The 57,671-nt window shown below is 28.5% G+C and carries 47 protein-coding genes, 1 pseudogene and 2 other annotated features (1 of these 50 running past the window's edge); of the genes and pseudogenes, 43 read left to right on the top strand and 5 right to left on the bottom strand.

Features of this window, described 5'->3' with window-relative positions:
• Window positions 1-1,304, top strand: partial view of a DUF3298 and DUF4163 domain-containing protein gene (locus ACRDDE_RS12430; RefSeq protein WP_438627736.1) — the 3' portion only. Its footprint begins 52 nt before the window's first position; 1,304 of the gene's 1,356 nt are visible here — the last part of the coding sequence; its start codon lies off the left edge, out of view; it ends in the stop codon at window positions 1,302-1,304.
• A gap of 35 nt (window positions 1,305-1,339) precedes the next feature.
• Here the strand turns inward: ACRDDE_RS12430 and sleC are convergent, their stop codons facing one another.
• The gene (gene sleC / locus ACRDDE_RS12425; protein ID WP_438627734.1) at window positions 1,340-2,611 is read right to left on the bottom strand and encodes a spore cortex-lytic germination protein SleC; all 1,272 of its coding nucleotides are present in this window, start codon (window positions 2,609-2,611) and stop codon (window positions 1,340-1,342) included.
• A 123-nt stretch (window positions 2,612-2,734) separates the two neighbouring features.
• Here sleC and ACRDDE_RS12420 point away from each other — a divergent pair, with 123 nt between their 5' ends.
• From ACRDDE_RS12420 to ACRDDE_RS12380, 9 genes are all read left to right on the top strand, one after another.
• Window positions 2,735-3,454: a PrsW family intramembrane metalloprotease gene (locus ACRDDE_RS12420; RefSeq protein ID WP_438627732.1), complete on the top strand. Its 720-nt coding sequence runs from the start codon at window positions 2,735-2,737 to the stop codon at window positions 3,452-3,454.
• Window positions 3,455-3,468: 14 nt separating this feature from the next.
• Window positions 3,469-4,299, top strand: coding sequence for a hypothetical protein (locus ACRDDE_RS12415; RefSeq protein ID WP_438627730.1), 831 nt, complete (start codon window positions 3,469-3,471; stop codon window positions 4,297-4,299).
• Window positions 4,274-4,816, top strand: coding sequence for a signal peptidase I (gene lepB, locus ACRDDE_RS12410; protein WP_438627728.1), 543 nt, complete (start codon window positions 4,274-4,276; stop codon window positions 4,814-4,816). Before ACRDDE_RS12415 ends, lepB begins: the two co-directional genes overlap by 26 nt.
• A 9-nt stretch (window positions 4,817-4,825) precedes the next feature.
• A complete protein-coding gene (locus ACRDDE_RS12405; protein WP_438627726.1) occupies window positions 4,826-5,569 on the top strand; it encodes a TIM barrel protein in 744 nt (247 codons plus the stop codon).
• A gap of 54 nt (window positions 5,570-5,623) precedes the next feature.
• On the top strand, window positions 5,624-7,279 hold the full coding sequence (locus tag ACRDDE_RS12400) for a nucleoside kinase (RefSeq protein ID WP_438627724.1): 1,656 nt from the start codon (window positions 5,624-5,626) through the stop codon (window positions 7,277-7,279).
• 95 nt (window positions 7,280-7,374) lie between these two features.
• On the top strand, window positions 7,375-8,292 hold the full coding sequence (gene glsA, locus ACRDDE_RS12395; RefSeq protein ID WP_438627722.1) for a glutaminase A: 918 nt from the start codon (window positions 7,375-7,377) through the stop codon (window positions 8,290-8,292).
• A gap of 80 nt (window positions 8,293-8,372) precedes the next feature.
• A complete protein-coding gene (locus ACRDDE_RS12390) occupies window positions 8,373-8,936 on the top strand; it encodes a winged helix-turn-helix domain-containing protein (RefSeq protein WP_024619966.1) in 564 nt (187 codons plus the stop codon).
• Window positions 8,937-9,011: 75 nt separating this feature from the next.
• Window positions 9,012-9,851 carry a deoxyribonuclease IV gene (locus ACRDDE_RS12385; RefSeq protein ID WP_438627719.1) on the top strand — a complete coding sequence of 280 codons (840 nt, stop codon included), beginning with the start codon at window positions 9,012-9,014 and terminating at the stop codon, window positions 9,849-9,851.
• Window positions 9,852-9,971: 120 nt separating this feature from the next.
• Complete coding sequence (locus ACRDDE_RS12380; RefSeq protein ID WP_438627717.1) at window positions 9,972-10,967, top strand: aldo/keto reductase; 996 nt, start codon at window positions 9,972-9,974, stop codon at window positions 10,965-10,967.
• Window positions 10,968-10,994: 27 nt separating this feature from the next.
• On the opposite strand, the gene ACRDDE_RS12375 is transcribed toward ACRDDE_RS12380, so the two are convergent.
• Entirely contained in the window at window positions 10,995-11,399 is a 405-nt protein-coding gene (locus tag ACRDDE_RS12375; protein ID WP_021431699.1) for a RusA family crossover junction endodeoxyribonuclease, read from the bottom strand.
• Window positions 11,400-11,464: 65 nt separating this feature from the next.
• On the opposite strand from ACRDDE_RS12375, the gene queG reads away from it, so the two are divergent.
• From queG to thrS, 13 genes and pseudogenes are all read left to right on the top strand, one after another.
• A complete protein-coding gene (queG, locus tag ACRDDE_RS12370) occupies window positions 11,465-12,358 on the top strand; it encodes a tRNA epoxyqueuosine(34) reductase QueG (RefSeq protein WP_438627715.1) in 894 nt (297 codons plus the stop codon).
• Window positions 12,359-12,457: 99 nt separating this feature from the next.
• On the top strand, window positions 12,458-14,671 hold the full coding sequence (locus tag ACRDDE_RS12365; protein ID WP_438627713.1) for a Lon protease family protein: 2,214 nt from the start codon (window positions 12,458-12,460) through the stop codon (window positions 14,669-14,671).
• Window positions 14,672-14,894: 223 nt separating this feature from the next.
• Entirely contained in the window at window positions 14,895-15,548 is a 654-nt protein-coding gene (gene nth / locus ACRDDE_RS12360; RefSeq protein ID WP_438627711.1) for an endonuclease III, read from the top strand.
• Window positions 15,549-15,550: 2 nt separating this feature from the next.
• Complete coding sequence (locus ACRDDE_RS12355; RefSeq protein WP_438627709.1) at window positions 15,551-16,918, top strand: VanW family protein; 1,368 nt, start codon at window positions 15,551-15,553, stop codon at window positions 16,916-16,918.
• A 105-nt stretch (window positions 16,919-17,023) separates the two neighbouring features.
• Window positions 17,024-17,494, top strand: a complete 471-nt coding sequence (trmL, locus tag ACRDDE_RS12350) for a tRNA (uridine(34)/cytosine(34)/5-carboxymethylaminomethyluridine(34)-2'-O)-methyltransferase TrmL (protein ID WP_438627707.1) — start codon at window positions 17,024-17,026, stop codon at window positions 17,492-17,494.
• A 215-nt stretch (window positions 17,495-17,709) separates the two neighbouring features.
• Window positions 17,710-18,738: a BMP family lipoprotein gene (locus ACRDDE_RS12345; protein WP_438627705.1), complete on the top strand. Its 1,029-nt coding sequence runs from the start codon at window positions 17,710-17,712 to the stop codon at window positions 18,736-18,738.
• A gap of 455 nt (window positions 18,739-19,193) precedes the next feature.
• A complete protein-coding gene (locus ACRDDE_RS12340; RefSeq protein WP_438627703.1) occupies window positions 19,194-20,762 on the top strand; it encodes an ABC transporter ATP-binding protein in 1,569 nt (522 codons plus the stop codon).
• A complete protein-coding gene (locus ACRDDE_RS12335; protein ID WP_438627701.1) occupies window positions 20,755-21,849 on the top strand; it encodes an ABC transporter permease in 1,095 nt (364 codons plus the stop codon). Before ACRDDE_RS12340 ends, ACRDDE_RS12335 begins: the two co-directional genes overlap by 8 nt.
• A complete protein-coding gene (locus tag ACRDDE_RS12330) occupies window positions 21,849-22,784 on the top strand; it encodes an ABC transporter permease (protein WP_114542856.1) in 936 nt (311 codons plus the stop codon). The genes ACRDDE_RS12335 and ACRDDE_RS12330 overlap by 1 nt, the downstream gene beginning before the upstream one ends.
• A 172-nt stretch (window positions 22,785-22,956) precedes the next feature.
• A pseudogene (locus ACRDDE_RS12325) lies at window positions 22,957-23,720 on the top strand (DUF6873 family GME fold protein).
• A gap of 5 nt (window positions 23,721-23,725) precedes the next feature.
• Window positions 23,726-24,526: a putative sporulation protein YtxC gene (locus tag ACRDDE_RS12320; RefSeq protein ID WP_438627698.1), complete on the top strand. Its 801-nt coding sequence runs from the start codon at window positions 23,726-23,728 to the stop codon at window positions 24,524-24,526.
• A gap of 81 nt (window positions 24,527-24,607) precedes the next feature.
• Window positions 24,608-25,210, top strand: coding sequence for a DUF445 domain-containing protein (locus ACRDDE_RS12315; protein WP_438627696.1), 603 nt, complete (start codon window positions 24,608-24,610; stop codon window positions 25,208-25,210).
• Window positions 25,211-25,300: 90 nt separating this feature from the next.
• Window positions 25,301-25,531 (top strand) — a binding site (T-box leader).
• Window positions 25,532-25,585: 54 nt separating this feature from the next.
• Window positions 25,586-27,505: a threonine--tRNA ligase gene (gene thrS, locus ACRDDE_RS12310; RefSeq protein WP_438627694.1), complete on the top strand. Its 1,920-nt coding sequence runs from the start codon at window positions 25,586-25,588 to the stop codon at window positions 27,503-27,505.
• Between the two features lie 39 nt (window positions 27,506-27,544).
• On the opposite strand, the gene ACRDDE_RS12305 is transcribed toward thrS, so the two are convergent.
• Entirely contained in the window at window positions 27,545-28,945 is a 1,401-nt protein-coding gene (locus ACRDDE_RS12305; RefSeq protein WP_438627692.1) for an ATP-dependent metallopeptidase FtsH/Yme1/Tma family protein, read from the bottom strand.
• A 358-nt stretch (window positions 28,946-29,303) separates the two neighbouring features.
• Here ACRDDE_RS12305 and infC point away from each other — a divergent pair, with 358 nt between their 5' ends.
• The 11 genes from infC to mprF all read left to right on the top strand — a co-directional run bounded on the left by infC (window position 29,304) and on the right by mprF (window position 43,343).
• Entirely contained in the window at window positions 29,304-29,813 is a 510-nt protein-coding gene (gene infC, locus ACRDDE_RS12300; protein WP_419743308.1) for a translation initiation factor IF-3, read from the top strand.
• Between the two features lie 27 nt (window positions 29,814-29,840).
• The gene (rpmI, locus tag ACRDDE_RS12295) at window positions 29,841-30,038 is read left to right on the top strand and encodes a 50S ribosomal protein L35 (protein WP_250674537.1); all 198 of its coding nucleotides are present in this window, start codon (window positions 29,841-29,843) and stop codon (window positions 30,036-30,038) included.
• A gap of 58 nt (window positions 30,039-30,096) precedes the next feature.
• Window positions 30,097-30,453, top strand: coding sequence for a 50S ribosomal protein L20 (gene rplT, locus ACRDDE_RS12290; RefSeq protein WP_021431715.1), 357 nt, complete (start codon window positions 30,097-30,099; stop codon window positions 30,451-30,453).
• Window positions 30,454-30,765: 312 nt separating this feature from the next.
• The gene (locus ACRDDE_RS12285; RefSeq protein ID WP_438627690.1) at window positions 30,766-32,142 is read left to right on the top strand and encodes a TrkH family potassium uptake protein; all 1,377 of its coding nucleotides are present in this window, start codon (window positions 30,766-30,768) and stop codon (window positions 32,140-32,142) included.
• 20 nt (window positions 32,143-32,162) lie between these two features.
• Window positions 32,163-32,834 carry a potassium channel family protein gene (locus ACRDDE_RS12280; RefSeq protein ID WP_021428431.1) on the top strand — a complete coding sequence of 224 codons (672 nt, stop codon included), beginning with the start codon at window positions 32,163-32,165 and terminating at the stop codon, window positions 32,832-32,834.
• Window positions 32,835-32,837: 3 nt separating this feature from the next.
• The gene (locus tag ACRDDE_RS12275; RefSeq protein WP_438627688.1) at window positions 32,838-33,635 is read left to right on the top strand and encodes a TrmH family RNA methyltransferase; all 798 of its coding nucleotides are present in this window, start codon (window positions 32,838-32,840) and stop codon (window positions 33,633-33,635) included.
• Window positions 33,636-33,695: 60 nt separating this feature from the next.
• Window positions 33,696-33,927 (top strand) — a binding site (T-box leader).
• Window positions 33,928-33,982: 55 nt separating this feature from the next.
• Window positions 33,983-35,002, top strand: a complete 1,020-nt coding sequence (gene pheS, locus ACRDDE_RS12270) for a phenylalanine--tRNA ligase subunit alpha (protein WP_438627686.1) — start codon at window positions 33,983-33,985, stop codon at window positions 35,000-35,002.
• Between the two features lie 15 nt (window positions 35,003-35,017).
• Entirely contained in the window at window positions 35,018-37,408 is a 2,391-nt protein-coding gene (pheT, locus tag ACRDDE_RS12265; protein WP_438627684.1) for a phenylalanine--tRNA ligase subunit beta, read from the top strand.
• 28 nt (window positions 37,409-37,436) lie between these two features.
• Entirely contained in the window at window positions 37,437-38,015 is a 579-nt protein-coding gene (gene zapA, locus ACRDDE_RS12260) for a cell division protein ZapA (protein ID WP_220795991.1), read from the top strand.
• Window positions 38,016-38,088: 73 nt separating this feature from the next.
• Window positions 38,089-40,488, top strand: coding sequence for a DUF3656 domain-containing U32 family peptidase (locus tag ACRDDE_RS12255; RefSeq protein ID WP_438627682.1), 2,400 nt, complete (start codon window positions 38,089-38,091; stop codon window positions 40,486-40,488).
• A 320-nt stretch (window positions 40,489-40,808) separates the two neighbouring features.
• Entirely contained in the window at window positions 40,809-43,343 is a 2,535-nt protein-coding gene (gene mprF, locus ACRDDE_RS12250; protein WP_438627680.1) for a bifunctional lysylphosphatidylglycerol flippase/synthetase MprF, read from the top strand.
• A 37-nt stretch (window positions 43,344-43,380) separates the two neighbouring features.
• Here mprF and ACRDDE_RS12245 read toward each other — a convergent pair whose 3' ends face one another.
• Window positions 43,381-44,829: an aminoacyl-histidine dipeptidase gene (locus tag ACRDDE_RS12245; protein ID WP_438627678.1), complete on the bottom strand. Its 1,449-nt coding sequence runs from the start codon at window positions 44,827-44,829 to the stop codon at window positions 43,381-43,383.
• Window positions 44,830-44,971: 142 nt separating this feature from the next.
• On the opposite strand from ACRDDE_RS12245, the gene ACRDDE_RS12240 reads away from it, so the two are divergent.
• The 4 genes from ACRDDE_RS12240 to ACRDDE_RS12225 all read left to right on the top strand — a co-directional run bounded on the left by ACRDDE_RS12240 (window position 44,972) and on the right by ACRDDE_RS12225 (window position 50,781).
• Window positions 44,972-47,350, top strand: coding sequence for an endonuclease MutS2 (locus ACRDDE_RS12240; protein ID WP_438627676.1), 2,379 nt, complete (start codon window positions 44,972-44,974; stop codon window positions 47,348-47,350).
• A gap of 11 nt (window positions 47,351-47,361) precedes the next feature.
• Complete coding sequence (locus tag ACRDDE_RS12235) at window positions 47,362-47,811, top strand: DUF523 domain-containing protein (protein WP_438627674.1); 450 nt, start codon at window positions 47,362-47,364, stop codon at window positions 47,809-47,811.
• Window positions 47,812-47,881: 70 nt separating this feature from the next.
• On the top strand, window positions 47,882-49,582 hold the full coding sequence (gene argS, locus ACRDDE_RS12230) for an arginine--tRNA ligase (protein WP_438627672.1): 1,701 nt from the start codon (window positions 47,882-47,884) through the stop codon (window positions 49,580-49,582).
• A 275-nt stretch (window positions 49,583-49,857) separates the two neighbouring features.
• Window positions 49,858-50,781 carry a hypothetical protein gene (locus ACRDDE_RS12225; RefSeq protein WP_438627670.1) on the top strand — a complete coding sequence of 308 codons (924 nt, stop codon included), beginning with the start codon at window positions 49,858-49,860 and terminating at the stop codon, window positions 50,779-50,781.
• Here ACRDDE_RS12225 and ACRDDE_RS12220 read toward each other — a convergent pair.
• On the bottom strand, window positions 50,778-50,978 hold the full coding sequence (locus ACRDDE_RS12220) for a hypothetical protein (RefSeq protein ID WP_021428472.1): 201 nt from the start codon (window positions 50,976-50,978) through the stop codon (window positions 50,778-50,780). The genes ACRDDE_RS12225 and ACRDDE_RS12220 overlap by 4 nt on opposite strands.
• Before the next feature lie 177 nt (window positions 50,979-51,155).
• On the opposite strand from ACRDDE_RS12220, the gene ACRDDE_RS12215 reads away from it, so the two are divergent.
• From ACRDDE_RS12215 to ACRDDE_RS12195, 5 genes are all read left to right on the top strand, one after another.
• A complete protein-coding gene (locus ACRDDE_RS12215) occupies window positions 51,156-52,916 on the top strand; it encodes a B12-binding domain-containing radical SAM protein (protein ID WP_438627668.1) in 1,761 nt (586 codons plus the stop codon).
• A gap of 9 nt (window positions 52,917-52,925) precedes the next feature.
• Window positions 52,926-54,071: a tetratricopeptide repeat protein gene (locus tag ACRDDE_RS12210; protein ID WP_438627666.1), complete on the top strand. Its 1,146-nt coding sequence runs from the start codon at window positions 52,926-52,928 to the stop codon at window positions 54,069-54,071.
• A gap of 155 nt (window positions 54,072-54,226) precedes the next feature.
• Complete coding sequence (locus tag ACRDDE_RS12205) at window positions 54,227-55,138, top strand: bifunctional enoyl-CoA hydratase/phosphate acetyltransferase (RefSeq protein WP_438627663.1); 912 nt, start codon at window positions 54,227-54,229, stop codon at window positions 55,136-55,138.
• 160 nt (window positions 55,139-55,298) lie between these two features.
• Complete coding sequence (gene cooS, locus ACRDDE_RS12200; RefSeq protein WP_438627661.1) at window positions 55,299-57,221, top strand: anaerobic carbon-monoxide dehydrogenase catalytic subunit; 1,923 nt, start codon at window positions 55,299-55,301, stop codon at window positions 57,219-57,221.
• A 36-nt stretch (window positions 57,222-57,257) separates the two neighbouring features.
• The coding region (locus ACRDDE_RS12195) for a nucleotide-binding protein (protein WP_438627659.1) at window positions 57,258-57,671 on the top strand (414 nt) is incomplete at its 3' end.

The raw sequence follows: 57,671 nt of genomic DNA, 5'->3' as shown, positions 1-57,671 counted from the left end.
TTTCTGCTATTTTTATAAATTTAAAATTAAATGAAAATATTAGTATCAATGAAATAAAAACATCAATAATACAAGGTTTTAAAACTGTAAAGATAATAGCAGATAAAAGTAGTATTGATTATGATGGACTTAAATTTAATGTAAATATGCCAGTAGTAAGCTATGAGGATAAAGATATAGAAAGATATATAAATACATATATAAGAAAAAACATAAATGAATTTATTAATTTGAAAAAACAAAAAAAAGATGTTTCTAAAAATTATAAAGGCGAGAAAATAGACATAAATTATCATGTGGTATTTGAAGATAAAAATGTCTTAAATATTCTTATATATAAAGATGTATATATAAGAAATAAAAAATACGAAAGAATAAAAGATAGTTATGTATTTGATTTAAAAACAGGGCAAAGAATATATATAGACAATTTTTTAAAAAATAATCAAGATTATAAAGACACAATAGAAAATTATATTATTAATGATATTAATAAAAAAAATATTAAAATAGATAAAAATAAAATAAGAATAGATAAATATACAAATTACTATATAACTAATGAAGGTATATGTGTATATTTTAATCCATACCAAGTTAGTAATAGAAAAAATATTTATGATTTTAAAATTCCAGTTACAGCATTTAATAATAAGATAGAAGATATAAACACAAACCCAATAGTGGCACAAATCGACACACAAACTATAACTAAAAACAATGAGTATATAAATAGTATTATAAATGTACCAATCATAATAACTGAAAATAAAAATATTGAGAAGAATATAAATGAACTTATAAAAAATGACATAATGAATGGATATTTGGAAGTAGAAGAAGAAGCTAAAAACTTTTTGAAAAATACACCTAAAGAATATATAACTCCGTATATATATAATGTAGATTTTGATGTTAAAAAGAATAGTGATTCAATGCTAAGTATTATAATTAAAATTTACCAATATAGTGGAGGGGCTCATGGATACTATGAGAATAGGTCCTATAATATATTTATAGAAAACGGACAAAACTTAAATTTAAAAGATTTATTTAAAGAAAACTCAGATTATAAGAAGGTTATAAATGACTTAATAAGAGATCAGATAAAAGAAAATAAATTAGATTATAGTTTTAAATCAATTTCTGGAAATCAAAAATTTTACATTCAAGATGATAAGTTAGTTATATATTTTGATTTGTATGAAATAGCTCCTTTTGCAGGTGGAATTCCAGAGTTTAGAATAAGTGCAGATAAAATAAATCACATTTTAAATGAAAAATATATAAATATATTTAAATAGTGTAGTAATATTACTACACTATTTAAATTTTTCGATTAAATTGTTGGATTTAAAGAAGCTATCTTTGTAACTGCAACATAAACTCTAGAAAGTTCATACCATGTTTTAAAATCTACAATTCCGCTTTGAGGCAATCCAAATATGCCTTGAAATACTTTAACTGAGTTTGCTGTATCTTGGCCAAACACTCCATCTTCTTTAACTTTAGGAATTGCGGGGTACCCTTTAGAGATAGCATTTAATTGGCTTTGAATTGTCCTAACATCTTTACCTGAAGAGCCTACTTTTAGAGCTTCGCCAGGGAATGATACAGGAACCCCACTTACTATTGGAGCTTTTTCAAGGACTATACTTTCACCATAAAATTTTCTTAGAATTTCTTCATAACTAAGGCCTTGATCTCCCAAATTTTTACTTCCCCATTGAGTCATTTGACCAGGACATTGAGTTTTATTTCCATCACAATATTGTGCTAATAGAGGTTGCCTAGCAGTTGGAGGTCTCTTTATAAAAGTGTTAAAAACTTCATCTACAGCAATACTTATAGTATCAAATACATTTCTCTCGTGAATATATTTATGATCATAAACTGTAGTTGAAGTGATAGTAAACGAGTAACCTTTACTTCTATACCACTCAGTAAAAACTCTATTTAACGTAAATGATACAATTGCGATTACATTAGCTAGTATAGTTTCTGTTGGCCATGTAGAATAAATTTCTGAAGAAGCAACATTTTTTACATAGTCTTTAAAATACACCCAATAGTCAGAGGCATTTTTATTTTCAGGCAAGCCATCATGCACAACCACAAATTCTGGGACTACTGGATTATCTAAAACAACGAATCCTGTTGGAGGTGGGATAGGCTTTAAGTCACTTTCAGGAATCTTAGGAGGATAAGTACCCCATAATGTATGAGGGCCTATATCCACTACTATTTCATTTTGTCTACTATATAAACATTTGCTTCTTTGACGAGGATTCATTTGTATACCTTGTTGAGCTATTACCGTTGCTAAAACTTGTGTACCATTAATTATAATTGTTTCGTATCCATCTTTGATAACCTCTACTATATATTGGCTATAAGGTCTTACATCACTTGGTTGTTGAGAATATATTAAATCTGGAGCAGCTAGATTTAAGCCAACAACCTGACCGGAAATATCGGTTTTTAAATTTTGATAAATTACTGTCGAGGCTTTATTGTCATCTCCAACGGAGTATACATTTACGTTTGCACCTACAACTGGAAAGTTAGTAGTGCTGTCTACCACGCTAACAGTTAAAAAACCATCTTGCATAAAAAAACTCCTTTCTTATATAAAATCAACTTATCTATACATAGTATGAATAAAAGTATTATTTTGTTAAGATATTTGGAAATAATATAATATGAATGATAAAAAAGAAAGGTAATGCAAAAAATGAAATTAGACTTACTAATAATATCTCTAGCGCCTACAATAGCGATTTTAATATGGATATATATAAAAGATAAATACGATAAAGAACCTATAAAGGTACTTATAAGATTATTTTTTATAGGTACATTGATAAGTATACCCGCAATAGCTATTGAAGATATATTACTTAAAGCTAAGATTGATAATTCGCATTTAAACTTAATTTACACTGCGTTTATAGTAGCAGCTGCAACAGAAGAAATTTTAAAAATTATGATTTTAATTCCGTACACTTTAAAAAGTAAGCATTATACAGAAAAATTAGATGGAATAGTTTACAGTATATTTACGACTCTTGGATTTGCTACAATAGAAAATCTTATTTATATTTTTCATGGTAACCAATTAAACTTACTACAAATTGGATTAGCTAGAGCTGTAATATCTATTCCTGCACATGTTTTATTTGCAATAAATATGGGATATTACTTATCTATGTATAAGTTTAACTTAGATAAGCCTGAAGTAAGAAAAGTATTTTTAGCTAAGCTTATTTTAATACCTATAGCTTTACATGGAGTATTTGATGTTTTAGCTATGATAAAAACGACATGGGCTTCTATAGGCTTTGTCATTTACTTGATTTATTTATGGAAAATAAGTTTAGATAAGTTAGATGAATACACAGATTATGCTAGAAGACGTTTTTTAAGATTAAAGAAAAAGAAACATAAAAAATAAATAGGAGTGATTTTATGAGTTATATAAATAAAAGTCAAGAATTAGTAATATCTAAGTTTTTGAAAAGATATGATTATGATGGTGTATTAGATATATTAATTGAATGTGGAATAGAGAGTGGAGATTTATATTATTTATTAAAATCATGTAAATATGCTACTAATTTTGATTTTAAAACAGCACTTAAACTTACCAAAAATTTAAGTGAACAAATGCTAGAAAGAAAAGAAATTAAAAATCTCATAACTAATTTAGAAAATTTAAATAAAGGTGAACCTGAAGATATATTATCAGAGTTAATTGAAAATATAAAAATCCAAATTGTTAATGAAGAATATATAGATTTTTTAGGAAGGCTATATAGATTAAAAGAAGCTTTATTTAAATATATCTTTGTTAATACAAAAGAAGGTAAAAGGTATACCGTATCAATGCATGGCAATATGGTGTCTAAGAAAAATATACTATATACACTTAAAAAGAAGTATAATATATATAATGGTAATCTTATACATGGTGTAACTCAGTATATAAAAAGATATCTAAAACAAACTAAAAGGATGGACAGAGTTCTTGAAATACTAAATAGTGAAAAACTTGAAAATTTAATAAGACTTAGAAATGAAAGCCCTGTAGGACATGGATTTAGAGGTGTAAGTAAGGAAGATATTGAAGAAATTTATGGAAGTCCTATGGAAGTTGTATATGACTTGATAAAGGCGTGTGAACTTTTAGATTTGGGAATAAATACTAAAAAGTATGAACATATAAATGATATAGTTATAGAACTTTTATCTAAGTATGTAGAACATGGAGGAGATGGTGAATTTGAGCGCAAATGTTAAAAAAGAAATAATAGAATGGATAAAAATAATAGTTACCTCACTAGTCATAGCACTTGTAATAACTCACTTTGTTAGGCCTACATTAGTACAAGGCTCATCAATGTACCCAACACTTGAGGAAAAAGACTATTTAATAATAAATCGAGTTGCCTATAATCATAAAGAGCCTCAAAGAGGAGATATTATAGTTTTTAAATCTGATTTAGTGCAAGCTAATGGAAAAGAAAAAGATTTAGTAAAAAGAGTTATAGGTGTTCCTGGTGACCATCTTAAGATTACAAATGGAGAGGTATATATAAATGGAAAGCTTCAAAATGAACCTTATATACATGGTCAAAAAACTGAGGGTGAAATAGATACAACTATTCCAAAAGGATATATATTTGCAATGGGAGACAACAGAGGCAATAGTATGGATAGTAGAGATCCTGAGGTGGGGATAGTAAAAGAAAGTGATATAATGGGTAAAGTTGTGATTAGATTATTACCTTTTAATAAAATTGGTAAGGTCTTATAGGAGTTTAAAATGAAATTAGGAATATCTGCTTTAATTCATGAAATCGATCGTGCTATTTATATATGTAAAACAAATAAAAATATAAATCATATAGAAATAGGGATAGATAACTTAATTGAATGTAAAAAAGTTTTATTATATAAAGATGAGTTCAAAGAAAATAACATAAGTATAGGGATACACTTACCTATGGAATTAAACACTTGCGAAAATGTAGAATATATAAGAAATTCATGGGTAAAGTTTATATATGAAATGAATTCAGAATTAAAAGAACTTGATATAAAATATTTTAATATGCACTTAGGATATGTAATAAAGTCTAGATTTGAAAGAAATAAGCAAAAGTATTTAGATAATTCTATAAAATTTCTTGAGTTAATAAACTTAGAAAATAAGCGTATTTTTATAGAAAATACATATACAAATGGTGGAGATATATGCAATATAGGAACAACGGTAAATGAATTTGAATATATATTAAATAATATAGATAATATTGAATTTTGTTATGATACAGGTCATAACTTAATAAATGAAGACTATTTTGTAGATGCACTAAATTCCAAAGTGAATTTAATACACGTAAGTGATAATGATGGGAAAGAAGATTTACATGTTGGTATTGGAAAAGGAATTTTAAATTTAGAAAGTTTAAAAGATTTGATGTGTATGAAGATTCAATATGCAGTTTTGGAAATTAAATATGAAGATATAGATGAATCTATAAAAGTATTAGAACGGTTTATGTAAAATAAATCGTTCTAACTTTATAAATAGACATATTAAAGGATAGGAGCAAGATTTATGGAAAATATAAATATAAAAATTAATAATAAAAATTATGAATATCCTAAAAATGTAGCTTTAGATATAATAGCGAAAGATTTAAGTAATGGATATACGGGTATAGTAACAATAGGAAAAATAAAAAATAAATTAAAAGATTTAAACAGTACTTTAGATAAAGATTGTGATTTAGAATTAATTGATACAACCCAACCAGATGGAATGAGAGTTTACATGAGAACGTTGTCTTTGATTTTCATAAAAGCATGTGAAGAAATTTTTAATGGGTGTAAGGTTACAATAGAACACTCATTATCGAATGGATTATACTGTGAAATAAAAAATAATAAAAGTGAAGTTACAGAAGAAGATATAGAAAAAATCAAGGCAAAAGTAAAAAGTATAATAGAATCTGATTTAAAAATAGAAAAAATTGTTACAGATAAGGTAGAAGCAATAAAAATACTTAAAAATAATAATAAAAATGCAAAGGCAGAATTATTAAAGTATAAAGAATATGAAGATGTGAAATTATATAAATGCGGTGGATATATAAATCATTTTTATGGTCATATGTTACCGTCTACTAGCCATGTTAAAACTTTCGATATAAAAAAATGGCAATCAGGAGTAGTCATATTAGGACCAAGTAAAGAAAATAAAAATGAACCTCAAAACTTTGTAGCTCAGCCAAAGCTTTCTAATATATATAAAGAGTCAGAAGTTTGGTCTAAACTTATTGGAATAGACAAGGTTGCTAGTTTAAATGAAGCTATAGAAAGTAAAAAATACGGAGAAATAATTAGTATAGTTGAAGCATTGCATGAAAAAAAGATATCTCAAATAGCAGATATAATAAAAGAAAATAATAAAAGAGTTATATTAATAGCTGCACCATCTTCATCTGGAAAAACAAGTTTTGCACACAGATTATCTATACAATTAAAAGTTAATAACTTACATCCGGTGCCTATTTCTTTAGATGACTATTTTGTTGATAGAGAAGATACTCCTTTGGATGAGTTTGGTAATTATGATTTTGAATCTATATGTGCGATAGATTTAGAATTATTTAACAGTGATTTAGAAAAATTATTAAAAGGTGAGGAAATTAAACTTCCAAAATTTAATTTTAAAACAGGAAAAAGAGAATTTAGTGGAAAAACTTTAAAAATTGAAAAAGACCAACCTATTATTCTAGAAGGTATACATGCATTAAATCCAATGCTAACACAGAGTATAGATGATAAGGATAAATTTAAAATATATATAAGTGTTCTTACTCAAATAAATTTAGATAACCATAATAGAATACCAACAACAGACTTGAGACTTATAAGAAGAATAGTGAGAGACTACAATTTTAGAGGATATAGTGCTGAAAAAACTATTTTAAATTGGTGGTCAGTAAGAAGAGGAGAAGATAAAAATATATTCCCTTATCAAGAAGAAGCTGATATAATGTTTAACTCAGCTTGTTTATATGAGTTAGCGGTTTTAAAGAAATATGCAAAGCCACTTTTAGAACAAATTGAAGATGACAACGAAGCATTTATAGAGTCCAATAGAATATTAAAGTTTTTACAATACTTTGTAGAGTTAGACGATGAATTAGATATACCTCCCACATCTATAATTAGAGAATTTATTGGAGGTAGTAGAATTGTTGATTAGACTTGGAATCCTGGGAAGTTGACATAAACCCAGGATTTTTTGTATTATATTATTTATAATCTTGTGACGTTATTAAAAAATAAGGAGGAATGTGTATGGAAAATGTATTAGAACAAATACTTGAAGACAACAGAAAATATACAAATTATGGACATGTAGCAACTTATATACCGGAACTAAAAAATGCAAGACAAGATGATTTAGGTATATGCATGATTGATATGAATAATGAAATTCATACGGCTGGAAATTTTGATAAAAAGTTCACAATTCAGAGCATATCTAAACCTATAATATTAGCTTTAGTACTTAGCGAGAATGATTGGGAGTATGTATTTTCTAAAGTTGGGATGGAACCTAGTGGAGATCCATTTAATTCTATTATGAAATTAGAAACGAAAGAATGTAAGAAGCCTTGTAACCCGATGATAAATGCAGGAGCTATAGTTACAACTTCCATGATAAAGGGGAAAGACCTTAAAGAAAAAGAAGAAAAAATGTTAAACTTTTTTAAAATACTAGCTAAAAATGATAATTTGAAAATAAATCAAGATATATATGAATCGGAGAAATTAACAGGAGATAGAAATAGAGCTATGGCTTATCTTTTAAAAAATGATGGGTTTATAGAGGGCGATGTAGAAGAAGTTTTAGACTTATACTTCAAACAATGCTCTATAGAAATTGATTGTGTAGATTTAGCTAGAATAGGAGTTAACCTAGCATCTTATGGAGTTGATGTTGAAACGGGAGAAAGACTTATAGATGAAAGAATATCGCGTATAGTTAAGACATTTATGGTAACGTGTGGAATGTATGATGCATCTGGAGAATTTGCAATAAAAGTTGGAATTCCTGCAAAATCAGGGGTTGGAGGTGGTATATTAGCTTCAGTTCCTAAAAAGATGGGAATTGGAATATATGGACCTGCCCTTGATAAAAAAGGCAATAGTATTGCGGGTATAAAGATATTAGAATCTTTAAGTGAACAGTATAAAATAAATATATTCTAAAATAGAGAATTTTTTGACAATTACTACTTGATAATATATAATTATTTATATAATTAAATATTTTTATGGGTGGTGGGGGAATGAAAGAAGTTTTAGTACTAAGAGATTTAGAGTGCATAAAAGCAATTGCACATCCAAGAAGAATAGATATTTTAAATGCGTTTAAATCAATTCCGTTGTCAGCAAAACAATTATCTCAATTGCTAGATGAACCGCATGCAAAAATAAATTACCACATAAAGACTTTGTATAAGGTTGGCGTATTAGATTTAGTAGAAGAGAAAGTTAAATCTGGAATTGTTGAAAAGTATTATTATCCTACAGCTAAGCATATTGTTATAGGTAAGAATGCTTTAAATTTTAATAGTAATACAGAAGATAAAGATATAGGGGATATATGCATATCGAAGTTTGAGAATATGAGCAACTTATTTTATAAAGCTATAGAGGAAAATGATATAGATAGTGAGTACATAGCTAATTATAATCAAGTTTGCTTAAGCAAAAGTGAAATAAAAGAGTTATCCAATACAATAGAAGAAAAAATTAATGAAATTGTATTAAATAGAAAACATAATGAAGCTGAGATGAAATACGACTTAGCATTGATAACGATACCATTAGAAGAAAAATGCAAAGCATAAAGTATCAACAAAATTTGTTGATACTTATTTTTTTGGGTATATTATAAACGAATATAAAATTTAGGAGGGAACATAGTGATAGTAATAGGACCACATATTTCGATAGCAAAAGGTTTTGCAAAAGCTGCAGAAACAGCTGTAAGTATAGGCGCAAATACATTCCAATTTTTTAGTAGAAATCCAAGAGGTGGCAATGCTAAATCTTTTGATGAAAAAGATATAATGAAATTTCAACAAATAAGAAAAGACAATAAATTTGGCCCACTATTAGCACATGCTCCATATACAATGAACTTAGCTGGTGCAAAGGAAGAAGTTTATGAATTTGGAAGAATGGTTATAAAAGAAGATATTCAAAGAATGGATTCTTTAGGAATTGAATATATGTGTTTTCATCCAGGTAGCCATGTTGGGTCAGGAGTAGATACAGGTATAGATAAAATAGCTAATGCGCTTAATGAAGCTATAACTGGAAATGAAAACATAGTGGTACTACTTGAAACGATGTCTGGAAAGGGAACTGAAATAGGGTTTAGTTTTGATCAGGTAAAGGCTATAATCGATAAGGTTGATCATAATGAAAGGCTAGGCGTATGTTTAGATACTTGCCATGTATTTTCAGCTGGATATGATATTGTTAATGATTTAGATTCAGTTTTAGACGATTTTGATAATATTATAGGTTTAGACAAATTAAAGGCAGTTCACCTTAATGATAGCATGATGCCTTTTGGAGCGAAAAAAGATAGACATGCTTGTATTGGAGAAGGTGAGATAGGATTAGATGCAATAATAAGATTTATTACTCATCCTAAGTTAAAACATTTACCATTTTTCTTAGAAACTCCATTAGAAGATGAGGGTCATAAAAGAGAAATTGAAATGATAAAAGATATTATAAAACAAATACAATAAAATAATATATAATATAAAAATAAGAGACGATATTTAAAAAGTATCGTCTTAATTTATAAAAATGGAAATTAATTATTTAGGAAAAACAAAAAATAATGAAATAAAATTGGGGGATGATTTATGAGAAAATTAGGAAGCACTAATATTGAATTAAATAGAGTTGGGTTTGGAGGTATTCCAATACAAAGAATAACTCAAGAAGATACAAATTTAGTTATAAATGAGCTTATAAATCAAGGAATAAACTTTATAGATTCAGCTAGAGGATATACTATAAGCGAAGAATACATAGGGAATGCAATTGAAGGTAAAAGGGATAAATTTATATTAGCTACTAAAAGTATGTCTAGAAGCTATGATGATATGATAAGAGATGTAAATATAAGTTTAAGTAATTTTAAAACTGAATATATAGATTTATATCAGCTTCATAATTTAAAGCCAGATGAATATGATGGAATATTTGATGAAGATATGGCTTATGAAGCTCTTTTAAAATGTAAAGAAGAAGGAAAAATAAAGCATATAGGAATAACGAGTCACAGTATAGATACAATAAAAAAAGCAGTAAATAGTGGTAAGTTTGATACAATTCAGTTTCCGTATAATATAGTAGAAGATCAAGCTGATGAAATATTTAAAGAAGCTAATAAAAATGGTATAGGGGTAATAGTAATGAAGCCTCTTGCTGGAGGAGCTATTGACAATGCAAAATTAGCTATAAAATATATATTATCTAAAGATTATATAGATGTAGTTATTCCAGGTATGGATAGTGTAAATCAAGTTATTGAAAATACATCAGTCTTAAATAACCTTAATATAACTGATGAAGAAAATTTAGAGATAAAAGATATTATAGAAAAATTAGGGAGTAGATTTTGTAGAAGATGCGAATACTGTATGCCTTGCCCTGTAGGGATAAATATACCTATGAATTTTTTACTTGAAGGATATTATAGTAGATACAATTTAAAAGAGTGGTCAAAAGATAGATACAAAAGTTTAGATGTAAATGCTTCTAATTGTATAGAATGTGGAAAGTGCGAAAGTAATTGCCCCTATGAATTACCTATTAGAGAAATGCTAAAAGATGTATCAAATATTTTAGGGTAAAAAATCCCCCTATTGAAGGGGGATTTACTATTTCTTAGTAATAGTATAATCAACTTTGTACTCAGACAAAGGATATAACTCTATTTCTACTCTTGGGTTTTCTTTATCTATAAAATCAAACAAAAGAACTGGCTTTAACTGTTTATCATTTTTTATAATACCGCTTTTTTCTATTCCATCACATATACTTTTAGGATAGTTATGTAAATCGCCCATTTTTTTATTTGGAAAATATAGTTTCAACACGGTTATAAGGTCCTCTTCTATACAAGGGCCATCGTATTGTGTATTTATATATCCAGCAATCATATTTTCATATGCTAAGTACTTAGAGTGTTTGCCTTTAGAGGGCATCCAAGATTGACCATGAATATTGTGAAGTTTAAAATTGGATTTACTTATTGGTCTACCTGGAATTGTCAACTTTATCATATATACCACATCCTTTATACCTTAGTTATTATAAATGTAAATAGAAATTAATGAAAGGGAAATTTATGAATAAGAATAAATTAAAAGAATTTTGTAAAAGTATAGGAATTAATTGTGTAGGAATAGCAGGAGTTGGACCTTATTACGACTTAGAAAATATTATAATAGATAGAACAAAAAAAGATTTTATAACAGGAATGGAAGAACCATCTATTGAGAAAAGAATTAATCCGAGGGCTAGCATGGAAAATGCAGAGAGTGTGATAGTATGTGCTTTTCCGTACTTCGTTGAAGATGTATTAGATTCTAATTTATCAAAGTATTGTTATGGAATGGATTATCATATAGTTGTAAAAGAAAAATTACAACAAATTGCAGATTATATAGATAGTGAAACTGAAAGATTTGAATATATGATATTTGCAGATAATGGCCCATTAGTAGATAGATATTTAGCAAGCGTAAGTGGAATAGGGTATTATGGAATAAATAACAATATAATAACTGATGATTATGGATCTTTTGTCTTTATAGGATACATAATAAATAACTATTATTTTGAACCAGATAAAAAAAGCGAAAAATTGTGTGTTAAATGTGGAAAATGTATAACATCTTGTCCTGGAAAAGCTATATTAGGTGATTTTGAAATGAATCCTAAAAAATGCTTATCATATATAACTCAGAAAAAAGAAGATTTAAGTGAAGATGAAAAAATTGCATTGAAAAAAAATCAAAAAATATTTGGATGTGATATATGCCAAGATGTATGTCCACACAACAGAAGTATTTTGAAAACAAATATTAAAGAATTTAAAGAAGGATTGATATACAATTTAAAAGAAGAAGAAATAAATAATATATCAAACAAAGAGTTTAGAAGAAGATATAGAGAAAAAGCTTTTAGTTGGAGAGGTAAAAAGATAATACAAAGAAATATTGAAATACTAGAAAGATAAAACTTTTAACTTGTACAGTTAGAAGTTTTTTATTTTTTTACTTAACATTTAGTAGATAGAAACATATTATATAAAAAGGAATTTTAAAGGGGGATGGATATGGCTAGATATGCTAATACCTCTCAACTAGAGGGCTTAAATGAGATAATAGGGCAAGAAAATGCAACAAAAGCTATGGAGCTTGGACTTAAAATAGATAATCCTGCATATAACATATTTGTAGCTGGGGATAGTGGGACAGGGAAAACTACTTATGTACTTAGTGCTTTAAAAATGCATGCAGAAAATAAAAATGACCATAAAGACTGGTGCTATGTATATAACTTTGAAAACAGCAGAGAGCCTATATCTATTGCGCTAGATAAAGGTATGGGAAAATTATTTAAGAAAGATATGGAAAAGTTAATAGAGAGTTTATTGGATGAACTGAAGGATGCATTCGAAAGTGAAGAATTTGAAATAAGTAAAAATGAGTTATTAGATGATTTTGAAATTGAAAAAGAAAACTTACTTCAAAAAATTAAGAAATATGGAGAAGAAAAAGGTTTTAAATTAAAAAATAGTAAAGTAGGTATGATTTTCACGCCACAAGATGAAGATGTAGATACAACTTCTGAAGAATTTTATAAAGTTAAAAAAGAATTAGAAAATGCAGCTATACAAATTGCATATAAAATTAAAGATATAGAAGAAGATGCAAAAGAAGCTCTTTTAGATTTAGAATATGAAGTAGGAAAATATATAGTAGATCCTCATATAGATAGTTTACTTGAAAGATATGGAGACTTTGAAAAGGTAAGCAAGTATTTAGACGATGCTAAAAACGATATATTGGAATATGTGTACCTATTTTATATGGATGAAGAAGATTTGAAAGAAAAGTATGATAAAGAGCACTTTACAAGATATAAAGTGAACTTATTGGTAGATAATGGATTGGATAGATGTGGTGCACCTGTAGTTGTGGAAATAAATCCGAGTCCAGCAAACTTATTTGGAAAGGCGGAATATGAGTACTATAATGGTACTGTAAAAACAGACTTCACTAAATTGCTACCAGGGGCAGTGCATAAAGCTAATGGAGGCTACTTAGTACTGTATGTGGATCAACTTTTGAGATACAATTTATCTTGGGATATACTTAAAAAAACAATACAACAAGGTGAAATAACTTTAGATACACAAACGGCTATAAAGCCAGAAAAAATACCTGTTAATATAAAAGTAGTGCTTATAGGAAATAACTATATGTACAATTTAATGTATAACTATGATCCTGAGTTTAATAAATATTTTAAAATATTTGTAGACTTTGACAATGAAATGAAAAAAAATGATTTCAATGAAACTAGATTGGCGAACTTTATAGCTTCGTATTGCAATGGTAATAATCTAAATCATTTTACTTATGAAGGTGTAGAGCAAGTTGTTAGATATAGTACTAGGATAACGGGAGATAGAGAAAAATTATCAACTAAATTCAATAAAATTGTAGAAATTTTAGTAGAAGGAGATGCTTATTCAAAAATAAGAGGATCTAAATATGTAGATAAAGAAGATGTATTAAAAGCTATTAAAGAGAGAAGAGAAAGATTTAGTAAAATAGAAAAGAAAATGGATGAATCTATAGAAAATGGATTTACATTGATATCAACAACTGGATCTAAAGTTGGGGTTATAAATGGATTATCTGTTTTAAATATGGGTGAGTACTCATTTGGAAGACCTTGTAGAATAACTGTTACTACTGCACCTGGAAGCTCTGGAATTGTAAATATAGAAAGAGAAGTTGAAATGAGTGGGCCTATACACAGCAAGGGTGTTCTTATATTAAATGGATTTTTACTAGAAAACTTAGCACAAGAATTTCCTTTATCACTTAATGCAAATATATGTTTTGAACAAAATTATGGTGGTGTAGATGGAGACAGTGCATCTGGAGCAGAGCTTTATGCTATGTTATCATCATTAAGCGATGTTCCTATAAAACAAAACATTGGAGCAACGGGTTCTATAAATCAAAAAGGAGATATACAAGTTGTAGGTGGAGTTACTGAGAAAGTAGAAGGATTTTACTATGCATGCAAGAAAAAAGGTTTAACAGGAAGTGAAGGTGTAATATTACCAAGGAACAATCTTAGAAATCTAGTTCTTGTTGAAGAAGTAAGAAACGCTATAAATGAAGGTAAATTCCATATATATCCTATAGATAGAATTGAAGAGGCTATAGAAATATTGACAGATAAAACTTTTGAAGAAGTTAAAAGCTTAGCTATTGAAAAATTAAAAAAATATAGTGAATTAGAGAAATAAAAAACAAAGGAACTGCATTTTTACTGCAGTTCCTTTATTTTGGGCAAATAACAAAATATTACAAGATAATAAATATAATTATAGTATATATATTGTTTTGTTTTGATAGATAATATAAGTAAATAGATAGAAAACTTAATAATTATAATTTTATACATGTTTAAATTGTATTTAAAATTGTTATATATTAAATATGTAAAATTACAACAAGGGGGAATTAAAAATGGCAAAAGCAAAAAAGAAAAATAGAGAAAACATAAAAAAAATATTAGACATATTAGAAGAAACATATCCAAATGCAGAGTGTGAATTAAATTATACAACTCCATTTGAACTTCTAATTGCAACTATATTATCTGCTCAATGCACTGATGTTAGGGTTAACAAAGTTACAGCTGAATTGTTTAAAAAGTATAATACAGCTGAAGAATTTGCTAAACTTAATACATTTGAAATTAGTGAGGAAATAAAAAGTTGTGGGCTATATAAAAGCAAAGCTCAAAAAATAAAAGAAACATCAGTATTGATTTGTTCTAACTATGGTGGTCAAGTACCTGACAATATGGAAGAATTGACAAAACTTCCTGGAGTAGGAAGAAAAACTGCAAATGTAGTACTAAGTAATGCTTTTGGAGTTGATGCAATTGCTGTAGATACTCATGTATTTAGAGTATCTAATAGAATTGGATTGGTAAAAACTGATACTCCTGAAAAAACAGAATTTGAACTTATGAAAGTTTTACCTAAAAAAAGATGGTCAAAAGCACATCATTTAATAATTTTTCATGGAAGGAGAATTTGTAAAGCAAGAAAACCAGAATGTAATATATGCCCATTAGTTGAATACTGTGACTATTATAAAGAAGGGAATGACTAAAATTGAAGAGACAGAAAATATTTTTCTTAGTAACATTAGTTATGCTATATTGTTTTGGATTGACGTATAAATCGTATTGTATGAGCAAAGAAAGCAAAATCTATAAAAATATATATATTGAAAATATTGATGTCTCGGGACTGACAGAAAGTGATGCGATAAAAAAACTTAATAATTCTCTATATAAGAAAGATTCTATAGAATTATTTTATGGAGATAAAAAATACAATCTATCTTTAAAAGAAATTAATTTTAAATTTAAAGTAGAGGAGGCTGTAAATACAGCTATTAAGATAGGTAGAGATAGTGACTTTTTTAATAATGTAAAAACAAAATTTAATTTAAGCCTAGGGAAAAGTATAAAGTTAAATGTTGACACTGAATATGATAAAGCAAAATTAAATGATTATATCAACAACGTATCTAAGGAAATAGATGTTATACCAGTTGATTCTTCTATAACCGTAGAAAATAATAATTTTAATATTAGCAAAGAAGTGTATGGAGTTAATTTAAAAAAAGAAGCTTTATTTAGTGAAATTGATAAAACCATAAAAAATAAAAAGTTTGGAAATGTTAATATATATACAGAAACGATAAATCCAAAATATACTTATGAAAAATTAGCAAATATAAATACACTATTAGGTCAATATGAAACAAAATTTAACTCAAAAAATCAAAATAGAGTTAATAATATAAAATTGGCTATAAATAAAATAAATAATGTATTAATAGACTATAATGAAGAGTTCTCATTTAATAATATTATAGGAAAAAGAAGCACAGAACAAGGATTTAAGAGCGCACCTATAATAGTAAATGGAGAAATGCAATTAGGAATGGGTGGAGGAATATGTCAGGTATCTAGCACTGTATATAATGCAGCACTATACTCAGGGCTTGAAATTGTACAAGCTAGAAATCATAGCATACCTAGTGGATATATAGAAAAAGGAAGAGATGCTACTGTATCTTATGGAAATATTGATTTAGTATTTAAAAATAATTATAAAAGTCCTATTCTAATAAAAAATGAGGTAAGAGATAATAAAATAATAACTACGATATATGGAAATGAAAATGATAAAAAAATAGTAGATATAAGAACTGATATATCAAGAATTATAAAGCCTAAGATTATAGAAAAAGAAAGTAAAGATTTATATGAAGGAGAAACTAGAATAGAAAGTAAAGGCAGAAATGGATATAAAGTAAAAACATACAGGGTTTATAAGAATGAAGATGGATCTTCTATAAATGAAGAATTAATTACTGAAAGCTATTATCCTCCTAAAAATAAAGTTTTAATAAAGGGAACAAAGAAAAAGGTTGATACAACTAAAAATTTGAACTCTGAAATAATATAAATCTCCCAATACAAGGAGATTTATATTATTTTATTATTTTATAAGTTTTTAGAAATGAAAACTTTTGATATAATTAGACTTATAAAATGTTAAGGAGGGTTACGTATGTCTTTAAATATCGTATTGGTAGAACCTGAAATACCACAAAATACAGGTAATATAATAAGAAGTTGTGCTGCAACTGGTACAACTCTTCACTTAGTTAGACCATTAGGTTTTTGTATGGATGACAAATATCTAAAAAGAGCAGGTTTAGATTATTGGGATTTAGTTGAAATAAAATATTATGATAGTTTTGATGAAGTAAGAAAACAAAACCCGGATGCTAAATTCTTTTATTCAACAACTAAAGCTAAACAAACACATTCGGATGTAAAATATGAAGAAAATTCATTTATAGTATTTGGAAAAGAAACTAAAGGATTGCCTGAAAGTTTAATAATGGATAATTTAGAAACTGCAATAAGAATACCTATGGTTGATATAGAAAAAGCTAGATCTTTAAATTTATCGAATTCTGTAGCTATAGTATTATTTGAAGCGTTAAGACAAATAGGATATCCTAATTTAAGATAAAGTGTATACTATATACTAAAAATTAGGTTCAAAAAGAAGGTGAGAAATCTTATTATGACTATGATAAAGATTTCCTATCTTCTTATTTTTTTAAATTGTATACACTAAATATTAAAAAAAGTGGATAAAATTAAAATTAAATGTAGAAAATATTTTACATATAGTGTAAAATTTATTGTAAGAAATTATAAGAAAGATGTTCATAGGAGGTAATTATGAAACTTAAAAAGTTATTGTCTATAGGTCTTGTTACTGTATTAGCAGGATCGATGTTAGTAGGATGCAGTCCTTCTAAAGATTCAAAAGACAGCAATTCAGGTGGGGATGACAAAGTAAAAGTAACTATGATAACTGACGTTGGTGGAGTAAATGACCAATCTTTTAATCAAAGTGCATGGGAAGGTTTAGAAAAAGCTAAGAAAGACTTAGGAGTAGATGTTAAGTACATAGAGTCTAAGCAAGAATCAGATTACGCTAACAATATAGAAACAGCAATAGATGATGGAGCAAATTTAGTAATTGGTGTTGGATTTAAGATGGAAAAGGCTATAGGTGATGCTTCAAAATCTTACCCAGATCAAAAATTTGCATTAATCGATGCTGATTTCGGTGGTAAACCACCTAAAAATGTAGAAAGTATAATGTTCAAAGCAGAAGAATCATCATATTTAGTAGGATTAGTAGCAGGTAAACTTACAGAAACTAATAAAGTAGGATTTGTTGGAGGAATGGAAGGTCCAGTAATTGAAACTTTCCAAGCTGGATTTACAGCAGGAGTTAAAGCTGCGAAACCAGATGCTGAGGTAATATCTCAATATGCAAATAGTTTTGCTGATCCAGCAAAAGGTAAGTCTATAACTAATCAAATGATATCTAATGGTGTAGATATAATATTCCATGCATCAGGTGATACTGGTAATGGAGTTATAGAAGCAGCTAAAGAAGCTGGTAAAAAAGCTATAGGTGTTGATAGAGACCAAAATAGTGTTGCTCCAGAAACTGTTATAACTTCAGCTATAAAGAGAGTTGATGTTGGAGTTTATGATACTGTTAAAAACTTAGTTGATGGTAAGTTTAATAGTGGAAAAGTAACTGTTTATGGATTAAATGAAGATGGAGTTGGAGTAGCAGATACTACAAAAGAAGATGTATCTCCAGATGTATTAGAATTTGTTAATAAACAAGGTGATAAAATTAAGAGTGGAGAAATAAAAGTTCCATCTACAATGAAGGATGTAAAATAATTAAAATAATTTATTAAAAAAGACTAGCGTTGCTAGTCTTTTTTTTCGCCCAAATTAGCTATGATAAAAATTTAAATAAGTTGTGTTAGGTAAATAAATGCAAATTAGGTTTAAAATAAATTTTTTATATATTAGGGCAAATTAAATGATTTAGAAAAATATTAAAAAAATTTTATAAATAAAGAGGAATTATCAAAAAATAACATAAATATTTAGAATAACATAAAAAATAAATAATATGGTTATTTGTAAGGAATCCAATGTATTATAACTAATAATTTAAATTTAAATTATAAAAAATATAAAATTAAATTATAATAATGACAAAAAATAACAAAAAGTATGTACAATAAATAAAATATTACCTACTATTTGTTGAAATTAAATTGTTATAATACTTATTTTTTAGTATAATAAAATTGGCGATAAGTAAATAAGGAGGGTTATTATAAACTATGATTAATAGCAATGTAGACCACAGTCTAAAAGTTGTAGAAATGAAAAGTATAACTAAAAAGTTTGGAAATTTCACAGCTAATGATAATATAAATTTGACTGTACATAAAGGTGAAGTACATGCTTTATTAGGCGAAAATGGAGCAGGAAAGTCAACATTAATGAATATTCTTTATGGGCTATACCATCCAACTTCAGGGGAGATATTTATAAAAGGGGAAAACGTTAGAATGGAAAACCCTAATGTCGCGATATCTCATGGGATAGGTATGGTTCACCAACATTTTATGCTAGTACAGCCATTTACAGTTGCTCAGAATATAATACTAGGTACAGAACCTACAAAAGGTATCGGAGCAATAGATATGAAAAAAGCTATAGAAGATGTTAGTGATCTATCAAAAAAATATGGATTGCATGTAGATCCTAATGCGAAAGTAGAAGATATAAGTGTTGGGATGCAACAAAGAGTTGAAATACTGAAAGCTTTATATAGAGGTGCAGATATCTTAATACTAGATGAACCTACTGCAGTTTTAACTCCACAAGAAATAAATGAGCTTATGAATATTATAAAAAACTTAACTAAGCAAGGAAAATCAGTAATAATAATAACTCATAAATTAAAAGAAATAAAGGCAGCGGCAGATTACTGTACTATCATAAGAAGAGGTAAGGATATAGGTACTGTAAAGGTATCAGATACAACAGAAGATGAATTAGCGGCTATGATGGTAGGTAGAGAGGTAAGTTTTAAAGTTGATAAAGAAGATGCTAAAGTAGGAGATTTAATACTGGAAGTTAAAAATATAAGTGCTAAAGATAATAGAAAAGTACAAGTGTTAAAGGATTTATCTTTAGAAGTAAGAGCTGGAGAAATTTTAGGAATAGCAGGTGTAGATGGAAATGGACAATCTGAACTTGTTGAAATATTAACTGGTTTGAAAAAAGCAGATTCAGGAAGTGTTAAAGTTAATGGAACTGAATTAATAAATGAAAAACCAATTAATATATTTAAAAAAGGTATAAAAAATATACCAGAGGATAGACACAAAAGAGGACTTATATTAGATTTTACAGTTGCTGAAAATACAGTTTTACAAAGATATAAAGAGAAACAATTTGCGAAGAATGGAGTTTTAAATAATAAAGAAATTGAAAAACATGCAAATGACCTAATAGAAGAGTTTGATGTTAGGCCAACTGATTTTACTTTAAAGGCAAGATCTTTATCTGGAGGAAATCAACAAAAGGTTATAATTGGTAGAGAAGTTGATAACATAAGGGTAGATAGAGCTGCTACAGGGCAACCTCAGGTATTAATCGCAACACAACCGACTAGGGGGTTAGATGTTGGAGCGATAGAGTTTGTTCATAAGGCGATAGTGGAGCAAAGAGATGCAGGAAATGCAGTTTTATTAGTATCTTTAGAACTTGATGAAGTTATGAATTTATCGGATAGAATAGCTGTAATTTATGAAGGAAAAATAGTTGGGATTGTCGATGCTAAGAGTGCAGATGAAAATACTTTAGGATTTATGATGGCAGGAGGTGCAAATAATGAATAACGATGTTAAGTCAAAAAAGAAAATTTCTCTTGCTAATAATACAATAGTATTTTCTATTATATCTATATTTTTAGGATTATTAGTAGGAGCAATAGCTTTAACTATAGCGGGATTTAATCCGATAGAGGCTTATTCAGTAATGATTGAAGGGATAATAGGTAAACCTAAATATATAGCATGGACTATTATAAAGGCTACTCCATTAATTTTAACAGGTTTATCAATAGCTTTCGCATTTAAAACAGGGTTATTTAATATAGGAGCAGAAGGACAGTTTATTATAGGTGCATTAGCTGCAACTATAGTAGGATACACAGTTCATTTACCAGCAATAATACATATACCTCTTACTCTAGCTGTAGCTGCACTAGCAGGTGCCTGTTGGGGAGGATTTGCAGGTTTTTTAAAATCCAAATTTGGAGTTAATGAAGTTATATCTACCATAATGTTAAACTGGGTTGCATTTTATTTAAATAACTACATGATAATGCAACCATGGTTAAGAGATGGTAATAGCGAAGCATCTCATATGATAAATGAGAGTGCAAGTATAAGTATAGATTGGTTAACAGGGCTAGTAGGTCCAGCTACAAAGGCTAACTGGGGGATAATAATAGCAATTATATTAGTTTTAATAATAGCCTTTATATTATCTAAAACAACTTTAGGATACGAACTTAGAGGAGTTGGATACAATAAATTTGGAGCTGAATATGGAGGAATAAATATAAATTCATCTATATTTAAATCTATGGCTATAGCTGGTATGCTTGCAGCATTAGCAGGAGCAGTACAAGTTATGGGTGTAGCACAAAACATAACAGTACTTGCAGCACCAGAAGGAAATGGATTTGATGGTATAGCTGTAGCACTTATTGCTAACAGCAATCCTATAGGTGTAATTTTCTCAGGGTTATTATTCGGAGCACTTAAATACGGTGGAACAAAGATGCAAACTATACAAGCTCCATCAGAAGTAATCAATATAGTTATAGGATCTATTGTTTACTTTATAGCACTAAGTAGTGTAATAAGAATGTTATTTATAAAATATAAGAATAAAAAGAAACAAGGGGGACTTGAATAATGGAAGATATAGCTTTAATTTTAAGTACGACTTTAATGTACTCTACGCCCCTTATATTTACAGCATTAGGTGGAGTATTATCAGAAAATTCAGGTATAGTTAATATAGGATTAGAAGGTATGATGACTATAGGTGCTTTTGCAGGGGCAGCAGCAGGTTATTTAGTAGGTGATCCGTGGATAGCATTTTTAATAGGTGGCTTAGCCGGCGGTTTATTTGCATTAATACATGCTATTGCAACTGTAAGCTTTAATGCAGATCATACTATATCAGGTGTTGCTATAAACTTACTTGCACCTGGAGTAGCATTGTTTTCTTCAAAAATATTATTTGATGGAGCGACAATGACTCCAACTATAGCTATGGAAGATAAAATACCAAGACCTTTAAATGGTTTATTTGCAGAAGGTAGCATATTAAATACAGTTTTTAATACTTATGCAACAGTATTTATAGCATTTATACTTGTAGCTGTAGTGTGGTATGTTTTATATAAAACAAAGTTAGGACTTAGAATAAGATCTGTTGGAGAACATCCGGGAGCAGCAGATACTTTAGGTATTAATGTAAATCGTGTTAGATATATTGCAGTAATTTCCTCTGGCATATTAGCTGGTTTGGGAGGAGCATCTATGAGTTTAGCTATTGTTTCTTCGTTTAGACCAACATTGATCTCTGGACAAGGATATATAGCTATGGCGGCTGTTATATTCGGTAAGTGGAAGCCACAAGGAGCTATGGCAGCTTGTTTACTATTTGGTTTCTCAACTGCTTTATCTGTATTCTTTGGGAACCCAGAACTTCCATTTAGAATAAATGAGAATTTATTATCTATGATACCATATGTAATAACATTAGTGGTGTTAGTGTTATTTATAAAATCTTCTAAAGCTCCAGCTGCATTAGGAAACCCATATAAAAAAGGTGAAAGATAAAAAAAGATAAAAAAAGATAAAAAAAGATAAAAAAGATGATAGCATTGCTATCATCTTTTTTGTGTGTAAAATAAACATAAAAAAATTATTATTAGTCTATTAAAAGTGAAAATAAGTATATAAAATATTAATTGCATTATAAAAGTAAAATCGATATAGAAGGAACGGTGAAATGAAAGTAGTACATAGTAGACAATCTTTTGTAATTGATGGTGATTTATGTCTAGCGTTGGTAGATAAAAGAATTACTTGCGATATAGAAGTAGAATTAAAAAGAAGAAATATACAAATAATAAAAACTATAGAATGTAAAGAGTGTTATGATGCTATAAAATATCACCCAGGTATATGTGTATGCAACTTAGGTGAAGGAAATATAGTTGTAGCGCCAAATGTATATGAGTTTTATTCAGATATATTAATTCCATTAGGATTTAATGTAATTAAAGGAAGTAGCTACATAGAAAGAAAATATCATAATAATATTCAATATAATGTAACTATGATGGGAAGATTTGCAATACATAATTTTAATTATACAGATAAAAAAATTTTAGACTACATAAACAAAAAAATCTTATAAAGATAAATGTAAAACAGGGATACTCTAAATGTTCGATTTGTATAGTCGATGAAAATTCAATTATAACTTCTGATAGAGGTATATATAAATCTGTAAAACAATATGGTATAGATTGCCTTCTCATAAGACCTGGAAATATAAATTTATTTCAATTAGATTATGGATTTATAGGTGGATGTACAGGGTTTATAAGCAAGAATGAAATAGCTTTTTTAGGAAATGTAAAAAAACATCCAGATTATGAACTTATAAAAAAATTTATAAAATTAAAAAATAAGGAAATAGTAAGTTTAAGCAAAGAACAATTATTAGATTTAGGTTCTATAATTCCTTTGATGACTAGAAAGGAGTGATGACTATGGACAACAAAGAGATTTATCTGAGCTTATTGCCTAAGTATAAATTAGTTGTAAATCAATTTGTAAAACAAACTAAGTTTAGCAATATTACAAATTACAATGAAGATGTTATAGAGATAAAAATAAGTGCGAAGGATAGAACTGATGAAACAGTACTAGACATATCAAGAGAGATAACAGATATTTTAATGCAAGTAATAAAAGAGGTTATATTGAAGGAATATATACAAAAATCATACGGAGATAAATATAATCAGGAAATAGAAAAAATATATTTAAAATCATTAGAAGGATTTCAAAATAAAGACTTATTATTAAGAGAAATAATATTTTGTAGAATGAATAATTACATATTAAATAATGACCATATAGATGTGGATGGCTTTGTAAAGTTTAGAATGAAAGAATTAATGGGATATATAGCTAATATCTGTGAAGATGCACTGGAAGAATATTTAATAGAGAAAGACTATGATGAATTTATTAGTGTATTAAGATATTTTATAAATGTACAAGAAACTAAAATAGATACATTGAAAGTATACATAAGGAAAGACAACTCGTTTATATTATATGATAAAAATGACAACATAATAGAAAATGAAAATGATGAAGAATTAATAAATATGTTTATAAAAGAAAATTTAAATTATGAAGATTTCTTAATTAGCACATTACTTTCTTTGTGCCCGAACCATATAATTATATACGATTCTTTACAAACTAACTCATCTAGAGAAATTATAGATACTATAAAAGCGATATTTGAAGAAAAGGTAGAAGAAAAAAATAAATCTTAAAATTTAAAAAATGTATTGAAAAAAATTCATTAAAGTATAAAATATATATTGTTTCTAATTAAAATGATAAGGAGATTTGAGATGAACAATATATATATAATTTTAATAATGGCAATTATTGGAGGTATTATCGGATATGTAACTAATAAATTAGCTATAAAGCTTATATTTAGGCCTATAAATCCTATAAAAATACCTCTGACAAATTTTGAAATAATAGGTCTTATACCAAAGAGAAGAAAAGAAATAGCTATAAAAATAGGAGAAGTTATACAAGATGAGTTTGTATCTTTAGATGATATATTAGAAAATTTAATAACAGAAGAAGATAAAGTAAAAGCTACTGAATATATAAAACTTAAAGTTAACTCTATAGTAGAGGAAAAAGCAACTCTTATACCAAGCTATATAAAATCTGTTATAAAAAACTATATAGAGGATATAATAGAAAAAGAAGTTAGTGCTTCTATTGACGAATTAGGAAGTGAAGTTGTATCAAAAGCGCATGAAAGAGTAAATATACAACAAATAGTAGAGGAAAAGGTTGATAGTTTAGATTTACTTGAATTAGAAAATATAATACTTAGTATAGCGAGCAATGAGTTAAAGCATATAGAATTATTGGGATTAATACTAGGTTTTGTTATAGGAATAATACAAGGTATAATAACAATTTTTATATAAATTTTATGTAACAAAAAAATATTTGAATTTATATAATATTTAGAGTTGATATATATCACTTGATTTGATATAATTTGTATTAATATTAATATAGTTGCTATGAAAAGGAAGAGTAAAATAGAAACAATTTTCAGAGAGGATATATCATAGGCTGAAAGTATATCTAAAAATGACTATTTGAAAACTACCTTGGAGCAGAGTTTAGTAGCTTATAAGCGCTTATAAGTAAAAGTACTCGGTTGACAACCTTATAGTCATCAAGAGGGCAATGTTTATAGCATGCCAACTTGGGTGGAACCGCGAATGTTACTCGTCCCATGATTTTCATGGGCCGAGTTTTTTTATTTTATACAAAAAAATTAAGGAGGTAAGGTCATGATAAAAGTTACTTTAAAAGATGGATCTGTAAAGGAGTATGCTAAAGGTACTACAGTTATGGATATTGCTAAATCGATAAGTGAAGGATTAGCTAGAAGTATAGTAGCTGCATCTGTTAATGAAGACGTTGTTGGGTTAGACTTCCAAGTTAACGAAGATTGCGAATTAAATTTATTTAAATTTGATGATGAAGAAGGAAAAGATGTGTTCAGACATACATCTGCTCATATGCTAGCTCAAGCTATAAAAAGATTATACCCTGAAGCTAAATTAGCTATAGGTCCAAGTATTGAAAATGGATTTTACTATGATATAGACTTAGAGTACAGATTAACTCCAGAGGATTTAGAAAAGATAGAAGCTGAAATGAAAAAAATAGCTAAAGAAGATTTAGCTATAGAGAGATTTGAATTAAATAGAGAAGATGCTATAAAGTTAATGGAAGAACAAGGGGAAAATTACAAGGTAGAACTTATATCAGAGCTACCTGAGGGAGAAATTATATCTTTCTATAAACAAGGAGATTTTACAGATTTATGTAGAGGACCACATTTATCTTCTACTAAAAAGGTTAAAGCTATAAGACTTCAAAACGTAACAGGGGCTTACTGGCGTGGAGATGAAAAAAATAAGATGTTACAAAGAATATATGGAACATCTTTTGAAAAGAACAAAGATTTAGAAGCATACTTACATTTAGTAGAAGAAGCTAAAAAAAGAGACCATAGAAAATTAGGTAGAGAATTAGAACTATTCTTCATACCAGAAGAAGGACCAGGATTCCCATTATTCTTACCAAAAGGTATGGAACTTAAAAATGAATTATTAAAATTCTGGAGAGAATTACACAGAAAAGACGGATATGTAGAAATAGAAACTCCTATAATCTTAAACCAAAAATTATGGGAAACTTCAGGACACTGGTATCACTATAAAGAAAATATGTACACTGTAGATATAGATGATATGCAATATGCTATAAAACCAATGAACTGCCCAGGTGGGATGTTATACTACAACTTTAAGCAACATTCGTACAAGGATTTCCCTATGAGAGTGGCTGAGTTAGGAAGAGTTCATAGACATGAGTTATCTGGAGCTTTAAATGGTCTTAAGAGAGTTAGAGCATTTACTCAAGATGATGCACATATATTCATGTTACCAGAACAAATAAAGGATGAAATAAAAGGTGTTGTTTCATTAATAGATAAAGTATATTCTGCATTTGGATTTGAATATCACTTAGAGTTATCAACTAGACCAGAAGATTCAATGGGAACAGACGAAGAGTGGGAAGCAGCTGAAAACGGATTAAGAGAAGCTTTAGAAGAATTAAATCTACCTTATGTAATAAATGAAGGAGATGGAGCATTCTATGGTCCTAAGATAGACTTCCACCTAAAAGATTGTTTAGGAAGAACTTGGCAATGTGGAACTATACAATTAGATATGCAATTACCACAAAGATTTGATATCAGTTATGTAGGTGAAGATGGGGAAAAACATAGACCTGTTATGATCCATAGAGTTGCATTAGGAAGTATAGAAAGATTTATAGGTATATTAATAGAGCACTATGCTGGTAAATTCCCAACTTGGATATCTCCAGTTCAAGCTAAAATATTACTAGTATCTGATAGATTTAAAGAATATGCAGAAGAAGTTAGAAATGCATTATTTGATAAAGGTATAAGAGTAGAGCTTGATGATAGAGCGGAAAAAATCGGATATAAAATAAGAGAGGCTCAACTTCAAAAAGTTCCTTACATGTTAGTAGTTGGAGAAAAGGAAGTTAATGAAAAGAAAGTTTCTGTAAGATCAAGAGATAATGGAGAAATGGGTGCAATGGATGTAGATGCATTTGTTGCAAATGTATTAAAAGAAGTAGAAGAAAGAACTAATGTAATTCAAGCATAATAAACAATAAAAAAGTTAGCCTTTAAGGCTAACTTTTTTTTATACACATTCTTTTCTTATTATATTTTTTAACTCTTCATGAGTCATAGTTTCTTTGTCAAATAGATGTTGAGAAACTAAATGAAGATCATTTAAACTTGAGTTTAGAAGATTAAGAGTTTCTTTATAACAAGAATCTATTATACTAGTAGTTTCTTCTTGGATTTGCTTTGATAAAAAGCTTTTTTGATTTTGATCTATAGTCATAGCTCCAAGATTACTCATACCATAGTCACAAACCATTTGAGTTGCTATATCAGTTACTTTTTTCAAGTCATCCTTAGCTCCTGTAGATTTATGACCAAATATTATTTCTTCAGCAGCTTTACCTGCAAGTAAGATTTTGATTTTTCCTAAAAGTTCATCTTTAGTATAGATGTATCTATCTTCATCTGGAAGTTGAAGTACATATCCGAGTGCTTGTCCTCTAGGTATTATAGATATTTTTTGTATAGGGTTTATACCTAATGTATCACTAACTAGAGCATGACCAGCTTCGTGGTAAGACACTATACGTTTTTCTTTTTCAATAAGTTTTGAACTTTTAGATTCAAGTCCAGCGATAACTCTTTCAATAGCTTTGTCAAAATGAATACTATTGATATTTTCGCTGCTTTCTCTTACTGCAAATATGGCAGCTTCGTTTGCTATATTTGCTAAGTGTGCACCATTGAATCCGTGAGTTTTTTTAGCTAATAAGTTTAAGTCTACGGAGTTATCAATTGGTTTGTTTTTAGTATGAACTTTTAGTATTTCTAATCTAGTGTGATAATTAGGTTCTCCTATATGGACATGTCTGTCAAATCTACCTGGTCTAAGTAGTGCATCATCTAATAAGTCTAGTCTATTAGTTGAACCTACTATAAGTATGTTAGAATCTTTATTAAATCCATCCATCTCAACAAGAAGTTGGTTTAATGTTTGATCCTTTTCATTATTACTTTCTAGATGTCTTTTGGCTCCTATTGCGTCAATTTCATCTATAAATATTATACTAGGGGCTTCTTTTCTAGCCTTTTCAAACAATGTTCTAACTCTTTTTGCCCCTACACCAACATATTTTTCAACGAATTCAGATCCTGTTACATTGAAAAATGATGCGTTTGTTTCACCAGCCATAGCTGACGCAAGCAATGTTTTACCTGTACCAGGAGGTCCATAGAATAAAACACCTTTAGGAATTTTAGCACCCATTTTTTGATACTTTGCTGGGTTTTTCATAAAATCAACTATTTCAAATAGTTCTTCTTTGACCTCTTCTAATCCAGCTACATCATTGAATGTTGTTTTAGGCTTAGTTGAATCAGAGTTATCATTAGAAGTTTCTTTTTCCATTTTGGTCTGATTAAACGCAGGCGCAGGGTTGTTGATTTTCTTAAAAAAATTATTTAACATTTTCATAGTCAAACACCTCAGTTATAAAAATTGTTGTTATTACATATATTTGCCGATTTTCAAATTAATATTATTAAATTTTTATATTTTTCAAATTAAAAATATTTAATTCATTAAAAGTATGTCCATAAATCAAATAATTAATTATAAAATTTAAAAAATAATTGACACTTATTTAAACTGATGGTATAGTATATAGAGTAATAAAAAACAAGAAGAAGTCCGCTTCTCACCTTACAACGATAAAGTTAGTAAGGTAAATATAAGTTAAGATTTAAGAATTAGTTTTATTAATTGTAGTAACTTATATGGCGGATGATGATATCATTCGCCTTTTTTAATATAAAATTGGAGGTGTCCTACTATTAGTAAGGAATTAGCAATCAATGATGAGATAAGAGATAAGGAAATAAGAGTTCTTTCAGAAACTGGTGAGCAACTTGGAATAATGACTTCTAGAGATGCACAATTAATGGCAAATGAGAAGAATTTAGATTTAGTAAAAATATCACCTAATGCGAACCCACCAGTATGCAAATTAATGGATTATGGTAAACATAAATATGAACAATCTAGAAAAGAAAAAGAATCTAAGAAAAAGCAAAAGGTCGTAACTGTAAAAGAAGTTAGATTAAGACCAGGTATAGAAGAAAACGACATAAATACAAAAGCTAACCAAGCTATGAAATTCCTTAAAAAGGGAGACAAAGTTAAGGTTGAACTTAGATTTAGAGGTAGAGAACTAGGGCATAAGGATTTAGGAAAACAAGTAATGCTTAAGTTTATAGACCTAGTAAAAGAGTTTGGAGAACCAACAAAAGCCCCTGCATTTGAGGGTAATAACATGGTTGTAATGATAGATCCAAAAAAATAGATATACATTTGAGAGGAGGATATTAATATGCCTAAAATGAAAACTCATAGAGGAGCAGCTAAGAGATTCAAAAAGACTGCTAGTGGAAAATTAAAGAGAGGTAAAGCTTTCAGAAGACATATACTAACTAAGAAAGATGCTAAGACTAAAATGCAATTAAGAAAGTCTGGAATAGTTAGTGAAGGTGATGCTAGAAGAATAGCACAATTATTACCATACTTATAAGATCGAATACAAATAGATAAAAATTATTTAGAACAGAGAAACGAAGGAGGTTACGACGATGGCAAGAGTTAAAAAAGCTATGAACGCTCGTAAGAAGCATAAGAAAGTATTAAAACTTGCAAAAGGTTACAGAGGATCAAGAAGTAAATTATACAGACCAGCTAACGAGTTTGTAATGAAAGCATTAAAGCATGCTTATGTTGGTAGAAAATTAAAGAAGAGAGATTTCAGAAAACTTTGGATACAAAGAATAAATGCAGGTACTAGAGCTAACGGAATGTCTTATTCAAGATTTATGAACGGATTAAAATTAGCAGGTGTTGAAGTTAACAGAAAAATGTTATCTGAAATGGCTATAAACGATCCTCAAGGATTCGCTAAATTAGTAGAAGTTGCTAAATCAAAATTAGCTTAATTATATAAAACTCTGGGTTGAATCTCAGAGTTTTTTTTATGCGTTTAAACATTAGATTAAACAAAAAATTGCTGAAAAATTAATAAAACTTGCATATAAAACAAGGTGAAATTTTTATCAAATGAAAAAAATTATATATGTTAAATTTATGTAAAGATATAATAAATATTTTTAAAATTACAAATTTCCATTTAGGTATAGATATATTTAAAAACTAAGTATATAATGTATTTTATTATTGTTATAAGCACAATAATATAGTTATACAAAATGAAGATTTAATTATAATATATACAGGAGGAGATAAAGTAGGTGAAAGAGTTTATTTTAAAGATTAAAAAGCCGATCAATAAATTAAATCCACCTCAAATAATGGTAATTGGTTTTGCTACTGTTATATTAATAGGAGCGATACTACTTACACTTCCTATTGCTACAAACACGGGAGAATCTACTCCATTTGTAGATGCTTTATTTACGTCTACGTCTGCGGTCTGTGTAACAGGTTTAGTAGTAGTAGATACAGCTACACATTGGAACTTATTTGGACAAATTGTAATAATTGCATTAATTCAAGTCGGTGGTTTAGGATTTATGACAATAACAACTTTATTTGCATTGATAACTAAAAAAAGGATAAATCTGAAAGAAAGACTTCTTATACAAGAGGCATTAAATCAAATTGACCTATCTGGGTTAGTTAAACTAACTAGATATGTATTATTGATGACATTTGTTATAGAAGGATTTGGAGCATTAATACTATCAACAGTGTTTATACCTGAATTTGGGTTAATTAAAGGAACGTGGTTTAGTATTTTCCATGCTATTTCAGCATTTTGTAATGCTGGATTTGATCTTATGGGAAATATAAGCGGACCATTTACTTCAATTACAAGATATGTAAATAATATAACGGTAAGTCTTACTATCTCAGCTCTTATAGTGCTTGGAGGTATAGGATTCCCGGTAATTTTAGATGTAGTAAAAAATAAAAAACCATCTAAATTAAATATACATTCAAAGGTAGTATTAATAACAACGGCAACATTAATAATTACTGGAATGCTATTTATATTACTTATAGAATATTCAAATCCTAAAACACTAGGAGATCTTTCATTAAAAGGTAAATTATTAGGATCATTATTCCAATCAATTACACCTAGAACTGCTGGATTTAATACTATAGACTTAGCATCTATGCATCAAGGCAGTTTATTTATAATGATTATTTTAATGTTTATAGGAGCATCACCTTGTTCTACAGGTGGAGGTGTAAAAACTACAACTATTGCAACTATAGTACTTGCTGTAAGAAGCTTTATATTTGAAAGAGAAGATATAGAAGTATTTGAAAGAAGAGTCGGAATTAATGCAGTAAGAAAGTCTATAGCAATATTTTTTATAGGAATATTAGTTGTATTTGTAGGTATTTTGATTATAAATTTAACACAAGAATCATTTGATTTAATAGAATCTGCATTTGAGGTTGCATCTGCATTTGCAACAGTAGGTTCAAGTATAGGAGGAAGTCCTAATTTAAATGTATTTGGTAAAATAGTAATAATGATGTATATGTTTATGGGAAGAGTAGGATTTTTAACTATATTTATAGCTTTAGTAGCTAAAAATTCTGTTAAAAAACAAGTTATAAGATTCCCTGAAGGTAAAATTATAGTAGGATAGAAAGTTAGGAGAGAACAGGTATGAAACAATATATAGTTATAGGTTGTGGAAGATTTGGATCGTCAGTAGCAACTACAATGCATTTGCTAGGACATCAAGTAATGGCAATAGATAAAAGTGATGATGCAGTACAAGCTATATCTGAAAAAGTTACACATGCAGCGATTGTAGATGTTACGGATGAACAAGCACTAAGAGCTTTAGGTATGGGAAATTTTGATGTAGCAATAATTGCGATAGGTTCGGATATAAGAGCTTCTATAATGGCTACGTTAATAGCTAAGGAAATGGGTGTAGAGCAAATTGTATGTAAGGCAAAAGATGAACTACAAGCTAAAGTTTTATATAAAATAGGTGCTGATAGAGTTGTATTCCCTGAAAGAGATATGGGAGTTAGAGTAGCACACAATTTAGTTTCAAATAATATATTAGACCATATAGAGTTAGATCCAGACTATTCTATAGTTGAAATTGTTACACCTAGAGAATGGGAAGGTAAGACATTAATAGAGTTAGATTTAAGAGCTAAATATGAAATAACAGTATTAGCTATAAAATGTGATAAAACTATAAATGTTACACCATCTCCAGAAGAAAAATTAAATGCAGGAAGTATATTAGTTGTTATAGGTCAAAACAGCAAAATAAGTACAATAACAGCAGATAGTGACTTTTCATTTAGGAGAAAATAAAAAATGATAGTATCGATAAGTAGTAAAGATAATGAAAAAGTTAAATTAACTAAATCTCTTTTAAAAAGCAAAAATAGAATAAAAGAGTCTAAATTTTTAATAGAAGGATTTAGAATTTTAACTCAAGCTATAGATTGTAATGCAGATTTACAATATGTATTTATAAATGAAAATTTCGAGACTAAAGAAGAACATGTTGAATTCTTAAAAGTTTTAGAAAGTAAAAATATAAAAGTATACAAAACTACAAATAAGATATTTAACGAGTTTATAGATACAGAAAGCACTCAAGGTATAGTTGGAGTTGTTGGTATACAAAAAAATAATATTCAAGATATTTTAGATGATAATTGCAAATTTGTATTAATTTTAGATAGAATACAAGATCCAGGGAATATGGGGACTATAATAAGAACAGCAGATGCAGCAGGTGTAGATGCTATAATAAACTTAAAAGGTTGTGTAGATATATATAATAGTAAAGTTACGAGATCTACAATGGGGTCAATATTTGATATGAAAATAATTAATATGACTCAAGAGGAAGCATTAAAAGAATTAAAAGATAGGAAATTTGATATTGTATCAAGTTATTTAAATACAAATAACTTTTATGATGGAGTAGAATATAACCATAAAACAGCTCTTGTTATAGGTAATGAAGCTAATGGTGTTAATGATGAACTTATAGAAAAATCAGACATACTAGTTAAAATACCTATATACGGAAAAGCTGAATCTTTAAATGCGGCAATAAGCTCAGCTATACTTATGTATGAAATCAAAAAATATATGATATAATAGAGTTGTATTGAAAATTCACACTATATATGATATAATTTACAATCAAAGTTTAATATTTAAAATACTATGAAAGAGAAAAGTATTTTAATAGTCCTTAGCGCAGAGATAAGTACCTAGGCTGAAAGTACTTTCTAAGTTATTAAAAGAAGTTCCCTCTGGAGTATCATAGCTGAAATTTAAGTAGGTTATGGCGTTTAAAACACGTTACGTTTTTCGAGTGGTTTGAATTATTTTTAATAAATCAAGCTACTAGGGTGGTACCGCGAAACAATAGCCTTTCGTCCCTAGATAGGGATGAAGGGCTTTTTTTGATGTATAAAAATTAAAGTGAAAGGGTGAATATAGTGCAAGAAAAACTACTTAATTTACAACAAGCAGCATTAAGTGAAATAAAAGACATGCAAGATATAGAGCAAATAGAGTCTTTAAGAGTTAAGTACTTAGGAAAAAAAGGTGAAATAACATCTATATTAAAAGAAATGGGTAAATTATCGGCTGAAGAAAGACCTGTAATAGGAAAGGTTGCTAACGAGGTTAGAGAAGCGATAGATACTGCTATAAGTACTAAAAAAGATGAATTAAAAAATATTGAAAAGCAAAGAAAATTAGCTGAAGAAGTTTTAGATGTAACTATGCCAGCTAAAGAATTTAAAGTAGGTAAAAAACATCCTATATCTCAAATTATAGATGAAGTAAGTGAAATATTTATAGGAATGGGATTCTCTATAGCAGAAGGACCAGAAGTTGAAACAGTTGGAAATAACTTTGATGCATTAAATGCACCAAAAGACCATCCATCTAGAGATATGAGTGATACATTCTATATAAATGATGAATTATTACTTAGAACTCAAACATCTCCAGTTCAAGTTAGAACAATGAAAAATGAAGAATTACCAATAAAAATAATATCTCCAGGTAGATGTTTTAGATTTGATGCTCCAGATGCAACACATTCACCAATGTTCCATCAAATAGAAGGGCTTGTAGTCGGAAAAGATGTTACTATGGCTCAATTAAAAGGAACATTAGATATGTTTGTTAAGAAGTTATTTGGAGAACATACTAAAACTAAATTTAGACCACATAACTTCCCATTCACAGAGCCAAGTGCAGAAGTAGATGTTACTTGCTTTAAGTGTCAAGGTGCAGGATGCCAGATGTGTAAAGGTGAAGGTTGGATAGAAATATTAGGAGCTGGTATGGTACATCCAAATGTATTAAGAAACTGTGGAATAGACCCTGAAGTTTATAGTGGATTTGCTTTTGGTATGGGGCTTGATAGAATAACAATGCTTAAGTATGAAATAGATGACATAAGATTATTATTCGAAAATGATATGAGATTTTTAAATCAATTTTAATTAGGAGGATTTGATATGTTAGTACCTTTAAAATGGCTTAGAGACTACGTTGATATAGATAGAGAAACTCAAGAATTCGCTGATATGATGACTATGACTGGTTCAAAGGTTGAAAAAGTAGAGTTCTTCGGAAAAGAAACTAATGGAGTTGAAGTATGTAAAATACTTGAAATAGAACAACATCCAGATGCAGATAGATTAAAGGTTACAAAAGTTGAAGTGGCTGATGGTCAAATACTTCAAATAGTAACTAATGCTACAAATATAAATGTTGGAGATTATGTTCCAGTTGCAAGAATAGGAGCTGTTTTACCAGGTGATTTTAAAATAAAAAAAGGTAAATTAAGAGGTGTTCTTTCAGAGGGAATGTTCTGTGGAGCAGAAGAATTAACTATACCTTCTCAATATGTAGAAGAACATAAAAAAGATGGAATATATATATTAGATCACCAAAATTCATTTGAGCTAGGTATGGATGTAAGAAAAGCATTAGGAATAAACGATGCTTTAATAGAATTTGAAATAACATCAAATAGACCTGATTGTAGATCAATAATAGGAATAGCTAGAGAAGCTGCAGTAACTTTAGGTAAAAAATTAAAATACCCACAAATAACTGTAAATGGATCTAATGAAGAAATGAAGTTTGAAATAGATGTTCAAACAGAATTATGCAAAAGATACTGTGGTAAGGTTATTAAAGATGTTAAAGTAGGTCCTTCTCCATATTGGATGCAAAGAAGACTTATAGAAGCAGGTATGAGACCTATAAATAATATAGTAGATATAACTAACTATGTTATGTTAGAACTTGGGCAACCACTTCATGCATTTGACTTAGAAGATATAAAATATGATAAGATGATAGTAAAACTTGCACAAGAAGGTGAGAAATTTACTACACTAGATGGTGCCCAAAGAACATTAACATCAGATATGTTAGTTATAGGAAATCAAGACAAGACTTTAGATTTAGCTGGTATCATGGGAGGAGAAAACTCTGAAGTAAAAGATAACACTACATCTATATTCCTTGAAGGAGCAAGTTTTGCAAAGGAAAATATAAGAGCAACATCTAAAAAATTAGGATTAAGAACAGAAGCTTCATCAAGATTTGAAAAAGGAATAGATGTAAATCTAACAGAAGCTGCTGTAAATAGAGCTTGTCAATTAATAGAAGAATTAGGTTGTGGTACAGTTCTTAATGGTATGCTTGATTATTATCCTAAAAAGGAAGAAGTACAAAAAATAACTGCTAACCCAGAGAGAATAAATAAGTTACTAGGTGTTAATGTGCCTATGGATCAATTTATAAATATACTTGAAAGTTTAGAGTTTAAGTGTAATTTAATTTCATCTGATAAGTTGGAATTAGAAGTACCAAGCTTTAGATTAGATATATGTGAAGATGCGGATATATTAGAAGAGGTTGCAAGAATTTATGGATATGAAAACATACCATCTGCAACTTTAGAAGGTAATGCTACAGCAGGAGTAAAAACAAATAAACAAAAATTTATGGATAATGTAAAAGCTAATTCTATAGCTGTTGGATTAAATGAAATTTTAACATATTCATTTGTAAGTCCAAGAGGAGTAGATAAGCTAAACTTAGCTAAAGATGATGAGAGAAGAGAATTTGTTAAAATAATAAATCCTTTAGGTGAAGAAACTTCTGTTATGAGAACTACTTTAATACCTAATATGCTAGATGTAATATCAACAAACTTATCTCATAAAGTTGAAGAAGTATATGCTTTTGAATGTGGAAATACATTTAGACCACAAGAAGGATTACCTGTAGAAACAAAGAAATTATCTATAGGGATGTACGGAAAAGAAGTAGATTTCTTCTCGATAAAAGGTGCAGTAGAAACTATATTAAAGAATGTTGGATTTGATGGATACGAAGTTGAACCAGAAACTAAAAATTTAACATTCCACCCTGGAAGATGCGCTAAATTAGTGTATAATAATATATGTATAGGGACATTCGGAGAGCTACATCCAGATGTACTAGAAAACTATGATTTAAATCAAAGAGTATATGTTGCAGAGATAGATATTGACCTAGTATTTGAGAACTTAAATGATTCTAAAGTATACAATCCATTACCTAAATATCCAGCAACTACTAGAGATATAGCTTTATTAGTTAAGGATGAAGTATTTGTAAAGCAAATAGAAGATATAATAAAGGCCAATGGATCAGATATATTAGAAAGTTATCAATTATTTGATGTTTATAAGGGAGCTCAAATAGAAGAAGGACACAAATCTATAGCATACTCAATAACTTACAGAAGTAAAGATAAAACTTTAACTGACGAAGACGTAGCAAAAGTTCACGATAAGATAGTAAGTGAGTTAAGTGAAAAACTAAATGCGAATTTAAGATCAAATTAATTAAGAAACAAATGTAGGGGGGGTTAGGATGAACAAAGTTACAGTAAAGATACATGGATCTGAATATCCTATGGTATCTGAAAAATCTAAAGATTATATGATAAAAATAGCTCATTATGTTGATGAGGAAATGAGTAGAATAGCAGAAGCTAATTCAATTCTTAGTACATCTCAAGTGGCTATATTATCAGCATTAACTATTACTGATTTGCTATTTGAATGTTCAGAAGAAAATGATAAGCTAACTAAAGAGAATAAAGAATTAGTTAAAAAAGCAGAAAAACCTAACCAAGAAGTTCAACTAGAGATGAAAAAAATAAAGTTAGAACTTGATAATAAAGTTGAAGAGCTTGGTAAAAAACAAGATGAAATAGATTCTCTAAAGACAGAACTAAAAAATAAAGCTAATGACTTAGAGGAAATGAATCCTCTTAAAGAAGAGATTGAGGAACTTAAAAAGAATTTAGATGAAGCTAATGAGAAAACTGAGATAGCTGAAAAGCTAGCTTCAGATTTCCAAAATAAATTATATGATTTACAGTTGAAAAACATAGAGTTAGAACAAGAGTTAAATTATATAAAAGCATCTGGAAAACTTTTAAAATAATAGAATACTTTCAGAAACCTTCAGGAAAAATAACCTGAAGGTTTTAGTTTTTAATGACAATAAGGAGGTAGTTATGAATACAGAATTACTAGCACCTGTAGGTAGTTTTGATGCGTTAAAAGCAGCTGTACAAAATGGAGCAAATGCAGTTTATTTAGGTGGAAAAGAATTTAGTGCTAGAGCTTCAGCAAATAACTTTGACAGAGAAGAATTACAAGAAGCTGTAAAGTATGCACATATAAGAAATGTAAAAATATTTGTAACAGCAAATACACTTATAAAACAATATGAAATAGATGATTTTCTTAATTATATAAAATACTTATATGATATAGACGTTGATGCAGTTATACTTCAAGATATAGGAATGGCTAAACTAATAAAAAGGTTACTTCCAGACTTTGAATTGCATGCAAGTACACAAATGGTTGCACATTCCCTAGAAGATACATTATATTTACAAAACCTTGGATTTGACAGGGTTGTTTTAGCTAGAGAACTTAATATTGATGAGATTGAGCATATATGTAAAAATACTAATGTTGATATTGAGATATTTGTACATGGAGCATTATGTGTATGCTATTCAGGTCAGTGTTTAATGAGTAGTATGATAGGAAACAGATCGGGAAATAGAGGTAGATGTGCTCAACCATGTAGACAAAAGTATGAATTAATAGATATAAACTCAGGCAAAGTCATAGATACAGAAGGTGAGTATTTATTAAGTCCTAGAGATTTAAATACGATAGAGGAAATAGACAGAGTTATAGAAGCTGGAGTACACTCTTTAAAAATTGAAGGAAGAATGAAACGTCCAGAATACGTAGCAACTGTAATAAGTAGTTATAGAAAAACTATAGATACATATATAGAAAAAAATCAAGTAGATGTATCGAATGAAACTATGAATAATTTATATACTATATTTAATAGAAAGTTTACAAAAGGATATTTATTAGGAGAGGTTGGAGAAGATATTATGAACTCAAATCGACCTAATAATGTAGGACTTTATATTGGAAAAGTAATTGATTACAATAAAAGAGCTAAACGCTTAAAAATTAAATTAGAGAATACACTTAAAAAAGGTGATGGAATTAACTTAGGTGGAGGAACTATAGGAAGAATTATTAAGCAAAATAATACAATAAGTGATATAGGAGAAGCTGGAGAACTTATAGAATTAGATTTTATAGGAGAGGCTAAAAAAGGGCAAATAGTATATAAAACATCAGACAGTGATTTGTTAAATACTATTAAGAAATCATTTGAAGAAGATAGTGAAAATATAAAAATTCCTATAGATGCTACTATTGAATTAAAACTTGGACAACCTCCAAAACTTAGATTAAAAGATGGATATGAAAATGAAATAACTGTTACAAATGAAAAGCTTGTAGAGAAAGCTATGAAGGTTGCACTAGGTGAGGAAAAAATAGTTTCTCAAATAAAGAAACTAGGAAATACCACATATGTATTGAGAAATATAGATGTGGATATAGATGAAGGCATAAGTTTACCAATAAGTGTACTAAATCAACTTAGAAGAGATGCTATAGATAAATTAAGCAATGAAAGAGTCATTATAAAAAATAGAAACTTCAAAGATTCGTGTATAAAGTACTCACCAAAAGTTATAAAAGAGGATAAAGATATAAAACTAAGAGTTAAAGTTAAAAATATAGAACAATTAAAAACTGTAGTATTACATGATATAGATGCAGTATATTATGAAGATATAAACACATTAGAGGAAGCTAAAGAAATTTGTTGCAATAATATAAAGCTTATCTATTCTCCTCCTAGAATTCTTAGAAATAAAGATTATGCTATTTTAAATAAAGTTGAAAAAGTACCTATACAAGCTGGAAATTCAGGTTGTGTAAATTTATATAAGGGAAAAGAGATATATATAGATAGTTACTTAAATTCCTTTAATAGTGAAACTATAAATCACTATAAATCAGAAGGAGCAAATACAATTTGCTTATCTCAAGAGTTAAATTTAACAGAAATAAAAGATATGCTGAAGTATACTGATAGTGAAATAGAAAGTATAGTTTATGGATATACACCTCTTATGATCAGTGAATACTGTCCAATGGGAGTTTTAGTTAGAAACTGTAAAAAAGATAAAAGAAGCTCTGTTTGTAATAAGAGTTTATATGCACTAAAAGATGATAAAGATAGGACTTATAGATTATCTCAAGATATTTTCTGTAGAACTAGCATATACAATTCTAAACCACTATGTGTATTAGAAGATTTAAACGAATTAAATAAATCTGGTATAAATGTATTTAGAATAGATTTAACATTTGAATCAAATGAAGAAATAAAGTCTATACTTGAAGCTTTTGTAGAGTGTATAGAAAATGATTTTAATATGGGTATGAAATCTAAAAAGTTATATAAAGAGCTTGAAAATACTGGATTAACATCCGGCCATTACTATAAAGGTGTTGAATAATAAAAAAGGATAATATGTATACTAATATTACATATTATCCTTTTTTATGCAACTAACCACATAAGAAAGTTTTTGTGTGAAAATATATAAAATGAAGTCACAAAATGTACACAAATATTGAAATTTGAAGAGATTTTTGTTAAATTATGTAAATTAGGGTATAATTTACAATTGTGTAAGTATATTTTATAAATTTAATTTATACAATTATTCAAATAAGCTATAATATAATGTATTGGTTTTTTGGATTTTGTAAAAAAAAAATAAATATGTAAAAGTTTATTACTGTTGATATACAAGCTAAGGGAGGGATTTGATAAATGAACAAGCACAAATTGTTTAAATGGCTAAAAATAATTTTTGCATTTGCAATTTTCATTGTAGTAATTAAAGAATTTAAAAATGTATTTGAATCCTTTAATATGGATGTATTTAAAAGGTATGCAGATAAGTTAACAGTGTCAAACATGCTGATAATAGTTTTATTAGGAATAATATCGTATTTACCATTAAGTTTATATGATTTTATACTTAAAAAAAGAGTTGGAATAAAATTAAATAACCTTAAATTATATAAGTATTCATGGATAGCAAGTTCTATTGCTAGTATAGCTGGGTTTGGAGGAAGTACAGCAATAGCGCTAAAAACTAATTTCTATAAAGATCATGTTAAAGATACAAAGCTATTAGTAAAAGAAATATCTAAGATAGTTGCTTTAAATCTTAGTGGTTTTTCTATGGTTTGTTTCGTTTACGTAATAACAAACTTTACAAACATAAAGCTAAACCAATTTGTAAGTATAATGACAGTATTAATAAGTACTTACTTTCCTATATTATCAATATATTTAGTATTTAAATTTTTAAAATCAACAGCAGATCAAAAATCAGATATAAAAGATGCTGTTATTATAATGATTATATCTGCTTTAGAGTGGGTTACTACAATATTCTTAATATATAGCACTATAAGAATTCTAGGAGAACCAGTTCCTGCTGCAAAATTCTTACCAATATTTGTAGTTGCAATTGTTGCAGCAATTGTAAGTATGGCTCCAGGGGGAATAGGATCATTTGATATAACAATGATACTTGGTCTAGAAACTTTAAATGTACCATCAGAAAAGGTATTATTAGCAATGTTTTTATATCGTGTTTCATATTATATAATTCCTTTACTTATAGGACTTTTATTATATGCTCAAGATTACTTTAAAAACTTAAATGATGATGTAAAAGATATAATAATTACAACTTTATCAAAAATTGCACATATAGGACTAGTATTGCTTGTATTATTATCAGGTGTTAGTTTACTAATAACTGAAGCGACTCCTGATTTAGCTCGGAAATTTTTTATATTAAATAAAGTATCTAGTTTTTCGATAGTTCATATACCACAAAGAGTATCTATAGTTATAGGATTCTTATTAATTGCAATGTCTAGAGTAATGATTTATAAATCTAAAGGAATTTATAAACTAACACTAACATTAATAATTGGAGCAGTTGTAATTACTCTGATAAGGGATCCTTGGTATTATAGAAGTGCTTACCTAGCAATAGTTGCAATCTTATTATGGTTTGGTAAAAAGCAATTTTATAGAGAAAGTTTTGTAATGAGATGGGGAGTATTTATACAAGATATAATCTTGCTATTATCATTCCAAGGTTTATACATTTATACGGTTTATGCAAACTTAAATGGGAAAATCGGAAAATTACCTATTGCAAACTATAAGATACAATCTATAAAACATTATGGATTATCTTTATTGGGATTAAGTATAAGTGGACTTATAATTGCTATATTTTTATTATGGATGATTTACAAAATAAATAAAGATAATGATTTTCCTCGAAGACATATAGATGAATGTGAAGAGGATGTTAAAAATATAATCGAAAAGTTTGGAGGATCTCCATTAATACACTATATTTATTTAAAAGATAAATTTGTGTATATAAATGAAACTAAAGATGTTTTACTTCAATACCAAATATCAGCTGATAAAATAGTAATACTTGGAAATCCTGTAGGAAACAAAGAAAAAGTACTTGAAACTATTGAGAACTTTTACAATCTAGCTGATTTATATGGATATTCACCAGTATTCTGTGCTATAGATAAAACTATGATGCCTGACCTACATGAAACTGGTTATGAGTTTATGAAATTAGGCGAAGATGGATTAGTAGACTTAAAAAACTTTACACTAGAAGGTAGAAAAATGAAAAGTGTAAGAAATGCACTTTCTAGAGTAGAAAAAGAAGATTATACATTTGAGATTATATATCCACCATTTTCAGATGAAATGTTTGATCAATTAAAAGAAGTTTCAGATGAATGGTTAGGAGGAAGACAAGAGAAAGGATTCTATATAGGATTCTTTGATAAGGAATATTTAAATAAACAACCTATGGCTATAGTTAGAAACAATAAATATGAGATAAAAGGATTTAGCAATTTAATGCCTATGTATGATACCAATAAAACATTATCCATAGATTTAATGCGTTTTTCACATGAAACATGTAATGGAATAATGGATTTCATATTTGTAAATTTATTTAAATGGGGAAAAGAACAAGGTTATGAAAGATTTAATATGGGTATGGCTCCTTTATCTAATGTAGGTAGATCGAAATACTCATTTTTATCAGAAAAAATAGCGGCACAAATATATTCTCATGGACAAAACTTCTATTCATTTAAAGGATTAAAAAGATTTAAAGAAAAGTATTGTGATATATGGGAAAGTAAATATATGGCGTATAGAAAGAAAACTTCATTACTTACAACTGCATTACAAATAATAATTGTGGCTGAAAAACCAATAGATAAATTGAAATAAAAAAACTCCTCTAATTTAGAGGAGTTTTTTTATTTTACTACTTCATAGATTTTAATATTGCTACTAAGTAGTTCCATGTATTTTCAGTTGAAGATATGCTTAAGTGCTCATTTGGAGTATGAACGTCGTGCATATTAGGTCCAAATGATATAGCTTCAGCATGAGGCATCTTATCAAGTAATAAACCACACTCAAGACCAGCATGTAAAGCCATTATTATAGGCTCTTTACCTGTAAGATTTTTAAATGCTTCAACACATATTTTTTCTAATTCAGAACCTTTAGTATATTCCCAAGCTGGATAGTCACTAATTAATTGAAGACTTCCACCAAACTCAGATATTAAAAGATCCATTCTAGCTGTTATATCTTCTTTAAGTGATTTAACAGAACTTCTAACAGCACACTCAAATGTAACTGTAGAGTCTGTAGTTCTAACAACACCTAAGTTAGTAGAACTTTCAACTAGATTTTCTATATCCATACTCATAGTTTGGATAGCATTTGGTATTAAGTTAAGCATTTTTATAACTCTATTTTTAGAAGTAGAGTCAAGTATTGATTCAGGTGTATTAGTTTCAGAACATACTATTTCAAGCCCTGGATCAGAAGTGCTTAATTCATGTTTAAATGTATTAGTTATATCTTTTACGTGAGTTAAAAACTCATCTATTTGATCGTTGTTAACCATTATTACACAATCAGCTTCACGAGGGATAGCGTTATTTTTAGAACCGCCTTCAACCTTTGCAATATCAAAATCAACATTTAAAGAATTTAAAAGTCTTCCTAATAACTTATTAGCATTTCCTCTTTGTTTTATTATATCCATACCAGAGTGTCCACCAAGTAATCCTTTTATTTCTAATAAATAAGCTTTTCTAGGAGTTTCTGGTTTTACAAAGTTAACTGGTAAAGTTGATAAAGCAGTTACTCCACCTGCACAACTTACTAAAAGATAACCCTCTTCTTCTGAGTCTAAGTTTAATATGTATTTTCCTTTTACTAAACTACCATCTAATGCCATTGCACCAGTCATACCAGCTTCTTCATCAACAGTTACAAGAACCTCTAAAGCTGGGTGAGCTATATCATTAGAAGCAAGTATAGCAAGTCCCATAGCAACAGCTATACCGTTATCAGCACCTAAAGTTGTATCAGTTGCATATATATAATCTCCATCTATTCTTAATTTGATTGGGTCTTTCATAAAATCGTGATTAGTACTTTTATTCTTCTCACAAACCATATCCATATGACCTTGAAGTACTACGCCAGGCGCATTTTCATATCCAGGAGTTGCTGGCTTTCTTATTATTATATTTAGACTCTCATCTTGAATAGTTTCTAACCCTAAGCTTTCACCAAAATTACGTAAGTAGTCACTTATAGCTTTTTCATTTTTTGATCCTCTTGGTATTTGAGATATCTCTTCAAAATACTTAAAAACTAAACTAGGTTGTAAATCTTTTAAAACACTGTTCATAAAAAACATCTCCTTGCTAAAAATTAAATTAAATTATATATATCACAAAATAGATTTGATTATGTATAATATATAAATAGTATAGTACAAAATTACATAAAATACACTTAAAATTTACATAAAAATTTCTTTAGGAGGAAGCATGAATAAAAAATCGTTGAAAATTTTAGAGTTTGATAAGATAACATCATTATTAAAAGAAAAAGCTTCGTCTTCTTTAGGGTTAAAATACATCAATGAATTAGTACCCAGCTCAGACTATGAAGAAGTCAAATACATGCTAGAAGAAACTAGTGAAGCTCAATCGATACTTATAAAAAAAGGTGGAATAAATCTACAAGGCCTACATGATGTAGAAGATAAAGTTAAAAGAGCAAAAGTTGGAGCATCTATAGATCCTGGAAGTTTATTAATGATAGCAGATACTTTGAGGGTAGCTAGGCTTTTAAACAACAATTTATCTTCAAGTGAAGAAGAAGATTTCAATTACCCAATAATACAAGCATTATCAAGTGGACTATACACTTATAGGGAAGTAGAAGACAAAATATACAATGCTATAGTTAGTGAAGTGGAGATTTCAGATAGTGCTTCAAGCGAGTTAAGATCTTTAAGAAGAAAAATAATACAAAAGAATCAATCTATACGTTCTAAATTAAATGGAATAATCAGTTCGTCAACTTACCAAAAATACTTACAAGATGCAATAATATCAATAAGAGGAGATAGATTTGTAGTACCTGTAAAGGCTGAATATAGAGGTCAAGTATCAGGTATAGTTCATGATCAATCATCATCAGGAGCCACTTTATTTATAGAGCCTATGAGTATAGTTGAGATGAACAATGAACTTAGACAATTTAGATTAAAAGAAAAAGAAGAAATAGAAAGAATACTAAGTGAATTATCAGCTATGGTTGGAGATATAAGTGATGATATATTAAGTAATCAAGAAATTCTAGGAAAGATAGATTTCGCATTTGCAAAAGGTAAATTATCATTAGCATTAAAAGGTATAGAACCAAAGCTAAATAAAGAAAATTATATAAATATAAAAAATGGAAGACATCCTTTATTAGATAGAAAAAGTGTGGTAGGAAACGACATAAGACTAGGTGAGGAGTTCCATACATTAGTTATAACAGGGCCTAATACAGGAGGTAAAACTGTTACGATTAAAACTGTAGGACTATTTGCACTTATGGTACAAAGTGGGTTACACATACCTGCAGACTATGGAACGAGTATGTGCGTTTATGACAATGTATTTGCAGATATAGGAGATGAGCAAAGTATAGAACAAAGTTTATCTACATTTTCATCTCATATGACTAATATAGTATCTATATTAAATGAAGTAACTGAAAACTCATTGGTAATATTTGATGAGTTAGGAGCTGGGACAGACCCTGTAGAAGGAGCTGGACTTGCTATAGCTATACTTGAAGATGTAAATATGGCAGGAGCTAAATGTATAGCTACTACTCACTACAGTGAGATAAAGCACTATGCACTTACTAAAGATGGAGTAGAAAATGCAGCAGTAGAATTTGATTTAGAAAACTTAAGACCAACATATAGATTATTTATTGGAGTTCCAGGAAAATCTAATGCATTTGCGATATCTAAAAGGTTAGGATTAAGTGATTATGTAATTAATAGAGCTAAAGAATTTATAGATACAGACACTATAGCTGTTGAAGATGTAATTCATAGCTTAGAAAAATCAAGAGTAGAAGCTGTAGAAGAAAGAGAAGAAGCTGCTAGATTAAGAAAAGAAATTCAAGAACTAAAAGAAGAATATGAATCTAAGTTAGATAAAATAGCAGCTCAAAGAGAGAGATTATTAGAAGAAGCTAGACAAGAAGCCTTTAGAATTACGAGACAAGCTAAAGAAGAAACAGAAGCCGTTATAAAAGAACTTAGAAGATTAGAACAAGAAAGTATGTCTAAAGATAAAAATAGAAAAATTGAAGAATTAAGAAAAGAAATTTCAAATTCTATGGGAGCATTACAGCCAAGTGTAAAAAGCATGATAGTTCCAAAAACATCTTCAAAGGAAATAAAGGAATTAAATCCTGGAGATGAAGTTAAAGTAATAACTTTAAATCAACAAGGATCTGTAGTTACAGTAGATAATAATAAAAAGGAAGCTGTAGTACAAATTGGAATAATGAAAATGAACCTACCGTTTAAATCTTTAGAAAAAGCTAAAAAAGATCCGAAATCTACAGTTACAAAAGCTACTAGAAATGTTATAAAATCTAAATCTGGAAGAGTAAAAAATGATGTGGATTTAAGAGGTATGACTTTAGAAGAAGCTAGAGAAGAAGTAGATAAATACCTTGATGATGCATGTTTAGCAGGCCTTGAAAAAGTAACAGTTATACATGGTATAGGAACAGGAGTATTAAAAAGTGGAATAACTGAAATGTTAAAAAAACATAAACATGTAAAATCTCAAAGACCAGGACAATATGGTGAAGGTGGAATGGGAGTTACAATAGTAACTTTAAAATAAGGAGATAAAAAATGATATTAGTATCAGCGTGTTTATTAGGAATAAACTGTAAATATGATGGCGATAATAACAACCATGAAATAGTTAAGAAATATTTAAGGGGCAAACAATTTGTTTTAGTTTGCCCTGAACAATTAGGGGGATTAAGTACACCAAGAATTCCATGTGAAATTGAAAATGGAAATGGATTTGATGTTTTATCAGGTAAATGTAAAGTTAAAAATAAAGATGGAATAGATACAACAGAAAATTTTATAAAAGGTGCTAAAGAAGCTTTAAAAATAGCACAATTATATAATTGTAGTGAAGCGATTTTAAAGGAAGGAAGTCCGTCTTGTGGAAGTAATAAAATATATGATGGAACATTTACAGGAAAAAAAATTAATGGGGCAGGTGTTACAGCTGCAATCCTAAAAAATCAAGGAATACACATTATCAATGAGAAAGATTTGGAAAAGTAGACAGATACTTGAAAAAAAGTATAATTTGTTTTATCATAAAGTGTTATAAGAATAAGGAAGGAGTACTGATATGCAAGATTTTAAAATAGAAGTAGCCAAATCGTTAAAAGAAAAAATAGAAGATTTATCTTTAGAAGAAATAGTTGGGTTAATAGAAACACCACCTAATAGTGAGATGGGAGATTACGCATTTCCATGCTTTAGATTAGCAAAGGTATTTAGAAAAGCTCCAAATATGATAGCTGCAGATTTAGCTGAAAGTATAGAAGCAAAAGATGCTATATCAAAAGTTGAACCAGCGGGAGGATATGTTAACTTTTTCGTTAATAAATCTCAATTAGCTAAAAATGTTATAAATGATGTATTAACTCAAGGAAAAAAATATGGACATAGTGAATTAGGACAAGATAAGACAGTAGTTATAGACTTCTCATCTCCTAATATAGCTAAGCCTTTCCATATAGGACATATAAGAACAACAGTTATAGGAAATGCTTTATATAAAATATATGATTCTCAAGGATACAACACAGTAAGAGTAAATCACCTTGGAGATTATGGAACTCAATTTGGTAAGCTTATAGTAGCTTTCAAAAAATGGGGAAATAAGGAAGCAGTTGAATCTAACCCAATACCAGAACTATTAAAACTGTACATACAATTCCATGATGAGGCTGAAAAACATCCAGAAATGGAAGATGAAGCTAGAGCTTGGTTTACGAAATTAGAAAATGACGATAAAGAAGCTAAAGATTTATGGCAATGGTTTAGAGATGAAAGTTTAAAAGAATTCTCAAGAGTATATGACTTATTAGATATAGAATTTGACTCATATGCAGGAGAAAGTTTCTATTCAGATAAAATGGATAGAGTAATAGATATAATAAAAGATAAAGGATTATTAGAAGAATCTGAGGGAACAAACATAGTAAATCTAGAAGAATATAACATGACACCAGCGCTTATAACTAAAAAAGATGGGTCAACATTATACATGACTAGAGACTTAGCTGCTGCACTTTACAGAAAAGAAAATTATGATTTTGAAAAGTGTATATACGTAGTTGGATCACAACAAAGTTTACACTTCCAACAACTATTTAAAGTCTTAGAGTTAATAGGATTTGAATGGGCTAAAGATATGGTTCACGTTCCATTTGGAATGGTAGCATTAGAAGAAGGTACAATGTCAACTAGAAAAGGAAGAGTAGTATTTTTAGAGTCTGTATTAAGACAAGCTATAGAGAAAACAAAGGAAACTATGTTAGCTAAAAACCCAAATGCTGAAAATGTAGATGAAATAGCTAAACAAGTTGGAGTTGGAGCTGTAGTATTCCAAGAACTATCTAATAGTAGAATAAAAGACTATACGTTCTCATGGGAAAGAACATTAAGTTTCGAAGGTGAGACAGGTCCATATGTACAATATACTCATGCTAGATGCTGTTCTGTTTTAAGAAAAGCTAACATGGATGTAACTGCAGATGTAGACTATAGTTTATTAAGTGATGCTGACAGTTCGGAAGTTTTAAAGTTAATAGCATCATTTAACAATAGTATATTAGCAGCAATGAGAAAAAATGAACCACATATAGTAACAAGATTTGTATTAGACTTAGCACAAGCATTTAATAAGTTCTATCATGATAATCCTATATTAGTAGATGATATAGAAGTTAAAAAAGCTAGAGTAGCATTAGTTGCAGCTACAAAACAAACTATAGAAAATGCTCTTTCTATATTAGGTATGGGTGCGCCTGAAAGAATGTAGTAAATACACGTTTGTCGAAAAATAATACTTTACATCTAAATTTGGGGTATTGTATAATTAAATTAAGAAATGGCTCTGAAATATGAGTTTATTAGAATCAAAAGATATATATGGAAGTAGAGTATATAAACACTATTCTACTCCCCCCCTACATTTACGGCAGCTAATAGCTGCCTATTTTTTTTAAAAATCAAAGCTATTATATTATAAAAGTATATCAAGTTAATTAATTGATAAAACTATAAAATAGTTTGAGGGTTAGGAAGGTAGTATCTATGAAAGAAGAGTTATTAAAAAAAGCATATATAAATGCATTTAGCATTGAGGATAAATATATAAAAAATATGATTATCTTGAATACTAAGTCTTTAATTGATGATTTAGCTCAGAGATATGTAAAAATAGATAAAAATAGATTAAGAGATGAATTACTTTATTATAGATTTTATGGTGAAAAGCTATTGGATATAAATATAGTAAACATTTTATTACCAGTTATAATATCCAATACAAACATGAAAAAAAGTGAAGAAGAAGTTGTAAAAGTTATAAAATATTATGTATTGTATAATAAGAAAAATGAATATATGAATGATTTTTTAATTTCTAGTTTAATTTACAATACATTAATTCACTCCATTATAGAAAATAAAGACATAGAGTATGAAGAATTGATGCAAAAAATTAAATCAACAATAATTGAATTTACATATGAGATGGAAAAAACAGAAGTTATTAAGTTTGAAATGAAGAGAATACAAGTAATTCAAAGTATAGATAGATATATAGATTTAAAGATAAAAGATTATGAAGATAATGATATAATAAATAATTTACTAAATGTAATACATGATATATATATAAGCGATAGAGATACTAAAATACAAGGAATAAAGAGCATAAAAAAATCTATATTATCTATTTTAGGCTTTGATATAAATGAGAAGATAGATAACATAGATTTTATAAACTCTATGGCAGAATATATTATTAAACTTAGAAAATATAAAATAAATAAAAAAGAATATAATATAAAATCTGACCCGAGATATTTAATAAATTTAGAAATTGGAGATACAAAATCGGATCCAATATTAAATAATATTAAGGTTATATCTAGAAACTTTTCCAATAATGTTTTAAATATAGGAGTGGTTTCTAAAACGGGTGATTATAATTTTAAATTTAAAAGAGCTTAGTCATTAGTTTCTAAATAATCAACAAAAACTTGTTCATCAGTATTTGTTAAAAAGCAAAGTTCTTTTATAAGACTATTTCTAAGGTCGATGAAATCTTCTAAATTGGTATTTTCATAAGTATATTCTAACGCTTTAATAACAAGCAATAAATCTCTTTTAGATAATGCATCAATGGATACTTTGTCAAACAATTTCATACAATACTTCCTTTCATATATAATTTAGTGATTTAAGAAATTTATAATATGATATAATTCTACAATAATATAAAAAAACCTTCTTTTTATACATAATGTTAGAAAAAATAGTACATGTAATATTTTAACAAAAAATAGGTAATTATAGCTAATAAAATTAAAAAAGAGGTGATTTAGTTGAAAATACTTTTAACAACATTAAATTCAAAATTTATACATACAAACTTAGCGATAAGATATTTAAACCAAATGGTTAAAGATATTGAAGATATAGATGTAGATATAAGAGAATATACAATAAATAACGAATTAGATTTCATATTAAAAGATATATATGCTAATAATTATGATGTAATATTATTCTCAACTTATATATGGAATGTAAATGATATAGTAAAAATATGTAACAACCTAAAAAAGGTTAATAAAAACGTTAAAATTGCATTAGGTGGACCTGAAGTAACTTATGATAGTGAAGAGTCTATGAAAAAATATGATTTTGTAGATTACATACTTTATGGAGAAGGAGAGCTTGTATTTAGGGATTTTGTAAAATCTCTAAAAGGAGATATTAATATAAAAGATGTAGATGGCCTTGTTTATAGAAATAATGGAGATATAGTAAAAAACAAACCTATGAAAGATATAGAAAACTTAGACATAATACCTAGTCCTTATATAGATTTAAATAAAGCAGAATATGAAAATAGAATTGTGTATTATGAAACATCTAGAGGATGTCCTTTTAATTGTCAATATTGCTTATCTTCTACATTACAAGGTCTTAGATATTTTAGTATAGACAGAGTAAAAAGCGATTTAAAGGCACTTATAGACGCTAGAGTATCTCAAATAAAATTTATAGATAGAACTTTCAATGCAAATAAAAAATTTGCAATGGAAATAATGCAGTTTTTAATGGAAAATGATAATGACTATACAACATATCATTTTGAAGTTACAGCTCATTTATTAACTGAAGATATGCTAGAGTTTCTAAAGGGATGCAAAGAAGGATTATTCCAATTCGAGATTGGAGTACAAACTACAAATGAAAAAGTATTAGAAGCTGTAGGAAGAAGAGATGACTTTAGTAAACTTTCATATGTAGTTCAAAAAATAGCTTCATATAGAAATATACACCAACATTTAGATTTAATAGCTGGATTACCATATGAGGATTATAATAGTTTTGAAAACTCATTCAATGATGTTTTTAACTTAGGTATAGAGCATCTGCAATTAGGTTTTTTAAAGATGATAAAAGGAACGGGAATAAGAAACAATGCAGATGAACATGAATTTAGATATAAGGATTATCCACCTTATGAAGTTTTATACAACAAATATATAACATACAATGAGATTTTAAAGTTAAAAGATATAGAAGAAATATTAGAAAGATATTTCAATTCAAAAAACTTTGTTCTTTCAATGAGATATATAATTCATAATTACTACAAAGAAAGCCCATTTAAGTTCTTTGAAGATTTTGCAACTTACTTTGATAAAAATGGATATTTTAATATGTCTCAAGGTAAAAATCAATTATATAAAATACTATTAGATTTTTACACTGAAAAAATCAATGAAAATATAGAACTGTTTATTGAAATTATAAAATATGACTATATATCTTTAGGAAAAACATCTAATGTACCAGGTTTTATGAGTAAGATAGAAGTTGAAGATTTTAAAAATAGATGTCATTTATTTTTACAAAACGAAGAAAATATATTAAAATATATACCTAGATTTGAAAATACTCCTGCTAAGCAAATAATAAAGCATGTACATTTTGAGCCTTTTAAGTACGATATATTAAAACTAAAAGAAAATATAAAGGCTGATTTAGAGAAAAAAGAGAGTATAGTTTTATTTGTTTACGATGCTAAAAAGGTGTTTGAGAAATCTAAATCATACACAGTAGAGATATAGGAGGTCAATATGAAGTTTAGAGTTGAAAAATATATATTAAAAAAAGCTGAGGAATTAGCATTTTTAAAAATTAAAAATGGAGCAGACTTTAATTTAAAAGGATACACATTCCCTCAAGGTGGGTTAGATGTGCCTATAAAAAATGATGTATTAGTTAAAGGTATAAAAACTAACACAGCTCAAGATGGGTTAAGTTCTATGTCTATTGCAGATGCAATGATATACATCATGGGAATTGATAGCAATTTTAAATACAATGATGAATATAAAAAGTTTCTTAAAGCTATTGAAGAGAATTTAGATCTAGATTTAAAATCATATATGGGTTATATGTCTAGAAAGTACTTTGAAGTTGGAGATTATACAGATTCTCTAATATATCTAAAGTGTAGTGTAACTTTATATCCAGATGATGTGAATTCACTGTACCATTATGCAATAGTATGCCAAGAGTTAGCTAAGCACCATCAAAAAAATGGTGATGAAAAGCCTATGGAAGCATTCTTATTAGATGCAATAGAAGCTTTAGAGAAAGTTAGAGATTTAGATGAATCATTTGCACTTGCTCATTATCATTTAGGTTATCATTATTACAACCAAAATCAATATATAAAAACTAAGGTTACTTGGGAAGAAGCTATAAAATTAGGATTACCTGAAGACTTTATGGCTGAGATACAAGAAATTTTAGGAAAAATGGATTTTAAAGTTCAATATGAAGAAGGATATAATTTAGTATTCCAAGGTGAAAATGAAGAAGCCTTAGAAAAATTATTGCCATTATCTGATGAGCATGGTGATTGGTGGAACTTATTATTTATGATAGGATTAGCTTATAGAAATATGAATGATGTAGGCCAAGCTAAGAAGTATTTTGAAAAAATACTTATAATAAGACCAAATCAAGTAGATACTTTAGTTGAATTAGGGCTTTGCGAAGCATCTAGTTATAATATGAAAGGTGCTATAGAGTACTTTGAGAAAGCAGCAAAATTAAAGAAAGAAGATCCAGAAATACTTTGTAATTTAGGAATGGCATATCTAAATGATGGAGATTTAGACAATGCTACTTACTATATAGAAAGAGCATATGAAATAGATCCACAAGATGAAGTTACACTTGCTTGTTTAAGAGAGTTAAATAACTTTAGATAATATAATAAAAAAAGCTATAAAGAATAAATCTTTATAGCTTTTTTTTATTATTAAAAGGAGTAAATAAAGCGATGTCAAATAGATTAATTGTAGCTTTAAAAATTTATACACATATTTAGAATAGGGCAAAAGTAAAGATATAAGGAGGAGTTACAATGATCAACAACTTAGAAGACATAATAAAGGAATTAAAGGTAAACAAAAAAGTTAAATTAGCAGTAGCAGCAGCCCAAGATGAAGAAGTTTTACATGCTGTTTTGGATGCAATGAATATGAATATAATAGATCCGATTTTAATAGGAAATTTAGAAAAGATAAAGTTAATAGCTAAAGATCTAGGTTTAAATTTGGAAAAAACTGAAATGATTGAAGCTGAAAGCTACGAAGAATGTGCAGAAATTGCAGTTAAATTAGTAAGTAGCAAAAAAGCTGATTTTTTAATGAAAGGATTATTGGATACATCTATACTATTAAAACAGGTTTTAAATAAAGAGTATGGATTAAGAACTGATAGTTTACTAAGTCATGTAATGATATATGAAGTACCAAATTATCACAAATTATTAATACTAACTGACGGAGGCATGAATATAAGCCCTAATTATGAGCAAAAAGAAAAAATAGTTTTAAATGCAATAAAAGCTTGTGAGTCGCTTAATATTGATAATATAAAAATTGCAGCATTAGCTGCTAAGGAAAAAGTAAATGAAAAGATGCAGGCAACTATAGATGGTAAAAAGTTGCAAGATGCAAGTGAAGCCGGAATCTTTGGGCCAAATGTTACCCTAGAAGGGCCTTTGGCATTTGACTTAGCTGTATCACAAGAAGCATCTAAAGTAAAAGGTTTTAAAAGTAAAATTTCAGGGGATGTAGATGTAATTTTAGTACCTACAATAGAAGTTGGAAATGGAATAGGGAAATCTTTAACATATTTTTCAAATGCAAAATCTGCAGGAGTTATAATGGGGGCTAAAAGCCCAATTGTACTTGTTTCAAGGGCTGACAGCCATGAATCAAAGCTATACTCTATAGCATATGGAGCATTAATAGCTATGAAAGCTAGATAATATGTAAATTTTGTTAAAAAGTTACCTAAATTTATAGTGAAAGTATTATATATAATTGCTATAATTTAGGTAATTAATAAATATAAAATGCGGCAATGAATGTAGCTTATACAAAACAAAATACTTCTCTTAATTAAATTTATAAAAAGGGGATAGATATATGAGTGAAAAAATATGGTCAATTGATTTGAATACTCAGCTTATGTTGGAGAAGGCTAAAAAAGATGGGGTAGAAACAGCGTTTGATAGAAAGGCTGCTATGAAAGCTGCCTGTGGGTTTGGATTACAAGGAAATTGTTGTAGAATATGTGCAATGGGACCTTGTAGAATAACTCCAAAAACACCAAGAGGTATATGTGGAGCAGATGCAGACACTATAGTTGGAAGAAACTTTGCAAGAATGGTAGCTGGAGGGGCAGCAGCTCACTCTGACCATGCAAGAGATATAGCACACACAATGGCACTTGCTAATCCAGATGGAAATTATAAAATAAGAGATGAGAAAAAACTATTAGACTTAGCAACAGAATGGGGAGTTGCTACAGAAGATAGAGATATATATGATATAGCTCATGAGGTAGCAGATGTAGCTTTAATGGAATTTGGTAAACCTCATGGAACATTAAGATTCTTAGAAAGAGCACCTAAACAAAGACAAGAAGTTTGGGAAAAATATAAAATTAAACCAAGAGCTATAGATAGAGAGATTGTAACAATAATGCACTCTACTCATATTGGATGTACATCAGACTTAGATAGTTTAATACATATGAGTATGAGAACATCTTTAGCAGATGGTTGGGGTGGATCTATGATAGGAACACGTTTTAGTGATATCTTATTTGGAACACCTATACCAAGAGAAACAGAAGCAAACTTAGGAGTATTAGAAAATAATAAAGTAAATATAATATTACATGGTCATGAACCTTCACTATCAGAGATGGTAGTATTAGCGGCAGAAGATCCAGAAATGATAGCTTTAGCAAAAGAGGTTGGAGCTGAAGGTATTAACTTAGCAGGAATGTGCTGTACAGCTAATGAGGTTACTATGAGACATGGAGTTAAGATGGCTGGAAACTTCCATCAACAAGAATTAGCAATTTTAACTGGAGCAGTTGAAGCTGTTATAGTAGACGTTCAATGTATATTCCCAGCACTAGCATCATTATCAGATTGCTATCACACTAAATTCATAACTACATCACCAAAAGCAAAAATCACAGGAGCAACTCACATAGAATTCAACGAAGAAGAAGCATTAGAATCAGCAAAAGGTATAGTAAAAGAAGCTATATTAAACTATAAAAATAGAAAAGAAGAAAAAGTCTTTATACCAGAGGGGAAATCGTTCGCAACGGTTGGATATAGTATAGAAGCTATATTATCTCAATTAGATAGAGTTGTGAACTCACAAATAGATGAACCAGGAACTATAAAACCATTAGTAGACTGTCTAAAATCTGGAGTTTTAAGAGGGGCAGTTGGTATAGTCGGATGTAATAACCCTAAAACAGTAGGTGATGAAGGTCACATAACTGTAATGAAGGAATTAATAAAAAATGACATAATAGTAGTTGCAACAGGATGTGCAGCTCAAGCAGCAGCTAAACATGGCTTATTAAGTAAAGATGCTAGAAAATTAGCAGGTAAAGGATTAGCTACAGTTTGTGAGTTAGCAGATATACCACCAGTACTTCATATGGGTTCATGTGTTGATATAAGTCGTATATTAGAAGTTGTAGCAGCTTGTGCTAGCTATTTAGATTTAGATATGAATGATCTTCCAGTAGCTGGGGCTGCACCAGAGTGGATGTCAGAGAAGGCTGTTGCAATAGCATGCTACGTTGTATCTTCAGGAATAGATACATTCTTAGGTGTTATGCCTCCTGTTGGTGGTTCTGCTAATATGGTAGAAAAATTAACTAATACAATTACTGAGCATGTAGGAGCTAAGTTTGCAGTACATGAAAATCCGCAAGAGTTAGCAAGTGCAATAGTTAATAATATAGAATCTAAACGTCCTCATTTTGAAGAGGTAGTATACGAGAAAAATAATAAAAAAGTTACAGCAGAAGCTTAAAAAATAAAAATAAACTAATGACAGAGGGAGAGAGATATGAAAATAGCAATAACAGGTAAAGGTGGAGTAGGAAAAACAACTTTTTCTTCAATGTTAGCAAGAACATTTGCTGATGAAGGATATAGAGTTGTAGCAGTTGATGCAGATCCAGATGCAAACTTAGGTTTAGCATTAGGTTTTCCAACTGAAATTTCAGAATCGATAACTCCAATTTCAGAAATGAAAAAATTAGTTTCTGAAAGAACAGGAGCTGAAGCTCAAAGCTTTGGAAAAATGTTTAAAATGAATCCTAAGGTAGATGATATTCCAGCCTTATACTGTAAGGAATACAACAATGTAAGGTTACTTACTTTAGGAACTGTTGATTCTGGAGGATCGGGATGTGTATGTCCAGAACATGTTTTATTAAAAAGATTATGTTCTCATTTGATACTACAAAATAAAGATGTA

Origin of the sequence: Paraclostridium sp., assembly GCF_051656405.1 — a bacterium.
Classification (GTDB): Bacteria; Bacillota; Clostridia; order Peptostreptococcales; family Peptostreptococcaceae; genus Paraclostridium.
This window is presented reverse-complemented; position numbering and strand designations above follow the sequence as displayed.

What these genes read in the sequence shown, in the direction of transcription:
- ACRDDE_RS12245 (WP_438627678.1), bottom strand. Translation starts at nt 44,829, where the DNA reads ATGAACAGTGTTTTAAAAGATTTACAACCTAGTTTAGTTTTTAAGTAT.
- mprF (WP_438627680.1), top strand. Translation starts at nt 40,809, where the DNA reads ATGAACAAGCACAAATTGTTTAAATGGCTAAAAATAATTTTTGCATTT.
- ACRDDE_RS12400 (WP_438627724.1), top strand. Translation starts at nt 5,624, where the DNA reads ATGGAAAATATAAATATAAAAATTAATAATAAAAATTATGAATATCCT.
- cooS (WP_438627661.1), top strand. Translation starts at nt 55,299, where the DNA reads ATGAGTGAAAAAATATGGTCAATTGATTTGAATACTCAGCTTATGTTG.
- ACRDDE_RS12380 (WP_438627717.1), top strand. Translation starts at nt 9,972, where the DNA reads ATGAGAAAATTAGGAAGCACTAATATTGAATTAAATAGAGTTGGGTTT.
- ACRDDE_RS12280 (WP_021428431.1), top strand. Translation starts at nt 32,163, where the DNA reads ATGAAACAATATATAGTTATAGGTTGTGGAAGATTTGGATCGTCAGTA.
- pheT (WP_438627684.1), top strand. Translation starts at nt 35,018, where the DNA reads ATGTTAGTACCTTTAAAATGGCTTAGAGACTACGTTGATATAGATAGA.
- sleC (WP_438627734.1), bottom strand. Translation starts at nt 2,611, where the DNA reads ATGCAAGATGGTTTTTTAACTGTTAGCGTGGTAGACAGCACTACTAAC.
- zapA (WP_220795991.1), top strand. Translation starts at nt 37,437, where the DNA reads ATGAACAAAGTTACAGTAAAGATACATGGATCTGAATATCCTATGGTA.
- glsA (WP_438627722.1), top strand. Translation starts at nt 7,375, where the DNA reads ATGGAAAATGTATTAGAACAAATACTTGAAGACAACAGAAAATATACA.
- ACRDDE_RS12235 (WP_438627674.1), top strand. Translation starts at nt 47,362, where the DNA reads ATGATATTAGTATCAGCGTGTTTATTAGGAATAAACTGTAAATATGAT.
- ACRDDE_RS12255 (WP_438627682.1), top strand. Translation starts at nt 38,089, where the DNA reads ATGAATACAGAATTACTAGCACCTGTAGGTAGTTTTGATGCGTTAAAA.
- ACRDDE_RS12315 (WP_438627696.1), top strand. Translation starts at nt 24,608, where the DNA reads ATGAACAATATATATATAATTTTAATAATGGCAATTATTGGAGGTATT.
- trmL (WP_438627707.1), top strand. Translation starts at nt 17,024, where the DNA reads ATGTCTTTAAATATCGTATTGGTAGAACCTGAAATACCACAAAATACA.
- ACRDDE_RS12205 (WP_438627663.1), top strand. Translation starts at nt 54,227, where the DNA reads ATGATCAACAACTTAGAAGACATAATAAAGGAATTAAAGGTAAACAAA.
- ACRDDE_RS12345 (WP_438627705.1), top strand. Translation starts at nt 17,710, where the DNA reads ATGAAACTTAAAAAGTTATTGTCTATAGGTCTTGTTACTGTATTAGCA.
- argS (WP_438627672.1), top strand. Translation starts at nt 47,882, where the DNA reads ATGCAAGATTTTAAAATAGAAGTAGCCAAATCGTTAAAAGAAAAAATA.
- rplT (WP_021431715.1), top strand. Translation starts at nt 30,097, where the DNA reads ATGGCAAGAGTTAAAAAAGCTATGAACGCTCGTAAGAAGCATAAGAAA.
- ACRDDE_RS12390 (WP_024619966.1), top strand. Translation starts at nt 8,373, where the DNA reads ATGAAAGAAGTTTTAGTACTAAGAGATTTAGAGTGCATAAAAGCAATT.
- ACRDDE_RS12225 (WP_438627670.1), top strand. Translation starts at nt 49,858, where the DNA reads ATGAAAGAAGAGTTATTAAAAAAAGCATATATAAATGCATTTAGCATT.
- thrS (WP_438627694.1), top strand. Translation starts at nt 25,586, where the DNA reads ATGATAAAAGTTACTTTAAAAGATGGATCTGTAAAGGAGTATGCTAAA.
- nth (WP_438627711.1), top strand. Translation starts at nt 14,895, where the DNA reads ATGGCAAAAGCAAAAAAGAAAAATAGAGAAAACATAAAAAAAATATTA.
- ACRDDE_RS12335 (WP_438627701.1), top strand. Translation starts at nt 20,755, where the DNA reads ATGAATAACGATGTTAAGTCAAAAAAGAAAATTTCTCTTGCTAATAAT.
- ACRDDE_RS12415 (WP_438627730.1), top strand. Translation starts at nt 3,469, where the DNA reads ATGAGTTATATAAATAAAAGTCAAGAATTAGTAATATCTAAGTTTTTG.
- ACRDDE_RS12220 (WP_021428472.1), bottom strand. Translation starts at nt 50,978, where the DNA reads ATGAAATTGTTTGACAAAGTATCCATTGATGCATTATCTAAAAGAGAT.
- ACRDDE_RS12405 (WP_438627726.1), top strand. Translation starts at nt 4,826, where the DNA reads ATGAAATTAGGAATATCTGCTTTAATTCATGAAATCGATCGTGCTATT.
- ACRDDE_RS12330 (WP_114542856.1), top strand. Translation starts at nt 21,849, where the DNA reads ATGGAAGATATAGCTTTAATTTTAAGTACGACTTTAATGTACTCTACG.
- ACRDDE_RS12210 (WP_438627666.1), top strand. Translation starts at nt 52,926, where the DNA reads ATGAAGTTTAGAGTTGAAAAATATATATTAAAAAAAGCTGAGGAATTA.
- rpmI (WP_250674537.1), top strand. Translation starts at nt 29,841, where the DNA reads ATGCCTAAAATGAAAACTCATAGAGGAGCAGCTAAGAGATTCAAAAAG.
- ACRDDE_RS12375 (WP_021431699.1), bottom strand. Translation starts at nt 11,399, where the DNA reads ATGATAAAGTTGACAATTCCAGGTAGACCAATAAGTAAATCCAATTTT.
- ACRDDE_RS12340 (WP_438627703.1), top strand. Translation starts at nt 19,194, where the DNA reads ATGATTAATAGCAATGTAGACCACAGTCTAAAAGTTGTAGAAATGAAA.
- ACRDDE_RS12365 (WP_438627713.1), top strand. Translation starts at nt 12,458, where the DNA reads ATGGCTAGATATGCTAATACCTCTCAACTAGAGGGCTTAAATGAGATA.
- ACRDDE_RS12240 (WP_438627676.1), top strand. Translation starts at nt 44,972, where the DNA reads ATGAATAAAAAATCGTTGAAAATTTTAGAGTTTGATAAGATAACATCA.
- lepB (WP_438627728.1), top strand. Translation starts at nt 4,274, where the DNA reads ATGGTGAATTTGAGCGCAAATGTTAAAAAAGAAATAATAGAATGGATA.
- queG (WP_438627715.1), top strand. Translation starts at nt 11,465, where the DNA reads ATGAATAAGAATAAATTAAAAGAATTTTGTAAAAGTATAGGAATTAAT.
- ACRDDE_RS12275 (WP_438627688.1), top strand. Translation starts at nt 32,838, where the DNA reads ATGATAGTATCGATAAGTAGTAAAGATAATGAAAAAGTTAAATTAACT.
- ACRDDE_RS12420 (WP_438627732.1), top strand. Translation starts at nt 2,735, where the DNA reads ATGAAATTAGACTTACTAATAATATCTCTAGCGCCTACAATAGCGATT.
- ACRDDE_RS12305 (WP_438627692.1), bottom strand. Translation starts at nt 28,945, where the DNA reads ATGAAAATGTTAAATAATTTTTTTAAGAAAATCAACAACCCTGCGCCT.
- ACRDDE_RS12320 (WP_438627698.1), top strand. Translation starts at nt 23,726, where the DNA reads ATGGACAACAAAGAGATTTATCTGAGCTTATTGCCTAAGTATAAATTA.